The following is a 57,671-nucleotide window of genomic DNA, read 5'->3' as shown; positions in this document are numbered from 1 at the left end:
GGATCCGGGAACGACGCATTGCGGCTCAAGGACAAGCCTGTTCAGACTTGGGCTTGATCGCCGCAGAACGTGCATTGAAAGCCGCTGGCTTGTCCGGCAGTGATCTCGATCTGATTCTCCTGGCCACCTGCACGGGCGATATGCCCTTGCCATCGACCGCCTGCCTGCTCCAACATCGTCTGGGCGCGACGCGGGCCGCGGCCTGCGACATCTCTGCCGCTTGCTGCGGGTTCGTCTATGCGTTAGGGGTCGCTGACGCCTATGTTCGCACTGGAATGCGCCATGTCCTGGTCGTGGGCTCTGAAGTGATGTCCACGATTACGGATTGGACGGACCGCAATACGTGCATTTTATTTGGGGATGGCGCCGGTGCGGCGGTGGTGAGCGCTGCCGAAGGACAACGTGGCATCCTCTCCAGCCACCTGCATTCTGACGGCAGCTTATCTGATTTGATCGTGGTGCCTGGCGGTGGAACGCGGATTCCCCCTTCTGAAGCGATGATGGGCGAACGCTCACAGTACATCAAGATGAAGGGGAACGAAACGTTTAAGGTCGCGGTACGGACCCTGGAGGAAGTGGCGCGCGAAACGCTTGCGGCGCATCAGCTGTCGGTCGATGACCTTGATCTGTACATTCCTCACCAGGCCAACCTGCGTATCATTAAAGCGGTGGCCGATCGTCTCGGTCTTCCGCTGGAAAAAGTCGTCTTGAATATGGATCGGTACGGCAACACGTCCGCAGCCTCGATACCGATCGCCTTGGACGAAGCGGTGCGGGATGGACGGGTCAAAGACGGTCAACTGGTGATGTTCGGCGCATTCGGCGCGGGGCTGACCTGGGCATCGACGTTGATTCGCTGGTGAGGGGGCGGCCACTGATCGGTAATCGGGCCTGAAGCCAGGCTGTGCCGAATGGGTCCGGCTTTTTCCCGTTGACATTGAGCATGGTTTCTACGATACCTTACGCGGCTATGACAGCTTCAGCAATCGGATTTTTGTTCCCCGGACAGGGATCGCAATCAGTGGGCATGGGACGCGGGTTGTATGATGCGTTCCCGACGGTGAGGGCGGTGTATGAAGAGGCCTCCTCCATTCTCGGCTACGATGTGGCGCAGCTCTGTTTTGAGGGGCCGGTTGAACGACTGAATCTCACAGAAAACACTCAGCCGGCCTTGTTCGTGAGTAGCGCGGCGGCGCTCAAGGCTTTGGAACCAGCCGGACTAACTCCCGTGGCCGTTGCCGGGCACAGTCTCGGAGAATATTCGGCGGTTTTCGCGGCCGGCGGCGTCTCGTTTCAGGATGCGGTGTCCCTGGTGCAAAAGCGTGGGCGTTACATGGCCGAGGCCGTGCCACCAGGGACAGGATTGGTCGCCGCGTTGCTGGGTCTCTCGGCGGAAGTCGTGAGGGCAGTGTGTCAGGAAGCCGCGTCCGCCGGTGTGGTCGCCGCCGCGAATTTCAACTCTCCCGGCCAGGTTGTCATTGCCGGCGAGAAGGCCGCGGTCGAACGGGCGATTGAAATCGCCAAGTCGAAGGGATGCAAGAAAGCGATTCCGCTTCCGGTGAGTGTGCCGGTTCACACGCCCTTGATGCAGGGTGCCGCAAATCGGTTGGCAGCGGAATTCGGCGGAGTGACCTGGCGGGATTTGGCTGTGCCATTGGTCAATAATGCAGAGGCGGTGGCGCTGCGGCGCTCGGAAGACATTCGGGCGTCGCTGGTCCGGCAATTGCCGTCATCGGTGCGGTGGGAAGAGTCGGTGCAGACGATGGCTCAGCTGGGTGTGACGACCTTCGTTGAAATCGGACCGGGAACGGTATTGACGGGCTTGGTGAAGCGTATCCTTCCAGGCGCGGTCACCGCCAATGTCCATGACCCGAAGTCATTGGACGCGGCACTCACCGCCGCGGGCGTAGAGCGTCAGGCATAAGCAGCGTAGAGATTGCAGGGGAGTAGACCGATGTCATTACAGGGGAAAGTGGCGATTGTTACGGGCGGAGCCCAGGGAATCGGACGTGCGATTGCGGAAGGCCTGGCCGAGGATGGCGCGGATATTGCGGTGGCAGACCTTGATCCGGGGCGTTCGCAAGAGGCGGTGGCGGCGATTCAGAAATTGGGACGCCGGGCTCTGAGTGTCAAAGTGAATGTGTCCGATTGGAATGATGCCAAGTCCATGGCCGATCAGGTCATGCAGGAATGGGGTCGGATCGATATCCTGGTGAATAACGCCGGTATCACGCGCGACGGGTTGCTGCTTCGGATGAAGGAAGAAGATTGGAACCTGGTCCTGCAAGTCAATTTGAACGGGACGTTTCATTGCACCAAAGCCGTTCTGCTCCCCATGACGAAGCAGCGGTTTGGCCGGATCGTCAATATCGCCTCGATTGTGGGTGCGATGGGGAATGTGGGGCAGGCGAATTATTCGGCATCTAAGGCGGCGGTGATTGGGTTTACCAAAACCGCGGCGCGCGAATATGCGAGTCGAGCCGTGACGGTCAACGCGGTGGCGCCGGGTTTTATTGATACGGCCATGACGCAGGGGTTATCGCCGGAGGTGAAGGACGCTTTGCAGAAGCAGATCCCGCTGGGACGGTTGGGCCTTCCGTCCGATATTGCCGCGGCGGTTCGGTTTCTGGTGTCGGATGCAGCGTCGTATATCACGGGACAGGTCTTGCACGTGAACGGCGGCATGCTCATGGTATAAGTGAGTCGGGCCGGTGAGTCGATCGATTCCGGTCGACCCGGATGTTTCGGCAAAGAATGTGGCGGATGAGATACGATGGAAGGAGGTGGGCAAGTCCATGGCAACAGTAGATGAACGGGTGAAGAAAATTATTGCCGAGCAGTTGGGGGTTGAGGAAGACGAAGTGACGCTGGAAGCGCATTTCGTCGAAGATTTGGGTGCGGATTCGCTCGACACGGTCGAATTGGTGATGGCCCTGGAAGAAGAGTTTGAAATTGAAATCCCCGATGAGGATGCAGAAAAGATCCTCACCGTTGGGAAAGCGCTGGATTACATTAAAGAGAAAGCGTAACGGACGGCAGTATGCACGATCGATCCGTCAGACGTGTGGTGGTGACCGGTCTCGGACTGGTGACGCCGCTTGGAACCGGCGTCGACAAAACGTGGAAGGCGCTGTGTGCCGGCGAGTCCGGCGTGGGCCGAATCACGCGATTTGATCCAAGCGGATACGACGCGCAGATTGCCGCAGAGGTGAAAGATTTCGACCCGGCGCAGTTCATCGAGAAAAAAGAAATCAAGAAGATGGACACCTTCATCCACTATGCGGTGGGGGCGAGCCAATTGGCGGTGGACGATGCCGGCCTGAAAGTTTCGTCTGAAGAGGCGACGAGAGTCGGGGTCTACATCGGGTCCGGTATCGGCGGGCTGGGATCGATCGAGCACTATCATGACGTGCTGAAGGAAAAGGGGCCAGGCCGGGTCTCGCCTTTCTTCATTCCGATGACGATTATCAACCTGGCCTCCGGGCAGGTGGCGATCCGGGTGGGCGCGAAGGGGCCGAATTCCTGTGCGGTCACGGCCTGCGCGACCGGGAACCATTGCATCGGCGATGCCTACCGCCTCATTCGACGGAACGATGCGGATGTGATGATTGCCGGCGGTGCGGAAGCGGCAATTACGCCGCTGGGTGTTGCCGGGTTTGCCTCGGCGAAAGCCCTGTCGTTTCGAAACAACGAACCGGCGAAGGCGAGTCGGCCTTTCGACAAAGACCGCGACGGATTCGTGTTGGGCGAAGGGGCTGGCGTGGTCGTGCTCGAAGAACTGGAGCATGCCCGTGCGCGCGGCGCACGCATCTATGCCGAAGTTATCGGATACGCCATGAATAGTGATGCCTACCACATCACCGCGCCGCCCGAAGAGGGAGAGGGGGCAGTTCGGTGTATGGAAATGGCGATTGCGGATGCCGGCGTCCTCAAGACGGACATCGGCTACATCAATGCCCATGGCACGTCTACCATGGCGGATGCGATCGAGACCAAGGCCATCAAACATGTGTTCGGGGATCAGGCGTACCGGATTCCGGTCAGTTCGACGAAGTCCATGACGGGCCATCTGTTGGGTGCGGCCGGAGGGATAGAGGCCGTGTTCAGCATTCTTGCCTTACACCATGGTGTCTTGCCTCCGACCATCAACCTCGACCATCCCGATCCCGCCTGTGACCTCGACTACGTGCCCAATAAGGCCCGTCCGGCCAAGCCTCAGGTGGCCCTGTCCAATTCGTTCGGCTTCGGCGGGGTCAACGCCTGTCTGCTTTTTCGCAGATGTGACCAGTAATCCTCTCCAGCCATGAGTCAGGTGGTATGACGCCGGCAACGTCAATTGAGGCGGTCCAGCGCCTTCTGGGCTACCGGTTCCGCCAGCCTCGTCTGCTGGAAGAAGCCCTGACTCACAAATCCTACTCCAACGAGCGGCGCACCAAAGATCGAACGCAGAACGAACGCCTGGAATTTCTGGGCGACGCGGTGCTGTCGCTCGTCATGAGTGAGTACCTCGCCGCCGAATTTCCGGGGAGCAACGAGGGCGGGTTGTCCAAGCTGAAAGCTCATCTCGTGAGTGAGGCGTCGCTGGCTAAGGCCGCCCGGCGAATGAAACTGGGGCGCCTGTTGCGATTGGGAAAGGGTGAAGAACTCTCGAAGGGTCGGGAGAAACATTCCTTATTAGCAGATGCGCTCGAAGCTTTAATCGCGGCGGTCTATTTGGATGGTGGACTTGAGGCGAGCCGGACTTTTACCTTGCGGGTGTTGGAGGAGGAATTGCTGGCGGCACGGGCGGAACAGGCCCGGCCCGGGATGGAAGATTATAAAACGCAGCTCCAGGAACTCTGCCAGAAGCGGTTCGAAAGTCTCCCGCAGTATGCCACGGTGCGGGAATCAGGGCCGGATCACGAAAAGGTGTTTGAGGTTGAGCTGACCATCCAGGGAGTGATGCGAGGGATCGGGTGCGGCCACAGCAAAAAAGAGGCGGAGCAGATGGCTGCGCGGGAAGCTCTGACCCAATTAACGGCGTGAGTTACCATTCACTGAACTGGCAAGAAGGAGGCAAGATGACACAACAACGATGGCACAATCGGTTTGGCTGCGCGGGCGTAATGAGTCTGATCTTGGTCGTCGGTATGGTTGGAACCGGTTTAGCGGCTGATGCTCCTGACAAGGGCGGCGATGTCGTTAATGCGAGCAATGTGCGGGCAGTCATCAAGACCAAGTTAGGCGACATTGAGATGAAGTTTTTGCCGGACGTTGCCCCGAAGCATGTCGAAAATTTCATCAAGTTGGCCAAATCCGGATTTTATAATGGCACGATTTTTCATCGTGTCATCCCTGGTTTTATGATTCAGGGGGGCGACCCGAACACCAAGGACACACTGAAAAAAGGCGCCTATGGCCAAGGCGGTCCCGGGCACAATGTCAAAGCTGAATTCAGCGACCTGCCCCACAAGCGTGGCGTCGTGTCAATGGCGCGGGCACAGGATCCTGATAGCGCCGGGTCGCAGTTTTTTGTCGTCGTCGAGGAGTCGCGTTTCTTGGATCGAAAATACACTATTTTCGGTGAAGTGGTGAAAGGGATTGGGGTTGCGGACAAGATCGTGGCATTGCCAAGAGTCATGTGTCAGACCGGCGCGCCGAGTCCTGCCGATAAGGGGCCGTGCGACAATCCGATCGATCGGGTTGAGATGACGGTGACGATTATCGAGTGAACCGGGAGACGTGAGCACCGGGCCGATCCTGCGTGACGCGATCAGCCCGGTGCTCATGATCCCAATTAGAAGGGCTGAGTCTGTTGCTGGGCGCGGACCAGCGTCAGGAAGTGAGAGAGGGCTTTGGTCATACGTTCTGCGTGGGATGCGGAGCGAAAGAGCAGCGTGTCTTCAGCAAACTGGCCTTTCAATTCCGCGACCGCCCCGGTGCAGAAGCTGGTTTTCAGGATGCATGGGCCGTTGGCGTTGCAGGAAATGCGGACCCCGTAAAGGACCAGGTTGTTCTCGCGCGTGTCCTGGCCCTGGTACTCGAAGGTGTCGATGTCCTGCATATTGAAATGAGTGAAACCGGTGTTGACCTCGTCATGCCCATGGTTCAGCTCGATTGTGCCCAGCCTGGTTCCCGTCGGAATCACACTATACACTTCAGTGATTTTGGTCGGCTTCACGGCTTTCGGATTCCGGCAACTGAGGGTTCGCACAAAGCCGTGCGCATTGGCCATGTCGCTGATGAACTGCACGGTGTCATCCAGGGATTGAGTGAAGCCTGCGGTTGGCCAGAGTATGCCACAGGTACATGCCATGGCTAGACTGATCTTCTTCAGCCATCGGCGGCCTGACTTCGCGTGTCTCTTCTGCATGGTTCGTCTCCCTCATATCCTGCAATAGCCTCGTCTGTGACGTGCCTACCGTACTGAAGCAGCTGGCGCAGTGCAATCCTTACTTTTGCGCAGCAGTTGAACGCTTGTGCGGGCGCCAGGTGCACCTCCGTTACGTCCATGGAAGGATTGATATGGCAGGGATCACACGAAGTCTTGGGCGATGACGGCCGAAGTAGAAGGGAAGACAGCGGAATCGATGGGCATAATCGGAGAAAGATCGATTTGTTCAGCGATGGAGCCGAACCGGAAGGTATTCAGTACGGTGGACATGCGGAATTCCATCTTGTCCAGATTCATGTAGTGGAACATTTTGGAAAGGAACGGGCCTTCCATATGGGGTTGGTGAGGATCGAGTTCCCATGGGTGAAAGTACATGACGAGCGGCCGGCCTTTTTGTTCAATCCTCCGCATCAGCCCGCACAGGGCCGGAAATGGCAAAAGCCTGAAATAACTGCCGCCGGCGATGGGAATCCGGACTCCTCCGAGATTGACCGTCGATGGAGGCACTTCCCAAATGGGACCCGAAGAGGTTTGTTTCAGATGGTGCCAGGGGTCTGATCCGGGAAGACCACAATGATCGTGCCGGATAGGAACCACGCTGGAGTCGTAGGTATGCCCCTCTTCGGCCAAGATCGGTAATGCCCACAGTGTTTCGCGCGTGATGGTGAAGCCGGGTGCGCGATACCCATGGACCGGAGCCCCCGTGAGGTCTTCCAGTATCTGTTTGGCCTGCCTCACGTCGGCGCGGAACAAATCCGGTGTTTGGGCCGTGACCAACTCATGCCCATATCCGTGAGAAGCAATTTCATGTCCGCATTCCGCAATCTGCTTAATCAGACCAGGGTGACGTTCGGCGACCCATCCCAGGACAAAAAAGGTGGCTTTGGTATCATACCGCGCGAGTAAATCAAGCACCTTGCACGTGTTGGCCGTCACGCGGCTTTCAAAGGCGCCCCAATGTCGCCGGCGAATAGGCGAATCAAACCGCGAGACCTGGAAATGTTCTTCGATGTCGAATGTCAGACAATGCACAGATGAAATCCTTAGGTGTAGGGTTTTGCCTACTCGTTGCGGTGATGAAGGGTTTGCATGCTGACGTTGGAGAGGAACCCCTTTCGACCCGCTTTGTATACTATGTGTGCACAACGAAGTAAAGCAAACTTTAAGCCATTAGATTTCCATAGGTATTTCAATGGGATCATTCGGAAGTCCGGCAGACGATTGCAGGGGTGTACGGGAGAACTTTTACGGAAAGTATCTAAAAAGATACGTCTTGGTCTCTCTAATTAAGAGCCCGCGAGATGCGGCACTGGTGGGGCAGGGGTGCAATGCGTGTGATCAGGCGGCTGGTTTTCTTCTCTCGCTGTCTGTCAGTTGTTGCTGCAGAGGCACGGTGAACCGGAAAACCGACCCTGATCCCGGCTCGCTTTCCGCTCCGATGTTGCCTCCCATCAACTCCACCAATTGTTTGCAAATGGCCAGTCCCAGTCCTGTTCCTCCATACTTCCTGGTCGTGGAGCCGTCGGCTTGCACGAAAGGCTGGAATAACTTCCCGAACGCGCTAGGCGCAATCCCGATGCCGGTATCTGCGACGGAGAATCGGACATGACTGACTCGGTCGGTATTCAATGACGATTGGCCGTAGCTGGTAGCAGGAAACTCGAGACGTTGTCCAGAAGGCCGTTGGTCCAGGTCGACCACGATGGAAACGGTTCCGCGGTCGCTGAATTTGATGGCGTTCGCGAGCAGGTTGCTGAGGACTTGCTGCAGTCGGGTCGGATCTCCCAATAAGGCGGCCGGCACATCCTCCGCAATCCGGGAGTGAAGGATAAGACCTTTTCGTTGCGCTCGCTCTGCGAACAACGCCAGGACTCGACCAACAAACTTTGGCAGGTCAAAGTCCAGCAATTCGAGTGACAGTTTCCCGGATTCAATTTTTGAAAAATCGAGAATGTCATTGATGATGACCATCAAGGAATCGCCCGAGGAACGGATCGTTTGCGCGCAATCCAGTTGTTCGGGAGTCAGGTCGGTTTCCAGGAGCCAGTCGGTCATGCCCAGCACGCCATTCATCGGGGTGCGGATTTCATGACTCATCGTCGCGAGGAATTCGGATTTGAGCCGGGCCCCCTCCATCGCCGCATCGCGAGCCTGCGTGAGAGTCGCCTGGCTGGCTCGCAGTTCCTGGAGTACCTGGTTGGCTCGAACCATGTAGCGGATGCGGTGGGTCAACAGCATGGCGTTCAAGGGTTTGACGATAAAATCCGTCGCGCCGGCATCATACGCTTTGGTAATCGACTCAAAGTCGTCCAGCCCGGTCATGATGAGAATCGGGGTGTGTTCGCCGCCTGGTAACTGTCGCAACGCTGCGCAGGTCTGAAAGCCGTCCATTTCCGGCATCATGACATCGAGGAGCACCACGTCCGCCGGGCTTTTTTGAAAGGCGTCGCAGGCTTCCCGCCCGTTCTCAGCCTCCACGACGACCCATCCGGCTTGTTCCAGGGCTTCACGGGCAAACATGCGGAGAATGATGTCATCGTCCGTGACCAACGCATAGGGTGATCGTCCCGATGAGAGCGGGATCATGATGATTTCTCCTTGGCGATCTCGTTTCGAAAGACGGCACAAGCGGCAGCATATTCGCACTGTAGGTCGGCCAGAACCCGATCGGCTTCGATCAGGTTCTTTTGAGCGCCCATCGCTTCGAGCTCCCTGCATCGAGCCGCCACGGCAAGGGCTCCAAGTTGGGCACTGCTCGACTTGAGCCGGTGAGCAACTGCTTGCAGTGCAGAGGGATCGTTCGCGCGAATCGCGTTCCGCAGGGTATCCACACTATCTCGTGAATTATCGAGATACTTTCGGAGGACCGAGGCCAGCACATCAGGCCGGTTCGGGCGCTGCAACGCGCGAATGCCGTCGAGGGCTTTGGGGTCCATGCCCGATGCGGCTGCGGTGCTGCCTGTTGTGGAATCAGTTGCCGGTTGAGTTGACTTGCCATTTACAGGAGGCGTTTCTCCTGAGGCAGGGGCGGAGTTCGGGGCAGGTCCCCTCCTCTCCAGCCATTTCTGCACGGCGCTCTGCAATTGGATCTGGGTATAGGGTTTGGTCAAATAGTCATCCATCCCGGCCGCGAGACATTGTTCCCGGTCGCCTTGCATGGCATTGGCGGTTAAGGCGATGATGGTCACCCTTCGATGCCCTGAAGACGTTTCCTGCCGGCGAATTTCGCCGGTCGCCGTCAGGCCATCCATCTCCGGCATCTGACAGTCCATGAGCACGAGATCAAATTGGCTGCGCCCGACCAATTCCAGCGCTTGCCGGCCGTTTTCTGCCATCTCGACCTCATAGCCGAGGATTTCCAACATTCCCACTGCGACCTCGCGATTGACCGGGCTATCTTCAGCCACAAGAATCCGGGCCGCACGATGTCCCGCTTCCTTGGCCTCCGGTCCGGTGGCTGACGGGCACGCATAGGGCGGCCCGTAGCCAGGTTCGAGGGTGACATGCGGTTTTGGAAATTGCGGATACGACGTTAGGCCCGTTTCCGTTCCCGCGCCAAGCGGTTGCAGTTCGAATCGCGCCGTAAACGAAAACGTGGAGCCGCGTCCGGGCTCACTTTCAACGGTGATGGTTCCGCCCATGAGCTCCACCAATCGCCTAGCGATCGACAGCCCGAGTCCTGTCCCGCCATACCGTCTGGTGGTTGAACCATCGGCTTGCGCAAAGGCATCAAAAATACGTAATTTTGCCGCGGGCGGAATGCCGATGCCGGTGTCGGTGACCGAAATGCGGAGCTGCGCATGGGTAGCTGTACCGCTCACATAGCCGGCAGTCAGCGAAATCTCTCCGGTTTCGGTGAATTTCATGGCATTGCTCAAAAGATTCATGAGGATTTGACGGAATCTGACCGGATCGCCCTTCAAGTAGCGTGGGACCTTTTCGTCGATCTGTTGAGTCAGGAGAAGGTGTTTCCGGCGGCCGGCCTCCATGAATAGCTCGAGGGATTCGTCCAACAGTTGCGACAAGTCGAATCCGACACATTCCAAATCCAGTTTGCCCGCTTCGATTTTTGAGAAATCAAGAATGTCGTTAATGATGGCGAGCAGGGTCCTCCCCGACCGGTGTACGGTTGAAGCGAGGTGCCGCTGCTTGTCCGTCAGGGGGCTGTTGAGCAAGAGCTCGGTCGTTCCCAGCACGCCATTCATGGGGGTGCGGATTTCGTGGCTCATATTGGCGAGGAACTCGCTCTTTGCCTTGCTGGCCGCTTCGGCGGCTTCCTTTGCCGCACGGAGTTCCTCCTCGGTGCGTTTGCGGTCGGTGGTATCGATATGGATGCCGACCATCCGCGCGGCCACGCCGTACTCGTCCCGGATGAGGCTGCCGCGGGAGAGGATCCAGCGGTACGATCCATCCCGATGCTGCAGCCGATGTTCGAGCTCAAACTGGGAGTGGTCGCCGTCCAGACAGGATTGTATGGTCGTATGGACCAGCGGCTGGTCTTCCGGATGAATGCGGGAGCGCCATTCTTCGAATGTATTGGACAGTGTGGCCTCGTCATGGCCGAGGTGGCTTTTCCATTGCGGGGAGAAATAGACCGAACCGGTCGTGAGGTTCCAATCCCAGATTCCGATGTGAGATCCCTGCACCGTCATCAGGAGACGGGCTTCGCTAGTGCGCAAAGCTTCTTCCGCCTGCTTGCGTTCTGAAATATCCACGACGAAGGCCGTGAACGTATACGCATTTTCCAGGCGGAGCGGGGTGATGGCCAACTCAATTGGAAACTCTGTGCCGTCGCGGCGCAGGGCGGTGATCTCGATCCGTTTGTTCAAAATAGGCCCGTCACCGGTCTTGATGAACCGCTCAAACCCTCGTCGATGGGCTTCGCGTTGAGCCTGTGGAATGATGGTGTCCGCCATCGTCCGGCCGATGGCTTCCTGGCGCGTCCACCCGAATGTCTGCTCCGCCTGAGCATTCCATCCGATAATGCGTCCCTGCTCGTCCACGCTGATCACTGCGCTGAGCGCAGTATCAATAATCAATCTGGTCCGTCCCTCGCTCTTGCGCAGCGCTCCTTCGGCGTGGAGCCGCTCGACCGCTTCCAGGGCCAAAGATACTAACGAGGCGATCGCATAACTGAATTGTTGCTCCTCGAGCATCCACGAGCGCGGCGGCCCCACATGTTCACTGCAGAGCACCCCAACCAGTTTCCCCTTGAAGCGAATCGGAATATCGAGCATGGCGCCGATCCCCAGCGGGGTCAGGTAGGTGTGGGTGAACTCGGAGGTGCGAGGATCGGTCCGCGCGTCGGATGCATCAATGACGCGTTCCGTGAGGAGTTCCCGGAAATAGTTCGGGAATTGTGTCGCGAGGAGTTCCATGCCGGAGGAATGGCTGTTGGTGGACGCGTCGTAGAGTTCTTTGCAGGTGATGGCGCTGTGATCCTCGCGCAGAAGCCAGATGCTGGACCGGCGCACTCCAAGCGTCGAGGCTGTGACGCGGGTAATTTCCCTCAAGGCCGGTTCCAGAACACCGCTTTGAATGATGCTGTTGCTTGTCAGGCCCAAGAGAGCGGCCTGATGTTGCCGCAATAAATTTTCCGTATAGCGACGAACATCCTCCGCCTGCTTGCGCTCCGTAATGTCCCGAAAGACCAGCACGGCCCCGGCGGCATGGTTGTCGCGCTCAATGGGAGCTAACACGCAGGACACGGGAAACGAACGGCCGGTGATCGAGGTGAGAAGGCCGTCGTCGGTCCTGAACGAGTGCCCCTGAGCCGTGTCATCCAGCAGCACCTGGGTGAAGACCGGCGCGGTGAGATTTGTGCCGTACGAGAGGGAAATCATCTCCCCCAGGCGTCGTCCCGCGACCTCTGCTTCGGTCAGCCCCCACAAGCGCTGCCCTTCAGGATTGAGCAACACAATGTCCCAGTTCCGATCCACGACGCAGAGCCCGTCGCCCATGGAACAAAGTACGGTGTGAAGTTTGTCCCGTTCCTCGGCCAACTGACTCTCGGAGGTGCGGCGTAGCTGCTCGTTCAGGTCCTGCATCTCTCTTGCGGAGAGCGCGATCGAGCGTTCGAGCAGTTCTCGCCCCTGATCGGATTCAAGGTAGCTCCGGCTGACCCGTTCAAGCAATTGCTGCCAGGCCTCGAGCGAGGTGGGCGCTGCACCGTGTTCCAATCCCAATCGCTTGAGTTGTCGTGTAAGCAGCGGATGCATAGAAATTAGAATTCGGTAATCGTCGTCAACGTCATGGTTTGGTTGTGGAGATCGCAGGCTCCGCTGTCATAGGGAGAGATTTCCCCATATGAATAAAAGCCGACTTGGCGGCTGCCGTCCGGCAGAATGTCCAATGTCGCTTCAATCTCTTCTTCCGTTCGTTCTCCGAGGACCAAGCGTCGCCCGACACAACTGATGGCGATCGAGAGCGTGGGAGAGGGGCTGGCTGCACGTGCCGGATCCTTGAGGGTCAGGGTTGCCGCTTCGGAGGCGCCTTGAATCAAGCGGTCAAAGTTGGCGCGCATCAATTGAGCGAGAACGCCCTCCGGAAGATCGCCCGCGAAGGTCATGGATTGAGCGGCTTCATCGACAGCCAGGATGGTGCGAACCAGGACTTTCCCGTCGGTGTTCGAGCCTCTGATCGCGAGAGGGAAGAGCAGGCCTGTGGCCGGGAGCCCGGCGGCGCGGTCACCGAGATACTCTTTGTAGAGTTGCAGCGCCGGGCGCCCATCCAGTTCGTACAGAATGTTCCCGTCGGATTTGGTCACCCGGCGCTCAGGACCGAACTTATCCCATCCTCCCTTTGAGCCGTGGCCCAACCGGACATGGCTGCCATAGAAGCCAATGGCGGTCACATAACCGCTTTGAGGCGCACGGTCTTTTATGACCCATGTTCGCTTGAAGTCGGTGCCGTCGCCGGCCAGACCGCCGGTCACGACGACGGCGCCTCCCAATGTGTCGTTCAGTCCCTTCACAAGCTCGCTGCCGTTGACATTCAATCCGTCAGACAGCACGAGCAGACCTCGAAGCTCCGGCTGTTGAAGGCGGGCGGCAATGGCGCGTCCTGCAGCGTATGAGTCTTTAGGGGAGTGAACCGCCGCGCAGGTGGTGAGGAGAGGCGTCTTCTCGAAGCGCACCACAGCAACGACGAGGCTGTCATCCGAGATTTCACAGCCATGAATTTCTCCGGCCGTGGAGCAGCCCATCACGTGACTTCGAGGGCAGGCGTTCATCACCTGCTGGATGAGGTCCTGACGGTCAATCAAGCGTGAGCCTCCGAACAACAACAGGAGGCTGGTCTCCGAGTCGAGGGCGGCCAGTTCAGCAGGAATTCCGGAGGGGCCGGTTTTGAGACAGGTGGTCGCGACTTGCATGGGGTCGTCTCCTTGTTAACAGTGTGGGTGCTGCAGCGTCTCCGTGGATGGGGTGGCTTGGTCCGAGGCCGTGACTCGTGATGTGGTGGCACACGCGGAGATCGTAAACCAGAAGGTGGAGCCCTCCCCGGGCACACTGGAGAGCCCCAGGTGGCCGCCCATCATGCCGACTAATTGCTTCACGATAGCCAGGCCAAGCCCGGTCCCGCCGTATTTTCTCGTGGTTGACCCGTCGGCCTGCGAAAAGGAGTCGAAGATTCGATCCTGCGCGTCGCGCGGAATGCCGATCCCTGTATCGGACACGTCGATGCGCACATGTTCCGAGTGGCCGTCATCCATGGCTGCTGAAATGGCAATACGCCCGGTCGTCGTGAATTTGAGGGCATTGCTGATGAGGTTCGTCAGGATCTGACGGAGTCGGTGCGGGTCTCCGTAGAAGGTGACGGGGATGTCTGGCGCAATGGTCAGGGTGAGCGTCAGCCCTTTTTTCACCGCCTGTTCGTGAAAGAGCGTTGAGGTTTCCGTCAGGAGCTGCCGCAGGTCATAGGGGATGTGTTCCAGGACTAAGCGGCCGGCTTCGATCTTCGAGAAATCCAGGATGTCGTTGATGAGGTGCAGGAGGTTGGTTCCGGACGTGTGCGCGGTGTGGGCATATCGCCGTTGTCTCTCGTTGAGCGGGGTCGTAAGCAATAACTCCGTCATGCCGAGCACACCGTTCATCGGGGTTCTGATTTCGTGACTCATGTTGGCCAGAAATTGGGACTTGGCCTGACTGGCCGCTTCGGCGGCGTCTTTTGCCCGGCGAAGGGCTTCCTCCTGCTGCTTGCGTTCGGAAATGTTCTGAATGAAGGTGGTGAACTGCTGGGTCCTCCCGATGGCCAGGCAGCTTGTGGCGATTTCGACAGGAAACTCCGCGCCGGACCCCGACCGGCCGACACTCTCCACGCGGCGGTTGAGAATGGCTCCGGGGACGAGTCCTGGGAGCACCCCTCCGGCATCGGCCGCGGATGTAGAATGGGCAGTGGAGAGATAGGTTGTCAGGGGTTTTCCGATAGCCTCGGTGCGGGGAACATCAAACATGAATTCCGCCTGGGTGTTCCAGTCGGTGATGACTCCCGAGGCGTCCGTTGTGACCACGGCGTCAAGAGCAGTTTCGATGATCATCCGGGTGCGGGTCTCACTCTGCAGAGCTTCCTCGCGGGCAAGCTCATTCACTCGCCAAAAATAGAGCAGGGCCGCGCATTGAGCCAGAATGAAGCTGCCGTGAACCAGTGCCCAGGTCCATGGGTGCGCCTGCCCTTCGGCATGGACGTACACCATGCGGGGCATCAGGGTGCCTATGATCCCGTGATCGATGACGATGAACTGCAGTCCAACCAGAAACGGGAGCCAATCCTGGTACAGCACGATCACGGACATCATGACGAAGAAATGAAAGTGCAGTTCGATTCGTCCTTCGGAGAGATGCACCAGAAGCGCCGAGGCCGTCAGTAACCCATAGGTTGCAATGGCGCCTTGAAGCCGCCGGCTAATGGCGGGAAGTTGCGCGGCGATGGCGATGGCTCCAAGGAGGGCTCCACCACCGAGATAGAGGCCACGCCCTGCGCCCATATAGGCGCCGTACAGGGGAACACCCAGTACGTGCAACCAGAGGATGTACAGAATCCCCCGGTGACGGACGGCCCAGGCCGACGCGTCCAGCGCATCTCCCTTGGGCAAAGCAGCTGAGAGATTACTGAGAAAAGAGTACATAGATTTTCAACGAGTTACGCCTGCGGTCCTGATGGCCTTCTTACGAAGGTGTAAGTTCTGACCCGCCTGTATCGGCAGAAATGCGGGGTAACTAAAGAGAAAACGGCTGAAGAGAAAAACGAAACCTAACGGTAGACAGTCTGGTGAACGGGGGATTGGAACTCTCTCGTTGTTGTGCGCAGCGGGGGGTGCTCAGTGGTGGTGATGATGGCACTCGGGGCCATGGACATGGGGTGGCGGTTCCTGGGGCGGTGGAGTCAGTTGGCCGGGCAGCACAATTCGGCCGGCTTCATGCTGCTTGGTCAGGTGTTCTGCAATCTCGGGGTGGAATGTTTTCACATAGCCGATCATGCCGAGGAGAAAGCGGCGTGATTGGAAGCCCTGTCCGGAAAATTCCGTCAGGATCGCCAATGCGCGATCGAGAATTTCGGGGGCCGTGCCGGCGTCGGCAATCTGCTGGGGCTGCTGCTTCACGAACGTGTCATATTCTTTCTTGAGCCGTTCGGCAAAGACCGGCATCGGAGCGGCCGGTACGTGGAGAGGGCTGAGGGTACGGCGCAATGCTTGGATGGCCGCAAAGACTTCGGCATCCTGCCCGTCCCGCCGGTCATGGAAATAGCCGAACGTGACGACTTCGATCAGGTTGAACAACGCCGCCGCTTTCTCGCCTCCCGCCACGCTGAGCTGGCGGTAAAGTTCACGCCGGACCGGGGCAAACTGTTCGCCCAGCCGTTTCTGTTGATAGTCGCTTCCGGTATCGAGATACTCGCAGTCAGGCGGGCAGGAAATACGTGCCAGGCGGTGTTCTCCGCAGCATTGGCTGCAGATCAGGCCGGTGAGGGCGGGACAGGAGCGTTTCCCTTTGCGCTGCGTGCAATAGACACATTGGCTCATTTGCGGGAGGCTCCTTCTTTCTCAGACTTTTTCGGCTCAATGAACCCGTAGTCGGCCAGCGTGCGTTTCGCGCGGTCGCCCGACGTCACGGTGGGAGATTCCAGGCCGTTGACTTCGGCCGCATTCGAGTCCTGGTAGGGGACGAGAATCAGGTGATTCACGCGGTCGATGCCAAGATCCGATGGCCCAGGCAGATATTCCGCGATGACTTGAAATTTATTGTTCGGCAGCATCCGCCAGATTTTCCCCTTCGTCAGGTCCGAGACATACATGCTGCCCCACCGGTCGAAATCGACGCCGCTGAGGTTTTGGAATCGCCCGGTAAAGAATCCGTTGGAGGCCAGTTCGGTGAGGGTGCCTTCCGGAGTTATATCGAAGATTTTTCCGGAATCATAACTCACCACGACGATATGTCCGGTTTTGGGATGGACCGCAACTCCTGACGGGCCGGCTAAGTGGACCCCTGAAACATAGAGAGACAGGGTCAACGGCTGAGTCAGATCCACGCGATAGATCGCATTGCCCCCCTGATCGGCAAGATACAGATGCCCGTGCCCATCGGCAGCCACGTCCACGAGCGATTGAGCGGCCTTGCCGTTGGCGGGCCGGGGGAGCACGACTGTGGCGAGAGGTTTTCCCGTGTTTTTGTCGAAGGCGCGCAGGGTGTCGACATCCGTGACGTACAAGACTTGATCGACGATGGCCATGCCTTTGGGCGCATGGAGCGTGACATCCCCTCGGCCGCCTTCGATGAACTTGAAGGCCGTAATGCGGCCGTCGTCGCTCAGCTTGGTAATGAACCCGTTGTTATCCAGGGCGTTGGTGTCCCCGTTGATGTTCGAAATGAAATAGGACCTCGATGGAGGGTCGGCCAGGAAGCTGTGCGGCGATTCTAATCCGCTCACTTGCAGGGCCCAGGCCCAGGAGGAGGCGAGCAACAGTCCCATGGTGCCCGCAAGAGCCAGTCCACGATTGTGACGGCGTCTCGGCCGTTCGGGGAAGACGGAAAAGATGGTCATGGGAATCATCAACGAAGATGTCGCACAGATTGTCCTGGTGCATCGTAGCCAAGGGTCTCGGAGACTGTCAAGGAAGCTGAGGAATCGCGAATGAAATGCGGCGGGGAGGCTGGCAGGACAAGCGGCCTGATGACCCCGCGAGGACCCTGTTGGGGCGGGGGCTTCCGTCAAGTGTCTCGCCGCCTCCAGCGTTGACTTGTTGAAAAATTGCCTGCTATGGTGCCCTCACTTTTCGCTTCTATTCAGGCCAGGGAGGATATTGTGGCGGCACGAATTATCGATGGGAAAGCATTGGCACAGCAGGTGCGTGACCGGCTGGCGGTTGAATCGGCGGCGGTCCTGGCAAAGACCGGGGTGAAGCCGGGCCTGGCCACGATCCTCGTGGGTGACGATCCTGCATCGCACCAGTATGTGAAGAGCAAGCAGAAGGCCTGCGATGCGGCGGGCATTTATATCGACGATTATAAACTGCCTGCCACGACCACGCAGGCGGATTTGTTGGCGTTAATCGAGAAGAAGAATGCGGATCCCAAGGTTCATGGAATTCTGGTGCAGTTGCCGCTGCCCAAGCACATCGAGAGCCGGGTGGTGCTGGAAGCGGTGTCGCCGGTCAAGGATGCGGATGGGTTCCACCCATACAATTTCGGCCGGTTGGTCGAGGGGAATCCGGTAGTTGAAGCCTGTACGCCGAAGGGCGTGATCAAGATGATCGAGTCCACGGGCGTCGGTATTGAAGGCAAACGCGCAGTGGTGTTGGGGCGCAGCAATATTGTGGGGAAGCCGTTGGCGCTCATGCTGTTGCAGCGAAACGCGACCGTCACGATCTGCCATTCCAAGACCAAGGATCTTGCGGCGGTTTGTCGAGAGGCCGAGTTGCTGTTGGTGGCGATCGGAAAGGCGAAGTTCGTAACGGCAGATATGGTTCGAGAGGGTGCGGTGGTCATCGATGTCGGCACCAATCGGTGGACTGACGGGAAGCTCTGCGGCGATGTGGATTATGAACCGGTCAGCCAGAAAGCCGGATGGATCAGCCCGGTGCCGGGTGGCGTGGGGCCGATGACGATTGCGATGTTACTCGACAATACCGTTGAATCTGCTAAGAGAATGGCAGGGATGAAGTAACAGCGGCCAAGCGGCATCCTCCTGTTGCTCGCGCAACGCGCGGCCTCCGAAGGCCCTCGTTGGACGCGCGCAGTCAGGAGCACGCCGCCTGACCGCTGCAATTCATAGGGGGTGGGAGAGGATGGACAGAAATAGGAGACTCGTATGAGCCGGGAGCCGCGGCGACTCAAGGATGTGCTGGCGCAGGGGCAGTTTGCCGTGACGGTGGAGTATAACCCGCCGAAGGGTACGAACTTGACCCATGTGGTCGAGAGCGCAAAGTCGCTGGTCGGCCGCGTGCATGGGGTCAATGTCACGGACAATACCGCGGCGATCGTGCGGGCCGGGTCTCTGCCGGTGTGCCGGGTCTTGTATGAACTGGGTCATGATCCGGTCATGCAGTTGACCTGTCGCGATCGCAACCGCATCGCCATGCAGTCGGACCTCATGGGCGCACATATGCTGGGCATCCGGAACATTCTCTGTCTGACCGGGGACTATCCCACCGTAGGAGACCATAAGGATGCCAAACCGGTGTACGACCTGGATTCCGTGCAAGTCATGCAATTGGTGACCGGATTGAACAATGGCAAGGACTATGCGGGCAACAAGCTCGACGGATCCACCGACTTCACGATCGGCGGCGCCGTCACGCCGGAAGCGGATCCGCTGGGGCCGATGCTGGTGAAGTTTGAGGTAAAGGTGCGCGCGGGCGCGCAGTTTTTCCAGACTCAGGCGATTTATCAGCCGGAACAGTTCAAGACGTTCATGGAGGCGGTGCGTCCGTTCAAGGTGAAGGTGCTTGCGGGCATTCTGCTGCTGCGCAATGCCAAAATGGCCGAATTCATGAACGCCAATATCCCCGGCGTGTGTGTGCCCCAGGACATGATCGACGAAATGCGTGCCGCCGGTGATAAGCGCGCGCTTGATGCGGGCGTAGAGATTGCGGTGCGGACGATCAAGGCGGTACGTCCCTACTGCGACGGAGTCCACATCATGGCCATCAAATCCACGGAACGGTTGCCGGAAATTCTCACGAAAGCCGAGCTGGGCTGATGACGGTCCCTGACTTGCAGAAGTGCAAGCGCGACGGACGCAAGATCACGGTCGTGACGGCCTATGACGCGCTCTTCGCGCGTATCGTGGAGCAGGCAGGGATCGACGTCATTCTGGTGGGCGATTCGCTTGGAGTTGTGGTGCAGGGAAAGTCCACTACGCTCTCGGTGACGATGGAGGAGATGATCTACCACACCAGATTGGTCGCCGGAGCAGTGCAGCGCTCGTTGGTGATCGGAGATATGCCCTTTCTGTCCTATCAGGTGAGCCGGGAAGAAGCCGTTCGTAACGCCGGGCGGTTCCTCCAGGTCGGGGCCCACGCCGTGAAAGTCGAAGGGGGCGCGGCCATGGCTGATCGCGTGGCGGCGATGACGAGTATCGGGATTCCGGTGATCGGCCATCTCGGCATGACTCCGCAATCGGTTCAGCAATATGGCGGCTACAGGGTTCAGGGAAAAGGGCGGGATCGGGCGCAGTACCTGCTCGATGATGCCCAGGCCTTAGCGGCTGCCGGTGCGTCCGCGATCGTGTTGGAGGCGATTCCCGCAGGTGTGGCGAAGGCGGTGAGCGAGGCGGTGACCATTCCGACGATCGGTATCGGCGCCGGCCCGCATTGTGACGGGCAGGTGCTGGTGATCTACGATCTCTTGGGCTTGTTCGATGAGTTTGTGCCGAAGTTCGTGAAGCCCTATGGCCACCTGAAGGCGGATGCGATCCACGCGCTACGCCGCTATAAAGATGAAGTCGAACAGGGCGCCTTCCCTTCCGATTCGGAAAGCTACCACTAACTACCCGAACGCCCCTCCGCCTTTAGCGATTCCGGCACGCGAGGCGTCTCGACAGCCCCCGGCAGCTCCAGCCGTATTCTGACGATCGGTTCACGTCCATTCAGCCACTGCGTGAGGTCCAGGGCGAACGCGGAGGTGTTCATCCCCATGTAGTGACTGGGGGTCTGCCGCAATCGGGCAAGGCCGCTGGCCACAAGTTTGCGGGCGGCCGGTTCATTCCCCAGCTCGCGCTTGAGATTGGCGGCGGCGCACTGAATCAGCGCCTGAAAGAAATTCCCAGCCGGCGTACTGCGTCCGTAGGCATGCCAGAATCCCTCGAAGACTTCGTGCGCTTCCCACCAGTAGGTCCCGTTATAGAGATCGATGCCATACAGATACTCCTCGGAGGTCATCCATTGTCCAGGTTCGAATGGGCGCGGGCGAGGTTCAGGTTGTTCGAAGGAATGGCCCAGTGAATCGCGACGAGGATGGGGGGTCTGTCCCGGAAGAAACCGGTAAGGAGGAAATAGGCTGTTGGTGTACCGTGGCCAATCGGGCACGGTTGCCCGGTCACCTTCCGCCACGTGTCTCCTCGCAGCGGACCTGAAACACTTTCCGGTCTTCCAGGCGCACCGCCGTCAGCTGTCTCCCGTACACGCAACCGCTATCCAGTGCCAATAGGTTCGGTGTGAGCCGTAAGCCCATGGCTGCCCAGTGTCCGAAGACGATCGTGGCCGTCGCACTACGCCGGCCGGGCGCGTCGAACCAGGGTTGAAACCCCTCCGGGGTCCGATCCGGAGGTCCCGTAAAGGATGATTCCATGATGCCTTCCTGCGAGCAGGCTCTCAATCGGGTCAGCACCTTGATGATGGTGGCCAGACGAATCGGGCCTGTCAGGTCCGGTCGCCATTGCAAAGGGCCGCTCGGATGGAGCGCTTGCAAGGTCGTCATGAACTGATCCCCCCGTATCGCTGTCTGAGCCTCACCGGCCAGCTCCTCGGCCTGTTCCACCGTCCAGCCAGGCAGAAGCCCCGCATGGACCAGCAGAACGTCGCCCTCACGATACAGCAGCGGTTGTTGCCGTAACCACGTCATCAGCCCGGGGGCGTCCGGCGCCTCGAGAATCGGTGTCAGGGTGTCACTGGGACGAAGAGGCGTCAGGCCCGCGGCAACGGCGAGGAGGAAGAGATCGTGATTCCCCAGGACCGCAATGGCGGCGGAGCCGAGTTTGCGAATGTAGCGCAGCACGTTGAGGGAGTCGGGGCCACGGTTGACGAGATCGCCGACAAACCAGAGGCGGTCCTGCTGCGGGTTGAATTGAATGGTCTTCGTGAGCTGGATGAGCGAGCTGAAGCAGCCTTGGACGTCGCCGATTGCATAGGTGGCCATGGATACGCCAAGACTAGCGCGGACCGGGCTCGTTCGCAAGTCACGAACGGATAGGCGAGCGATGAATCAGGCGGCAGTGCGCTGCAAGAGCTCGCTGGTCATGGCAGCGCAGGCGGCTTGATGGGCGTCCGTAAGTTGTGCCAGTAGACCGGCAGCACCTTCGAGGTGCGCGAGGCGTCCCAGGTTTTCGAGTTCTTTACAGTGGGCTGCCGTGGCCAAGGCCCCGAGTTGCGCGCTGCTGGATTTGAGCCGATGCGCCGCCTTGGCAAGGGCAACGGGGTCCTGCGCTCGGACTGCCGTGCGAATCTCCTCGACCAGGATCGGGGAATCGTTCAGATAGGCCGTCAGGACTCGCGCCAGGATATCGGGTCGTCCCGGCCGTTGAAGCGCCAGGATCGCGTCCCAGGCCGCCTTGTCGATCTCGGCAACGGAGGAAGAGGGTGGCTGGTCAGATGGTGCATGGTCCGGGCATGCCGGTGGGGACGAGGCAGGTTTGGTCGAGTCAACAGCCGTCGGTGATGTCAGCCATTGCGTCAGCATGTCGCTGAGCTGTGCCATGGTAAAGGGTTTCGCCAGGTAGTCGTCCATCCCGGCAGCCAGGCACCGGGTGCGATCACCTTCCATCGCATTCGCTGTGAGGGCAATAATGGGCACGTGGCGGTGATCTGCGGCTTCTCGTTCCTGCTGCCGAATCGCGGTGGTGGCGGTAAAGCCATCCATGTCCGGCATCTGACAATCCATCAGAATCAGGTCGAATCGTTCCTTCGCGACGGCTTCGACCGCAAGACGTCCGTTCTCGACGGCCTGCACAAAGTGCCCGAGCATGTCTAACATCCCGATGGCCACCTCCCGGTTGACGGGTGTGTCTTCGACGAGAAGCAGGCGGGCAGCTTTAAACGGGATCGGGCCAGTCGCTAAAGGCGGTGCCGGCGGAGGTTGAACAGGCGCATGATGCCTGGTTTGGAGCAGGCCGAGAAGGGCTTGGCGAAGCAGGGTGTTCCGGACGGGTTTGGTGACCCATGCGTCCAAGTGAGGCGTGCCTGGCGTACTGTCGTCATAGCCTACTGACGTGAGCATCAAGAGCGGCAAGCCGGTGAGTCGCGGATTGGCGCGAATCGCCCTGGCCAACTCCAGACCGTCCATGTCGGGCATATGCAGGTCCAGGATGACCAGGTCGAACGGGTGCGGCGAGTCGTGGCCGGTTCCGAGTAACACCAACGCCTCTTGTGCCGAAGCGGCTAAGGTCGAGAGCGCGCCCCAGCTGCGAAGCTGTCCATCCAGGATCTCGCGATTGGCGGCTGTGTCATCGACGACCAGGATTCGTTTCTTGATGAGCGCTCGCTCAGGGACCTGTTCCTGCCCTGGAGTCACCGCGGGCTGCCGCTCGAAGACCGCCGTAAACCAGAACGTGGAGCCCCGTCCTACCTGGCTCTCCACGCCTATCTGGCCTTGCATTAGCGCCACAAGTTCTTTGACGATCGTGAGGCCAAGCCCCGTCCCGCCGAAACGTCTGGTGGTGGTGCCGTCGGCTTGGGAGAAGGCCTCGAAGATGCGCTGATGGGCCTCAGCCGGAATGCCCACGCCGGAATCCTTGACTTCGAATCGGAGGGTGACGGTCGTCGGCGTTTCAGTCACCGCGGAGACGCGCACGTTGATCTCCCCGTTCGCCGTAAACTTTAAGGCGTTACTAGTCAAATTGAGCAACGCCTGGCGAAGGCGAATGGGGTCGCCGCGGAGGGCGCGCGTGAAGGGACCCAGCACCTGACAGGTCAGTTCTATGTGCTTCCGCTGGGCCGGGCCTGCAAAGAGCTCCACGGCGTTTTCGACGGTTTCCTGCACGTCGAAATCCAGTTGTTCCAGTTGGAGTTTGCCCGCTTCGATTTTGGAGAAGTCGAGAATATCGTTGATGATCGCGAGCAGCGCTTCGCCGGACTGTTGAATGGTCCGCGTCACATGGCGCTGGCGCGTGTCGAGAGTGGTCGAAAGCAAGAGCTCGGTCATGCCCAGGACGCCGTTCATCGGCGTCCGGATCTCATGGCTCATATTGGCGAGGAATTGCGACTTGGTGCGGTTGGCGGCTTCTGCCACCTCTTTCGCCAGCAATAATTCCTGCGCGGTCCGTTTGAGCGGGGTGACGTCGGAAGCGACCCCGAGGTAGCCCGTGATCTCGCCGTCGGCGTCCCGCATTGCCGTGACATTCAGGAGGACCGTTCTTCTCGTACCATCCTTGCGAATGTACGTCCACTCATGTTCATTGGGGAGGTTGCGCCGGCACTTTTCAATGAAGACGTCGAATCCGGGCGCGATGGTGCTGCCGAATTCGTCGGAGAGTTGTCTGGCCCGTGCTCCGACTTCTTCGGGATCGTGAAAGATGCCCGGGTGCTGGCGGCCGATCAGTTCGTCGGCGCTGTAGCCGAGGAGCGCTTCCGCTGCCGGATTGAAAAGTTGAATGATGCCGTCGGGTCGGCAGGAAATAATCGCGTAGCCGGCACTGTCCAGGATGGCTCGTTGAAACGTCGCATAGGCGCGTAGTTCGGTTTCGGCTCGGCGTTGCTCGGTAATGTCACGGACGGTCGCTTGTAGCCCCTCGACGCCTTGGAGGGTGATGCGGGTTAATTGAACGGTTGTCAAAAAATTCGGCCCGCCGACTTGTTTGTGCATCCATTCGAATAGGTGAAAGCCTTCCCGCATGGCCGCCTCAATGGCCTTGCGTGCCTTGACCATGGACAGTTCACCGTCCGGTTGATACTCGGGAGACACATCGCCGGGGCCCAGGGATGTGAAGTGGGCCTCGTCCCGTGCTCCGAACAGTGTGACCGTGGCTGGGTTGCAGGCGATGAAATTCCAGTCGGGCGGATAGAGGATCATGATCGCATCGCGCGACGACTCGAAGAGCCGCCGGTATTTTTCTTCACTCTCACGCAGATGCGACTCATGCTGCTGCCGCGCGATGGCCTGTTCGCTGTTGGCGGGGGGGTGGGCCGGTCTGCTCTGCTCATTCGGCTCCGTCATGCTGCGGACCGTCCTGTTCGGTTGAGTTCTTCCTGCATGAGGGCACAGACGGCATGGTGTTCGGGACGCAGGCGTTGAAAGAGCGCGGGAAGCTCGCCGGTTTTGCCGGCGCGTCCGGCCGCCTCGACTTCCGCATACAGGCCGGCAAGACGGTGCGCGCCGAGTTGCGCGGAGGACGACTTCAGCGTATGGGCGACAATCGTGATGGCGTGGATGTCGCCGCTGGTCAGGTGTTGCTCGAGCTGAATCAGCTGCGCTTCGGCGTGGGGAAGGTACAGGGAGAGCGCCTTGTGCAGGAAATCTGGCTGTCCCGGTCGCTGGCGGGCGCGGATGGCCTGCCAGGCGTTGCGGTCTAGGTGGTTGTCGATTGCTGCCGGTCTGTGTTGCGCAGCAGGGGGACCGATCTCCGGGAGGATTTCGGCGCTCAGTGGCTGTGACGGAAGGGGGGCCGTGGTTGAGGCGGCCACGGCAGGGGTGGGAAGCCACCGTTGGAGTAAGGTCTTGAGCTGATTCACCGTGAAGGGCTTCGTCAGGTAGTCGTCCATGCCGGCGGCGAGGCACCGTTGGCGGTCACCTTCTAGCGCGTTCGCGGTCAGGGCAACGATGGCGGTGTGGCGTGGAGGCTCTTGTTGCCGTTCGTGTGTCCGGATGATGCCAGTGGCGGTCATGCCATCCATCTCAGGCATGTGGCAATCCATGAGAATCACATCAAATGAACCGTTCTCGGCCGCGGACACCGCTTCCTTGCCATTTTCCGCCACGGCGGTGGTGCAGCCCAGGAGTTCCAGCATGGTGCAGGCCACCTCGCGATTGACGGGATTGTCTTCGGCCACCAGGATGTGGCCGGCGAGCGTCTGCGTCTGACCCTGTGGTTGGACCATTGCCTGCGGCGCATCTTCCGGGGCTTTCCGGCAGACCCGTGTCAGGCAGTCTTTCAGCAACGATTGGTGGATCGGCTTCCTCAACCAGGCATCGAAGAGTGTCGGTGAAAGGCGAGGATCCTGGCCCGGATGACCGACGGAGCTCAAGGCCACCAACAGGAGGTCGCGAAGTGTGGGAGAGTTCCTGATGGTCTGGGCGAGATCGATGCCGTCCATGTCCGGCATATGAATATCCAGCACAGCCAGCCGAACTCTTGGATGCGAGAGCTCCTGCGCGTCGAGAAAGCGTAAGGCCTCTTGGGCGGAGTGCACCGAGTGCGTGATGGCGCCCCAGCTGGTCAGGTGGGCTTCGAGAATGTGCCGATTCGTCGGATTGTCATCGACGATCAGGATGGCCATGCCCGAAACCGTAGCCGGTTGGCTCTCTGCCGCGGTCCCGGTCGCTGCGACGGTTTCTAGTGCGACGGTGAACCAGAAGGTTGAGCCCTTTCCGGGAACGCTATCGACCCCCACCTCGCCCCCCATCAAGCGTGCCAATTGCTTGACGATCGCAAGGCCGAGTCCCGTGCCGCCAAACTGTCTGGTGGTGGACCCGTCCGCCTGGGAGAATGCTTGAAAGAGTCGCGCGCGTACGTTTTCGGAAATGCCGACGCCGGTGTCGCGAACGGCACACTTCAGCATCACGTTGGAAGAGTGTTGCGCCAAGAGAGAGAGGGTGACCGAGACCTCACCCGCGTGCGTAAACTTGATGGCGTTGCCGACCAGATTCAGCACAATTTGGCGGAGTCGCACAGGGTCGCCGACCAGGTTGTCCGGAATCTCTTCCGGCACGAAGCAGGTCAATTCCAGATGCTTGCGGTTCGCGGATTCTGCTAAGAGGTCGACGGCGTCCTCGATGGTGTGTCTCAGCCCGAATTCAATGCGTTCGAGGTGCAACTTCCCGGCTTCAATTTTTGAGAAATCGAGGATTTCGTTGATGATGTCCAGGAGACCGGTGCCTGATCGGTGAAGGGTTTCGGCCAGGGAACGCTGGTTGGGCGTCAGCGCCGTCGTGAGAAGCAGTTCGGCCATCCCCAACACGCCATTCATCGGGGTCCGGATCTCATGGCTCATGTTGGCGAGGAATTGAGATTTGGCCTGATTCGCTGTCTCGGCGGCCTCCTTTGCCTGACTCAATTCGGTCGTTCGTTCCTGTACCGCCTGTTCCAGGGACTGGGTGAACGACTGGAGGCGTTGCGCTTGGGCGGTGAGTAGGGTCGTGGTGGTTTCCACGAGGGACACCATCTGTTCGAGTTCACCCTCATGGGAGAGGGTGGCGGGGGCGTCAGAGGGTTGGGGCGCGTCAGGCGCGGGCGGTTCCTGCTCCGCAGGGTGGTGCAGAGTCTGCAGCGTGTCCTGCAGTTTTCCGGCGGTGTCTCGAAACAATGCCGACATGCGTCGGACCCCCAGCTGGCTCACGACAATCGTCATGGTCATCAGCAAGGCGGAGAACAGGAGCAACTGACGAAATTCTCGCGCCACTTCCTGCTTCATCGCCACGAGCGAGAACTCCAGTCGGACCCAGGCCGCAACAGTCTGTTCGTTTAACAATGGCGTGGCGATCACCAGCGTCGGCGTTCCGTCCGGCTGCAGGTCGTGAGCGACAGTTTCGACTTCCCTGGCTTGAGCCAGGGACAGCGTGGGATCCGTGAGCTGCTGACCGATTTCCCCGGGGTCGGTCGCCGCGACGATCATATTGTCAGGATCGATCAGGACGATACTGACGATGTCGGCGTCCTGGGCATAGCGAATTAGGGCCTCTTGAATGCGGAACAGATTGTCCAGAACCGCGGCCGCTCCCATCATGGCGAAAGTACGACTGATCGCGAGCGCACGGGCCTGTGCGACATCCTCGACGATGCGACGGATTTCAATCAGTCGCACCGTCGCAAAGATGGTCATGCCAAGGGTGATCATCACCGCCATCCCGACGCTGAGCCGGAGCCGGAGACTTCCGTGCCACATGGCTCGTGGCCCGCTGAGCCACGGCCGATTATTTTTTTCTGGCGTCAGCATGATTCGGATATTCGAGCGTGATGCTGGTTTCTCCTTGCGCCGGAATGGTCACCGATTGTTGGAATGTGCCCAATGTGTGATGCCAAATAGTCACCTGATGTTCGCCTGCGGGAAGATTGGGGATCCGGAACGCGCCGGTCTCGTCCGTCACACTGAAGAAAGGGTGTGCGAAGGCGAGCAGGTGCGCCTGCATGAATTTGTGCGCGTCGCATTTGACCGTATAGATCCCCGGCTGTTTAAGGGGCTTTCCGACCGGTCGGCTTGAAGGGAGCATCGCAACATTCACGAAGGTGCGCGGCCCCATCGAGATGTGCGTGTTATGCATGACCGGGTCGTCGTTGCGGATTTCCACCTGTTGGCCCACCATGCCGGCGGCTATGCGCGGGGCGAAGGTGCACCGGGTATTTGTCAAGACGAGTGGTGGAAGGGAAGAATCGGATACGGGCAGTGGGACCCCGTCGATGCTCACGACCGCGCCTTCCAGGCCGCGCGGTTTTGGGTGAATCCCGACACTCTTGATGGTGACCATCGTTCCACAGAAGGCCGAATCACGGGCCACCTCGACCACCCGGTCGGGGATCGCCGGGCCGACATAGAGGACCTGACCGGCCAGTGCGCCGGTGGGTGGTTCCGCGTGCACGAGCGGGGTTGCCTGAACAGCCAACACCAACGTTGCAAGGATCAGGGTGGCCTTCATAGAGTAGGTTCTTCTTTCCGGGCAGTCTGCGCTGCGTGCGAATGTCCGAAAGCTGGTTGTGATCTGTTCATGGCCGTGAATTATCTTCCATGCTGTCCGGATAAGGATTGGACGTACCACACCAAATCCCACAGCGCCTCCTCTTGTCCGGTAAATTCATTGGCGTATGAGGGCATCGGTGTGCCGTCCAGTCCGGTCATGAGGATGCGGAAGAGATCCTGGCCGGAGGCCCCGTTCTTCCATGACGACGGTGCGGTGAGATTCGTGGCCTGGATGGGAAGGTCGTTCGTATCGCGTAAGTGGCCGGCGATGGCTTCCGGCCCGTCCCCCTCGCCATTATCCCCGTGACATGCCCGGCAGTCGTATTTCATGTAGAGCGTTCGGCCATTGTGGATGCCGGCCTCGGTCGGCGAGGGGGGAGAGGAGGGGAAGGTGAGTGGGATGGGCTTCTCTTCTTCGAATGCTGTATTCCATGATTTGAGGTAGGCAATGACCTGCCACCGGTCCCGTTCGCTGAGTGAGCGATAGGCCGGCATGACACCGGGAATGCCTTGCGTGATGGTTTTGAACAGATCCTGATCTGTTGGAAGTTCGCCTGAAGCCGTGCTGCGCAGCTTGTACCCGTCCTTCACGAAGTTGCGTGGGCGTGGGCTGGAATAGCGGCCGATGAACCAGCCGGCCGGTCCGTCTCCTTCCCCGCCGATGCCGTGGCACCAGGCGCAAGCTTGCTCATAGATCCGGCGTCCTTCTAGGAGAGAGTCCCGGTTGGTGGCGGGGTTCACGGCTTGTACGGTAGATGCGCAGAGCCCCGTGACAACCAGCAGGATGAAGTATGTGAAGGTATTTGTGCGCATCGTAGTCTTTGCCCCAGTCCGTCTAGTACGCGATATCGATTCCCACGAAGAAGGCGTGTCGTAAATTACGGGCCGCCGCATTGCCGTCTTCTGCCCGCCGCAGGTTGAGGTCGTTTCGCGCGAACAGGGCCACATTGGACCGGAGGTATTGTTTGACCTGCATTCCAGCGAAGCTTTGAGATGTGCGCTGACTGAGGTCACCGCCGGCATCCATATTGTCGTATCGCAGGGAGAACAGAGTGCGGTTGGTCACATAGGTATCCAATGCCACCGATAGCCCGCTGGCGCTCTTGTCAAAGTTGGCTAAGCCAGCGGTCGGCACGTGGGCGATGCGGTCGAGGGTGTACATTCCGTAAAGGTCGAACATTTTGTAACGCAGATGCGCCGCTATGCCGTAGCGATTCCAGTTCACGTCTGCCAGGCCGAATCCTGTGAGGACAGTGGCATTGCTATTGCCGAGATAGGCGAATCCGGACAGGCTCGCCGAAAAATGTGCGGAGCGGGCGTAATCGAACCGCACGGCTCCGTAGAAGTCTTTGCCCTTATTGGAGTCGCCGAATGTTTCATTGGCGCCGTTCAGTATGCCGACCTGATACATAAACCACTCACCGAACGGGCGTCCCCGCACCTCAATTCCTGTTTCCGCGACCGCGTTGTAGAGCGAAGGGGCGTAGGGTGAGATGGCGGTACCCGATCGATTGTGCAGGCCGTAAAACTTGGCTGATGCTGCAAGCGGAAACAGTCCCGCGCGTTGTACCGTATTGGTTGAGGTGTTGATGCTGTCTCCGACAAACTCCAGTTGTTGTCGGAGCGTGGAGAACGAAAACGTTGCAGATGGGTCGATTCTTCCCACACGAATATTGGCGACATTGTTCCCGCCAAGATTGTTGAACGTCATGAAGGCCCGCTCAATCCCTGTTGACGATTCTTCCAGGTTGGACTCAAGCTCGGCAAAGAATCCGATGTTTCTCGTCAGGGAACCTGCCGTAAAGAGGCTGAATATCTCAGGGAACCCCAGCTCGCTGTTGTTTTGAACGGCTCCCGGCTCTGCGGCGGCCGGATTTTGTCGCTTAAAATTGTGCGTGCGCAGCACATTGCCGCGCAGCCGGACGCCGGTGTAGTTGGCGAAATCGTCCAAACTCAGGTCTCCCAGGTGTTTCTTGCCTGTTATGCCGCCATCTTCGGTTCCGGGGAGCTGATACCCATTTTCCAGGAAACGTTCTCCGAATGTATTGAGGCGTGGAGGGGCTGTATGGCATGCGGTGCAGTTCAATGTGTACTTCCGAGCAAATGCTGGAATCGCGTCTGCGGTGGGAACGGACACGGCATACGTTCCTGTCATGAAGGCCAGAACCGCCATCGTCAGCTGGGCGATGACAGTTCTCAGTGATCGTGTGAGCAACCCCTCATCCTTTTCTTGCTCGCGAACGGTCGCCGCCAGGCGCACCCGTACTACACCCCGACTGTCCGATGTCGGTGAATTCGGAGCGAGACTTTAGGCCGTGTGTGATCAGGACGGCTGCAATGGAGAGGGCGCAGGGGCCAGGTGCAATGGGAGTGCTGCGTGAACCCGGCTACGAAGAGCCAGGTAACGCTCTGGAGAGGTCGGCTGAGAAATGGACGGGATGATGTTGGAGCGCAGGCTATTCGGGGTATGTTGCCTCAATCACGCTGCGCAGTCCTCCGCGAGCGGCAAACTCACCCGTTACCTTGGCCCAAGTCGGACGGCAGGCGCGAACAACGTCTTCGAGAATGCGGTTGACCGCATTCTCATAGAATATGCCGACATTTCTGTAGGCATGAACATACATTTTGAGGGCTTTGAGCTCCAGGCAATGCTTATTCGGTTTATAGTGGAGAGTAATCGTTCCAAAATCTGGCAGATTGGTCTTCGGGCAGATGGCCGTATACTCGGGAATTACGATTGTAATTTCGTATCCTGTGTATTGGTTTGGGAAGGTTTCAATATCGGGTAGCGGGGAGGAGATCCCGCTCCGGGCATGCCGCTCGTTATAGCCGAGCCTGGTCGTTGATTCTCCAGCCTTCAGTTTTTTCTTGCTCTGTTCCCTCACGCGTCACCCCTTACCTGCATCATCACACTTGTTTCATCCATTCCAACTGGCCCAGCTCATTGAGCTTGTTGTACAGCGTGACCCAGGGGCAGGTCATATCCGGATAGACTTCGCAAAACCCGCCTTTGCGGACTCCTCCGCAGGGGCCATGGCTCATGAATTTCGGGCATTCGGCTTTGAGCGAACCATCGGGGATTGGTGGGCGCTTATGCACTCCTCCGACGCGCTGATCGCCCTGTTCTTCTCCTGGCGCAAGGACTCGTATTGCCATAGGTGCTATGAAAGCTAATCGTATTAAGCGATAATTTTTACGCGCTTCTCAGGTGAACTGCAACAGAATTGAACCTTATTTCGAGTTGTCCTCAGTCCAAAATCTTTGCGTTCAAGCGGATTTAGGGCCAAGGGCCTAGCAGGGCAGCACCCACTAGGCCTTCTTTCGTTCGGTGTGGGCCTTCTGCAAAGTTGCAATGCTTTTGTGGACTCTATAGACTTGCCGCTACCTTGGAATGACAGGCTCTTCCTAATTTGTAGCGCCGACTTGATTGACAGATTTTTTTGCGCTTTGTTACACTCGGCGGCATCAGGCAGTTAGGTCGTAAGTCGGCATTCCTTTCCGTTTCAGGAACACAGTCCAGTACTTAGTTCGAACAACGTCGATATAATTTGCATCTGGCTTTCTCCGGCCGTATTGAAGGACGGAAGGGAGTCACCAGCGCATAAAAGGGAGGGAATTCTTATGAGTCTTGATTACGTCAAGTTCTCGAGCGGCTTTGAAAAGTTCATGCCGAAAGAATATCGGGACATGGTCGAGCACGGTCCCTTTGGGAAAAAAGTCTCCGTTTCGCAGATGGGATCCTTCAAGGAAGTGCTGGAAGAGCACCCAATGTGCGCCGGGTGCGCTATGACCCTTTTCATCCGCCTTGCCATGATCGCATTTCCGAATCCCGAAGACACCATCACTGTTGGAACGGCTGGCTGTGGACGTTTGGCGATATCGCAGGCTGCCATTCCGTTCGTATACGGCAACTATGGTGACCAAAACGGTGTAGCCAGCGGGTTGTCCCGCGGATTGCGCCTTCGTTTTGGTGATAAGCCAAAAGATGTGGTGGTAATGGCCGGTGATGGCGGTACGGCAGATATCGGATTCCAGCAGGTCCTTCATTCCTGGTTCCGGAAGGAACGATTTACGACCATTATGTTGGACAACGAAGTATATGGCAATACGGGTGGGCAAGAAAGCGGAATGACGAATCGTGGTGCCGTGCTGAAGATGGCTCCATTGGGAAAAAAGTTTGAGAAAATGGATATGTTGCAGATGGCGAAGGTCGCCGGCTGCGCGTACGTTGCGACCGTAGTCCCGAACAATCCGCGCCGGGTTGAGAGCGTCATCAAGAAGGCTGTGCTGATCGCCAGAGAGGTTGGATCAACGTATATCCAGGCCTACACCTCTTGTAACATTGAGTACGCCATTCCAACCGACAAGGTCATGGAAGACGCCAAAAACGTTGAAAACGATCGCTACCAGTTCTCCGAATACATTACCGATGAAGCAAAGCAATTTCTCACGGAGCGCTATGGCTACAAGGAGTTCCTCCCGAAGCCCGTTGCTCCTGCTCCTGGGCTCCCGAAGGCCTGAGCAACCTTTAAGGAGGATTCAGTATGGCGACACGGTTCAATATTCGGATGGCGGGTGTGGGTGGCCAGGGCGTTGTCACCGGTTCACACATTCTCAGCACGGCAGTTATTCATGCAGGTGGAGAAAGCACGATCGTTCCGTTTTACGGGTCGGAAAAGCGCATGGCGCCGGTTGAGAGCTACGTGAGAGTTTCAGACGAGCCTATTTACGAAATTGGCGAAATCACCTTCCCTCACATCATTATCATTTTTCACCCCCAGGTTATTACGCACGGCAAGTCGTATACGATGCCATTCTATTTCGGCTTAAAGGAGAATGGTATCGCATTGATCAATAACGACGGTCCGATGAAATTGCATCGGGACCAGGCTCGCGAACTTGAAGAGCGTCATGCAAAACTCTACTACTTCCCTGCTACAAAGCTCTCCCTGGAAGTTGCGGGAATGGATCTCGCTACCAATATGGCGCTCATGGGATGCATTGGAGCTATTACTGGACTCACTTCGGTAGAGGCGCTAGAGCAGTCCGTCAAGGATCGATTCCTCGGAAAGGGCTTTGTCGTATCTGGCGGAACGGCGGCTTTGGACAGTGTCGTCGAGCGAAAGTTTAAGAAAAAACAAGAGTTGATTGAGAAAAATGTGGCGGTCATTCGAGCTGGCTGGAACTATGCTGTTGACCATGGATGGTCCGCACCATCCGTGAAACGTTCGGAAGCGGCAGAGAGCGTCACAGCGTAATCCGGTTCACGACAAGGAGTTCTCATGTATCTCGTAGCCGATATCAGCGTTGAGATCTGTGCCGCAAAAAGCTGCAAGCTGTGCACCCAATATTGCCCCGAAGCCAATACCATTCTTTATAGTGATGAAATGGGCAAGGATAAGGGGTTTAAGTATGGGTCAGCGTATGTGGCGGTAGATCGGTGCAAGGGCTGCGCGCAATGCGTGTGGGTCTGCGACAACATGGCTAAGAATAATGCCATTAAAATGATCATGATCGACCAGTTGCCGGTGGCGGCATTGACGGACAATATTACCTATGGGGAAAAGAGTACGACGGCTACATTGGTTAGCCCCGTAGTTGGGTAATTGGACGAAAGGGGAACGGGCGTGGGAACGACGCAAGATGCTAGAGAGCGGATTATCGTGCCGGGACCGGCAGGGTTCCATCCACCGTCAGCAGCTCAGTTAGGAGTGTCGCTGCCTGATCCTGGGCAGGGCCTGTATTACGGCCTCCTCGAACCTAATGAAGACGCAGTGATCGAAGAAATGGCTCGGAAAATGTTGACGAGTCCGAATGCAACGATCTTCCCAGGACCTCTCGTCTTGTGGGCATGGAACAACCATGCAACTGAAAAAGCAAAGGCAGTTCTGGAGATTGCGGCGCAGATCCCGGAAGTCATGATTATTCCCATGCCCGACTATCGTCCCAAGTATCCGAAGATCGATCCTGAAGAGGTGATCAATCCGAATCACCCCAATCTTACGATTTGGGGTAACAAGATTGAGGCGTGTATCTTTATTGGCGTGCATTGTCACTATGCTAATCTCACTCTGAAAATGATTCGCGCAGGGACGAATTGCTGCACAATGGCTATTTGCGCTGAGCAAGGACATGAAGACGCCATGCTGACGATTCGGGACTCCGACACTATAAAGTTGAAGAAGACCGCGCAAATTTTCAAGAAAGTTCGTGAGGAAATGGGCATTAAGCTCCCTGACAATGGGGAAAATGTCCGCTTCACCGGGACTCAGTCGAAGGTCCACGATGGCAAAACGCACACAAATCCTATGACTTTTATGCCTTCAGCTGCTGGGGCAGGCAGTGCAGCAGCTTTTGGTCACTCGCCTGATCAAATGAAGCGAGAAGGCTAGAGTTTTAGGCAAAGGCGATACAGTCAAGAGGTGTAACGATGAGCGAAGCACAAAAGACTAGTCCACAGGGCGATCCGGCCACGAGCGTATCGCCAGCCAAGGTAGAAGCTAAGAAGGATCCGCATGCGGCCGCCAAGCAACAGAAGGTCGTCACGCCGGAGTACATGTTCTTGGAAGCTCCAAGAACCAAGGAATTTATTACCGGCAGTGAGGCGGCAAAAGAGGCCATCCGTCGATCCAACGTCGATTTAGCCATTGCTTATCCAATCACCCCTCAAAGCGAAACCATGCAGCTTGTTGGTGTGCTCTACGGTGAAGGGTATGTGAAAGAGTATTACCGTGGCGAAGAAGAGGTCGGCGTCATGGCGGCTATTGCCGGTGGTTCGCGAGCCGGCGTTCGCTGTTACACCGCGACTGCGGGTCCCGGCACATTGAGAGGCCTTGAAGGGATCGCATCATGGCCTGGTCATCGGTTGCCTGTCGTGGCTATGTTTACCTGTCGAGTGGTGAACGCGCCCTTGGCTATTCAGCCTGATAATATCGAAGTGTCGTATCTGCTCAATTGCGGCATGATTGTGTTCCATGCTGAGAATCAGCAGGATATGTATGACTTTACATTGGCGGGGTTTGTCATCAGCGAAAAGAATGATGTCACTCTTCCCGTTGGTGTATGTTGTGACGGGTTCTTTGTTACCCATGCTCGAGGTTACGTGCGCATGCAGGATCGCGACATGAAGCTTCCGCCCCGTGAGCCGTGGCGTGGAGCTGTTCCAGTTCTGGATGCAGAGAATCCACCGGCCCGCCTCTCTCGAGACGCCCCAGTTCAAAAATCAAACTTTATGGCATACAACATCCATGCTGTCTGGCAGCAGGAAGTGTGGGCTGCGGTCGAACGTTCCCGAAAGTACATTAATCAGTACATGGGTGGGCTGCTTACTGCTGAAAATGTCGAGGATGCTGAGGCAGTCATTATTGCTTCAGGTAGTGCAGCGGCTCAATCTCGCGAGGCCGTTCGCATTTGTGCGGAAAAGGGCATTAAGATTGGCCTGATTAAGATTCGATCCCTTCGACCTTTCCCGACCCAAGAGTTGCGTAAACTCTGCGGAAAAGCCAAGTTGATTGTTGTGCCGGAGTTTAACTATGTCGGATGGTTGGCAAAAGAAGTGGCAACCGCGATCTATGGTTTTTCAAATGCGAAGATCATCGGCGGACCACGGGTTTATGGTGGGCAGTCAATGCCGGTAGAGTTGATTGTTGATGAAGTTGAGTCTGGTTTAACCGGAAAGAAGTCAACGAACGTAGCAATTTCCCAGGTCATGGGCGCATCGGCTGCTGATCATGAAGCGATGGGTCATTTCATGCGCAGCATCTGAGGTTTAGCCGCGCAATCTTAGTCAAGTAGCAGGGCCCGTTCGGCTTCGCCGAACGGGCCCTCTGCATTTCATCATTCTGAACGCGCTCAACCCTGAAGATCATCTTCCACGAGATCGGGGCTTTCTGGCATACCGTGAGCCACGTATTTGGCATAGGACAAATAGATAGATGCGCTATCACGCATGGCTTTGGTTCCATTGGCCATGCGATGCAGCCTGTCTGATTCGGGGGGTTCGGTTTTACGGAGATGATCGACATGGTCATGAAGGACCATGGTAAAACGCTCCATGGCCATTTCTACCTCGCGATAGGCTTGCAAAATAGGGTCTGTCATGTGAAGTACTCCTCTGGTGCTCAGAATACCGTAGCAGTCTTTGGAGGGTCAACCGAAGGTCGTGACTATGTACCAATTATCACCCGCCGTGCTAAGGAGCATCTCGATTCTGGCCAAACTCGATATTCTTAAAGGCGATCAGGGTATTCCGGAGTCACTACTTCATGGAGTGAGAAATCTCTCCGAAATGTTTACCCGGGGAGATGGGGGGGGCGGGAAAGCCTATCTTGAAGACCAGCGGCTCCGTGCCAGCTACCTGAATTATTATGTGCCGGTGAACGTGGGCAAGGTCCAGCTTCTTTTGGAAGAGTTGCGTCCTGTCCTTCCCTCCTTCTCAGATGAAGAATTTCGAGTGTTGGATCTAGGGGGAGGGCCTGGAACCGGCGCCCTCGCGCTATTGGATTGGTGCAGTTCTCGGTCTCTGCCGCCGGTAGCGTCCCTCCGTATGACGGTGGTTGACCGTTCGACCGAGGCGATGAAATTGTGTGCAGAACTCTGGCAGGCCTATGTCAGGCAGAATCACATTCCTGCCGTTCAACCCTTGAAGACTGTTGTCTGTAATCTTGAACGCTCCCTTCCGTCAGTCCTTACAATGGCTGAGCAGGAAAATGCCTACCACCTTATTATTGTCCAGAATCTGCTCTCAGAGTTGTTTGCCGGAAGTTCGGATCTCATTGATCAGCGGGCGGCACTGGTCAACCACTTGGTGAGCTGTCTGGCGAACGACGGAAGCTTGATGCTGATTGAGCCGGCGTCGAAGTCTGCATCCCGGGCGTTGCATCAGATACGGAACAATCTACTGTACGGATCGCAATGTTCGGTGTACAGCCCCTGCCTGCATGACCAACCTTGTCCGGCGTTGATCAAACCCGACGATTGGTGCCATGAAGAGCGGAGGTGGGAAACTCCCGCGTGGATCGGTCAGATTGATCGAGAAGTGGGATTTATCAAAGATGCACTTAAATTTTCATATGTCATCCTGCGCAAGGATGGGAAGACTTTGGTCCCTCGAAATCCAGGCTACCACCGCGTGGTGAGCGAGTTGCGCGAAATGAAGGGCGAAAAAAGGGTTTGGTTGTGCGATGAGACGGGGAGGTCTGAGGTTGGCCGACAAGATAAAGAGCGCTCATTGTCGAACGCAGCATTAGACCAATGGCATCGTGGAGCAGTTGTTCAGGTCGATGAAATTGTGAGAAAGGAAAGAAAGGGCCGCCCGGCAATGGTCGGCCGCATTCTCTCTTCCGGCGTTGTGAAAGTCATTCGGCCTGCGTGAAGCCCTAGTCTGCTTCAGGCTCTGAGGAGCCGTGTTGATGAGATACGCGGTCCTCATCAAAGAGCGCAGCCATTTCCGCCGCAATCATGTCTTGGTCGTTCGGGACCGAGACGAGCGGAATTTCCTTACGGGGCTTAGGTGGTGTCTCAGGAGCAGGGGGCGGTACTTGCTGGGAATGTGGGCTCTGTGAATCGCTCATAGTACATTCAGTATACACGAAACTCCGATGGTAAGGGCTATTCAAATGCTTCTAACGAAGAACGTTCAGGGAACTGGGTGCGGCATTCAGTGCACGTGACAAAATAAATCGCGTCTCTGACAGACATGGTAATCCGGAAGTCGAGAGAGACCCCTTGGTGTTGACAGTTTGGGCAAGAAATCTCTTTGAGCCGGTATGGAATATCCGGTTGAGTCCGCACATAAAAGTCCATGTCCGTATACACCGGAAAGCTATAGCGGCATTTCAGGCACACGCCGCGGCATTCTCCGTCAGGTTGTAATGTGCGACGATCAATGCCGAATGTGTTCGTTTTGCAGATGGCGCACTGCACACTGGATAGCCGCTGTTCTATCTGGTCTATCGGAATAAGAGTCATCATGTTTCCTCGGTACCTGAGGAGAGTATACTCATCACTATGGGAGTTCTTCAATTGTCGGACGGCAAATCGTACGAATTCCTTGACCCCCTCACACAGCACCCTATACTAACCCCACAATGCATATGATCAACAAGCGTCTCCTCGTGGGTAATGCCGAAGATGCGAAGAATCCTCCGTCGCAAGTCGGGGCGATACTCATGGTCGCAGAGGAGCAAAATGTGACGGTTCCTCATCGGGTTATCTATGCCAAGATTCCCTTGAAGGAGTTTGGTGAGCCAGCGGTGACAGCCGTGTACGAAGCAGTGCACTGGATCGAGGCGCACTTGCCTAACAATCGCTTGATGGTGTGTTGTCGAGCGGGCATGGGACGCTCGGTCTCCATAGTAATCGCCTATCTTTGCTGTGTAGAGGGCATGACATATGCCGACGCGCTTAAGCTGGCCCTCACCAGACGCCCAGGTGGCATGCCCTTGCCTCGCCTTGGTGAGGTTATCGAGGATGTTTGCCGCAAGCGTCAGGGGATAAAGGAATCTTCCCGCTCTTAGGTTATCTGCGAAAACGCAGATAGTCCCTTTCCCGTTCTCAGTCCTCACCCGTTCTGTGTGTTCTTACATCTGTTTCTTTGCCAATTGTTTGAATGTGCGCCCGCGGGAGTTGCATTTTCTCCCATCTCCATGGCGTAATTTAGCTATTTGGGGATCTCCCTCCCCTTTGTGTAGGACCCCTTTTCCCATGCCTGAATTGCCTGAAGCAGAAGTCGCTACGCGTCAATTGCGCGAACGAGTTGTTGGAGCCATGGTGAGCGATTGCTGGGTGGGGCGAGGAGACATTGTCCGGGAAGGTTTGTCCACCTTGGAGTGGTTCCGCCGGGCAACGATTACAGGAGTTGAGCGAAGAGGGAAGAGTGTCATCATCACATTTCTCCGCGCAGCGCAGACACGATTTCTTGCAGCCGAATTGGGCATGACAGGGCTGCTATTGTTCCGGAATACGCCGACTAAATACCCGCAACATACGCATTTTGTCCTGCAACTTGAAGGAGGGGAAGAACCTGAGATTCGATATTGGAATCCTCGTCGATTCGGACGACTTTCGTTGTTGGACCAGGCCGGGCTGGATCAATATACCTCTCGTCGATTTGGGCCAGATCCTCTTCTGATAAGTCTCAAGCAATTTGTGCAATTGCTTTCATCTACACGTAGCAGGTTGAAACCTCTGCTGATGCATCAACAGGCTATCGCAGGGATTGGGAATATTTACGCCAATGAAATCCTGTTTCGTGCCCGGCTTCATCCGGACCAGGCCGCCAATCAGGTGGGAGAAAAGGCGGTGATGCGGCTGCATGAAATTATGGTCGACGTCTTACGCGAGGCCATCGCTATGGGGGGATCTAGCGTACGGGATTATTTTGCACCGGATGGGACGGAGGGACAGTACAAGCGCCGGCATTTAGTCTATGCCAAGTCCGGCGAGTCCTGCCCGAACGATTGCGGGACGGTGATTAAGCGATCCGTCGGTGAACGAAGTTCATTTTACTGTCCTCAATGTCAACGGATTCGTCGCCCTCGGGTTGGCTAGGCGCGGAGTGTCGGTGGTTGTTCATCTTGACATTCGTCATGACAAGATAAGCTTATCAGTAATTTATGGTGGTGAATCTTCAGTGCGCATTGTGGTAGGACTTCTGAGCTCGTAGCGTAGGCCCTTTGGAGGATTGAGCTAATCGACGGAATTCGGTACTCTGTCGCTCCGTTTCTCTGCCCTCTCACACACCAAGGAGTCGTCAATCATGGCGAAAGTGCTGGAAGGTCCCGGGATGGGGCTGATGAAGAAGTGGGGAATCAATGTCCCCAATTACGTGGTCGTCACTTCAGTTGATGAGCTGACCAGATTGGGGCAAGCCAATGAATGGTTGAAGAAATCTAAGCTTGTTGCCAAAGCGCACGAAGCGCTCGGCTCGCGTTTCAAACTGGGCTTGGTCAAGGTTGATTTAGATTTCAAGGCTGCGGAAGCCGCAACCAAGGAGATGATTGGCCGACAAGTCGGTAGCATCACCGTGACTCAGGTCATTGTTTCCGAAATGATCCCGCACAAGGAAGAATATTATTGTGCCGTGAAATCGACGCGCGAAGGCAGTGAGATTCTTGTGGCCAATTGTGGCGGAATTGAAGTTGAATCAAATTGGGATCGTGTCAAACGTTTGTGTCTCGAGATTGGGCAATCCCCCTCCCCGGAATCCCTCGAAAAGCTGAGTAAGGAAGCAGGATTCTCGGGCGCGCTCGCCAAAAAGATGGCTGAGTTCGCCGGGAAAATGTTTGCGTGCTTTGATAGTGAAGACGCGCAGTATCTCGAAGTCAATCCGGTGGTTCTTCGAGCCGGGGATGATGAACTGGTTGCCCTTGATGCGGTCACGCTTCTCGATGGTGATGCCAAGTTCAGACACCCCGATTGGAACTTTGCCTTTGCCGCGGAATTCGGCCGAGCGTACTCCAGGCAGGAGCTCGAGGTCATGGCAGTCGATAGCAAGATCAAGGGCTCAGTCAAATTCATTGAAATTCCTGGCGGCGATACAGCCATGTTGCCTGCCGGCGGAGGCGCCAGTGTGTATTACTCGGATGCCGTGGTCGCTCGTGGCGGCAAGTTGGCGAATTATGCGGAGTACTCTGGGGATCCACCAGATTGGGCGGTCGAAGTTCTAACGGAGAAAGTTTGCTCCCTTCCTGGTATCAGGAACATCATCGTCGGTGGCGCCATTGCAAATTTCACCGATGTAAAAAAGACATTCGGCGGCATCATCAACGGTTTTCGGAAGGCAAAGTCAGAAGGCAAACTAAAGAACGTGAAGATTTGGGTGCGTCGTGGCGGGCCGCGTGAAAAAGAGGGCCTTGATGCGATGCGCGCGCTGAAAGACGAGGGCTTCGATATAAATGTCTTCGACCGCAACACACCGCTTACCGACATTGTCGACAAGGCACTTCAGGCAAAGTAGCCTGCCGCCTATGACCAACTGAATATAAGGGGAGATCCCGAGATGAGTATTCTGGCAAACAAAGACACCCGCGTGGTGATCCAGGGTGGTCAAGCCGGTGTCAACGCCGCCCGCCGCATGGCCGAGTTCTGTTATCTCATCAAGCGTCCGCTGAATGTCGAGGCGTTCGTCTATCCGCCGGATGCCGGCAAGACCAATGAGATTCCTTATGGCAGCGGCCTCATCGCCATTCCGGTCTATAAGTCTATTGCCGAAGCGACGAAGCATCACCCGACTCTTAACACCAGTCTGGTGTACATCGGTGCCGACCGTGCGATGAAGGGTGGAATGGAAGCGCTCGATGACTCGCATATCAAGGTGGTCTCGATGATCACTGAGGGCGTGCCGGAGAAGGACGCAAAGATTCTGGGCGCCCATGCCCGCAAGTTGGGCAAGGTGTTTAATGGTCCCTCCTCAATCGGTATCATTTCAGCGGGGGCCTGCCGTCTTGGTGTGATTGGCGGTGCGTTTGACAACCTCGTCCTTTCTAAGCTGTATCGTGAGGGTTCGTTCGGCGTCATTACCAAATCTGGTGGTCTCTCGAACGAAATCATCTGGATCTGTTCCCAATTTGCCGACGGCATTACGACGGCGATCGGGATTGGTGGCGATGCCTACCCTGGCACGGATTACGTCAGCTATCTTGAGATGTTCGAAAACGATCCGCAGACGAAAGCGGTCGTGATTGTGGGCGAAATGGGCGGCGACCTTGAAGAGCGCGCGGCTGAATGGTATGGAGCCAAGAAGCGGCGAGTCAAGCTGATCGCCGTGGTGTCCGGTTTTTGCCAGGAGAGTTTGCCCAAAGGGATGAAATTCGGTCATGCCGGCGCCAAGGAAGGCATGAAAGGCGAAGGTTCCGCTCGGTCGAAGTCCGATGCGCTCAAGAAATCTGGCGCACTTGTGCCCCCCACCTTTGGCGCCTTGGGTCCGGCGATCAAAGAAACCTATGAAGAATTGCTGAAGTCCGGTCAGGTAAAAGCGCCGGTCGAACCGTCGGTTTTGCCACGTCTGCCGAAGACGGTTGAGGAGGCGATGAAGGCCGATGAAGTCATGGTTGCACCGCTGATCCGTACGACCATTAGCGATGACCGGGGCGACGAGCCCTGTTACGACGGATATCCCGCCTCCGAACTCATCAATAAAGGGTACGAGATTCCTCACGTAATCGGCCTTCTATGGGACAAGCGGTTGATCTCAAAGCAGGAAGCCGAAATCATTAAGCGCATCATGATGCTCTCTGCAGATCATGGCCCATGTGTGAGTGGGGCCTACGCGACGATCTTGGCTGCCTGTGCAGGCATCGGGTTGTCACAGTCGGTTGCGGCGGGCATGATCATGATTGGGCCGCGTTTTGGTGGGGCAGTCACTGATGCCGGACGGTTCTTTAAGTATGCCGTCGACAACAAAATGTCGGTCGACGAATTTTTGGCATACATGAAGAAGAATCATGGCCCGGTGCCGGGTATCGGCCATCGTGTGAAGAGCCTGCGCAATCCCGATAAACGGGTCAAGGAGCTGGTGGGTTATGTCAAGAGCCTTAAGATTAAGACCCCTTGCTTGGACTTTGCGCTTGAAGTTGAGAAAGTCACATCGGTGAAGAAGGACAATTTGATCCTGAACGTCGATGGAACTATGGCGGCTGTGTTAGTCGATATCGGGTTCCCGATCGATAGCTTGAACGGATTCTTCATTCTTTCGCGTACGATTGGTTTGATCGGCCACTGGGTTGATCAGAAGCGTCAAGATAGCCGCTTGATCCGGTTGTTCGACTATCTGGTGAATTATGCGGCGCCCAAGCGTCGCGAAGTGCCGCCGCTGAAGTAGCATAAAACGTGACCTGCCTTTTGTGAGAGGGTTCCGGATGGAGTCCGCGTGCTCACAATGGACGGGTCATGCAAATTATAGATTGTATAACAGACGGAGAACCCACTATGTCCATGGATCTCGCCAAAGCACTCTATGCCAAGATGCCGGATGTCTTTGCCAAGGCTAGAAAGAAGTTCGGCCGGGGTTTGACGCTTGCCGAAAAGATTCTGGTCTCGCACGCGGACAACTTTGATAGCCAGAACTGGGAACGGGGCAAAGCCATGCTGGCACTCCGTCCGGATCGTGTGGCCATGCAGGATGCCACGGCTCAGATGGCCGTGCTGCAATTCATGCAAGCCAACAAGAAAAAGGCCGCGGTTCCGAGCACCATCCACTGTGACCACTTGATCCGCGCTGAAATGGGATCCCAAAAGGACCTCCTCCGCGCGCTCGATGAGAACAAGGAAGTCTATAACTTTCTCGCCTCTGCCGCAAAAAAGTACGGCATTGGGTTTTGGAAACCGGGTGCCGGCATCATTCACCAAGTTGTGTTGGAGAACTACGCATTTCCCGGTTGCTTGATCATCGGAACCGACTCACACACTCCGAATGGCGGTGGCTTAGGAGGACTGGCGATCGGTGTTGGTGGAGCTGATGCCGGAGAAGTGATGGCTGGCCTCCCCTGGGAAGTGCTTCACCCCAAATTGATCGGCGTGCGATTGACCGGCAAACTCAATGGCTGGGCTTCCCCAAAAGACGTGATTCTCTACCTGTGTGGACTGCTTACGGTGAAGGGCGGCACCAACAAGATTGTTGAGTACTTCGGCCCGGGCGCCGAAACCATCAGCGCCACCGGTAAGGGCACCATTTGCAATATGGGCGCAGAATTAGGTGCCACGACCTCCGTCTTCCCGTTCGATGAGAAGATGGTGGCCTATATGAAGATTACCGACCGCGCCGATCTGGCGAGCTTTACGCAATCGCACAAAGATCTGCTGGTGGCCGATCCCGAAGTCGCTCATTCGCCAGAAAAATACTACGATCAGATTGTCGAGATCGACCTGTCAAAGCTGGAGCCGCATGTCGTCGGTCCCCACACGCCTGATCTGGCCCGGCCGATTTCAAAATTAAAAGCCGAGGCGCAAGAAAAGGGATATCCGGTCGAACTGAAGGCGGCGTTGATCGGCAGTTGTACGAACTCCTCGTATGAGGACATCAGCCGTTCCGCCCATGTGGCTCAGCAGGCATTGAAGGCTGGCTTGAAAGCGAAGGCTTCATTTCTGATCTCTCCAGGCTCTGAACGCATTTATCACACGATGAAGCGGGATGGGTTCATGGATACGTTCGAGAAGCTCGGCGGTACCGTGTTGTCAAATTCCTGCGGTCCCTGCATTGGACAGTGGAAGCGGGCAGACGGAGTCAAAGGACGTGCAGACTCCATCGTCAGCTCCTTCAATCGCAATTTCCCAGGACGTAATGACGGGATCAGCGAAACGCTGTCGTTCCTCGCCAGTCCGGAAGTCGTGACGGCGTACGCCATCACTGGCGATCTAGGTTTTGACCCAGTCAACCAGTCGGTCAAGGGGGCAGACGGCAAGGAGTTCAAGCTTCAACCGCCGGTTGGTGAGGAGTTGCCGGCGAAAGGCTTTGCCAAAGGCGAAGAAGGTTTCGTCGCGCCGGCAGAAGATGGTTCAAATCTGACCGTCGACATTCCGCCGACCAGCGAGCGATTGCAGCTGTTGCAACCGTTCCCCAAATGGGATGGCAAGGACTTCGAGAAATTGCCGCTCCTGATCAAGACCAAAGGTAAGACTACGACCGATCATATTTCTCCGGCTGGGCCGTGGCTCAAGTTCCGCGGTCACTTGGACAAAATCAGCGACAATATGTTCCTCGGCGCCAACAACAGCTTCTCGTCGGAGCCAGGTAAGGGAACCAACGTCCTGACCGGTGAATCCAACCTGACGATGGCTCAGATCGCGCGGGCATACAAGGCCAAGGGTATTGGGTCCATTGTCGTGGGAGACGAGAACTACGGCGAAGGCAGCAGCCGCGAACATGCTGCGATGTCTCCGCGCTTTTTGAACGTGCGGGTAGTGATCACGAAAAGCTTTGCTCGCATCCATGAAACGAATCTGAAGAAGCAAGGCATTCTCCCGCTCACGTTCGCCGATCCCAAGGACTACGAAAAGATCGAACAGAACGATCGCATCAGTGTTATAGATCTGGCCAATCTGGCGCCTGGTAGGCCGGTGACAGTGGTCGTTCATAAGACTGGCGGCGATGTCAAGATTCAGACGAATCACAGCATGACCGCGCAGCAAATCACCTGGTTCAAGGCCGGATCAGCGTTGAATGCTTTGAACTAAACCAATACAGCAAAGGGGAGAAGCGCAATGGCAAAAGCAGACAAAATCATCTATACGAAGACCGACGAAGCGCCAATGCTGGCGACCTATTCCTTCCTGCCGATCATCAATGCCTTTACCAAAGCGGCGGGCGTGACCGTGGAATTGCGGGATATTTCTCTCGCGGGCCGCGTGATCGCGGTGTTTCCGGAATACCTTACTTCCGAACAGAAGCAGCATGATGCCCTCGCCGAATTGGGGGAGATGGCGAAGACGCCGGAAGCTAATATTATCAAGCTGCCGAACATCAGCGCGTCCATCCCGCAGCTTGTGGCGACCATCAAGGAGCTGCAGAGTCAGGGCTATAAGCTCCCGGACTATCCAGAGAATCCCAAGGACGATAAAGAGAAAGACATCAAGTCTCGTTACGACAAAGTCAAGGGCAGTGCGGTCAATCCGGTGCTACGCGAAGGTAACTCCGATCGCCGTGCCCCATTGTCCGTCAAGGCCTATGCCCGGAAGCACCCCCATAAGATGTCGCCGTGGAGCACGGATTCCAAGACCCATGTCTCCCATATGAAAGGCGGAGACTTCCGTTCGAATGAGAAATCAATGACGATCCCGGCGGCCACGACTGCGAAGATCGAGTTCGTCGGAGCGGACGGCAAGACCACCGTGCTGAAGGAGAAGATCGCATTGCAGGCCGGTGAAGTGCTTGACGCGACGTTCATGAGCGTCAAGGCGCTTCGTGCATTCCTCGAGCAGCAGATCGAAGAAGCCAAGAAGCAGGGCATCCTCTGGTCGCTCCACATGAAGGCGACGATGATGAAGGTGTCCGATCCAAAGATCTTCGGGCATGGCGTCACCGTTTACTACAAAGACGTTTTCGAGAAGCACGCGGAGACTTTTAAGAAGCTGGGTGTCGATCCGGACAACGGTCTTGGCGACGTCTATGCAAAGATCAAGTCCCTCCCGGACAATCAGCGCAAGGCGATCGAAGCTGATATTCAGGCGGTCTATCAGAAGCGTCCGCCGATGGCGATGGTGAACAGCGACAAGGGTATCACCAATCTCCATGTGCCGAGCGACATTATCATCGACGCTTCCATGCCGCCGGTCATCCGCGATGGCGGGAAGATGTGGGGCCCGGATGGCAAGGCCGCCGACGTCAAGTGCGTGATCCCTGACGCTAGCTACGCGCCGGTTTACCACGAGGTCGTCGAGTTCTGTAAGCAGAAGGGCGCCTTCGATCCAAGGACGATGGGGACGATCCCGAACGTCGGGCTGATGGCGCAGGCGGCGGAGGAGTATGGCTCCCACGACAAGACCTTCAAGGCTCCGGGCAACGGCACCATCCGCATCGTCGATGCGAACGGAACGGTGTTGCATCAGCACCAAGTGGAAACAGGTGACATCTGGCGAGCCTGCCAGGTGAAAGATACTCCGATTCAAGATTGGGTTAAGCTGGCCGTCTCGCGTGCCCGCGCGACCGGCGCTCCGGCCGTGTTCTGGTTGGACAAGACCCGCGCCCATGACGCGGAATTGATCAAGAAGGTCAACGCCTACCTGCCGAAGCACGATACGAACGGTCTGGAAATCAAGATCATGTCGCCTGCCGAGGCCTGCCGCTTCTCGATTGAGAGAGCGAAGGAAGGCAAGGATACGATTTCCGTCACCGGCAATGTGCTTCGTGACTATCTTACGGATCTGTTCCCAATCCTCGAAATCGGCACCAGCGCGAAAATGCTTTCGATCGTCCCGCTGTTGAATGGCGGCGGATTGTTCGAGACCGGCGCGGGAGGGTCGGCGCCGAAGCATGTGCAGCAGTTCCAGGAAGAAGGCTATCTGCGTTGGGATTCGCTCGGTGAATTTCTCGCACTGGCTGCGTCGCTCGAACACTTGGCGAAGGTGGGTAACAACGCGGTCGCCAAAATTCTGGCGGATACATTGGATCAAGCGAATGCTAAGTTCCTGGAGAGCAACAAGTCTCCAGCTCGGAAGGTCGGGGAAATCGATAATCGAGGCAGCCACTTCTACCTCGCGCTGTATTGGGCGCAGGCATTGGCCTCCCAGACCACGGATAAAAAGATTGCGGAGAAATTCACCAAGATTGCCAAGGATCTGAGTGATAACGAAAAGAAGATCGACGGCGAGTTGCTGGCAGCCCAAGGTAAGCCCCAAGATGTCGGCGGGTATTTTCATCCAAATGATGCGAAGGCTGCTAAGGCCCTGCGACCCAGCGCGACGCTGAATGCGATTATCGACGCGATTGCATAAGCGGTTATGATTTGATCCGGTGTCAGACGCAAGGAAGACCCCCAAAAGTCTTCCTTGCGTCGCACCATTTCACGACTCACGAGAGAGCCATGGCACAAGAAGACACCAATGTGATTGATCAGCCGGAAGTGTTGCGTCACAAAATGGTGACCATCGAAATTTCCGGTAAGAAGTACGAAGTGCCGGAAGGTATTACCGTGATCAAGGCGTTGTGGCATACCGGCCAGGAGGTGGTGCGAGGCGCCGGGTGTCTCGGGGGCTTCTGCGGCGCCTGTGCGACCTATTACCGCACGAAGGACGACCCGAAGGTTCGAACCTGTCTGGCGTGTCAGATGGCGGTTGAAGACGGCATGTCTTTCACTATCATGCCTCCGTTTCCGGCGCGCAAAGCGCTCTATGACATCCAGTCGCTCAAAGATCCCAAACAAGATCTCTTCAATTTGTACCCCGAGGCTCCGCTTTGTAGGAATTGCAATGCTTGTACGGAGGCTTGTCCCCAGAAAATCGATGTCCGCGAAGGGGTCTGGAAAGCAGTATTTGGTGACTTTAAGAGCGTATCAGAGATGTTCATGGACTGTGTCATGTGCGGGATGTGCACACCCGTGTGCATTGCCGACATCGCCCCAAACCTGGTGGCATTGTATGTAAGCCGGGCACAGGGCGCTCATTTTACCGAGAAGCCGCAAGGCCTCGATACCCGCATCAAAGAAATTCAGGACGGCCGATTCAACGACGAGTGGAGCAAAGTGCTCGCGATGAATGAGCAGGAGTTGGCCGCTCACTGTGCGACCGTCAAGTAATGCATTGTGCCGTCAGCCGGTTCTGAGCGCGTGGCTCGGGTACTGTGCTCCGCGCTGAAAGTGAAGCCATGGATATTCATGCACTCCAGCAGATTGTTCACCAAACTCGAGATGCTCGTCGCAAGCAAACCATTCCAAAATTTTCTCCTGCCGATCGCGACCAGTTAATTCATAAGTATCATCCGGATTATCGAGCGAGCGCCTATCGGCCGATTCGATTTGGGCCAAATGCCGACGACAAGACAGTTGTCGAGTTGGCCGCGCTGCTCGAGGGCGATAGTTCGATCCCGGAGCACATCGATCTGACGCCTCAATACACGACAGATGTACTAGTTATTGGCGGCGGGGGCGCCGGGTGTGCCGCGGCACTTCATGCGCACGTCAGCGGTGCCAAAGTGATCCTGGCCACCAAACTTCGTCTTGGCGATTCCAATAGTGTGATGGCGCAGGGCGGCATGCAAATCTCGGTTGCCCCTGAAGACTCTCCGGTCACCCATTTCCTTGACACCCTCAAGGGTGGGCACATGCAGAATGACCATGAGTTGCTCAAGGTCATGGTGGAAGAGGGGCCGTCGATTGCCAAATGGTTGATTGAACTTGGCGTGCTCTTTGATCGGCAAGCCGACGGCAATTTACATGTCAAAAAAGGCGGGGGAAGCTCGAAACCGCGCCTCCTTACGTGCTCGGACTATACCGGCCTTGAAATCATGCGTGTACTCAAGGATGAAGTGCTGAACCAAAAAATTCAGCTGCTTGAGTTCTGCGCGGCAGTCGAATTGCTGAGTGATGAGAACGGTCAATGTACAGGGGCGATTTTTAAGGATCTCGACAACCACCGACATGTCGTTGTCGCTGCCAAGTCGGTCATCCTTGCAACCGGCGGGATCGGCCGGTTACATATCCAGGGATTTCCAACCAGCAATCACTACGGTGCCACCGGCGACGGGTTGTGCCTCTCGTATCGGATGGGCGCCAAACTTGATCATATCGATACGTTTCAGTATCACCCTTCAGGCGCGGTGTATCCTGAGCAACTGATTGGGGCTTTGGTCACGGAAGGTATCCGGTCAGAGGGCGGCCATCTAGTGAACGCCAAAGGTGAGCGGTTTGTGAACGAGCTGGATACCCGCGACGTTGTTTCGTCCTCGATCATTCGAGAGTGTGAGGAAGGCCGCGGTATTCGAACGATGTCCGGCCGGATCGGAGTTTGGTTGGATACGCCGTTGCTCGATGCGGAGCATGGCCCTGGGACGGTGGAAAAGCATTTTCCTGCCATGATGATGCAGTTCGAACGGTTTGGAATCGATATCAGTAAAGACCCCGTGCTGATCTACCCCACATTGCATTACCAGAACGGCGGCGTGAAGATCGATGCGAACTCGGAAACCAATGTCAAGAATCTGTTTGTTGCAGGAGAAGCATCCGGAGGGTTGCATGGCCGGAATCGATTGATGGGTAATTCTCTACTTGATTTGATGGTCTTCGGCAAGCGTTCAGGCTTGACCGCCGCATCGCGTGTCGGGTCCATGCCACAGGGAAAACTTACGCTCAGCCATTTGCGGCGATTTCGAGCCGAGGCCAAGACGCACGGGAATTCCAGCGGAGTGATTTCTCCTATGATCCTTCCTGCCTATACGCGCAGGGAACCAGAACGTACGGCCAAGAACTGATGGTGCGGTCTGACAAGGGCGATCGCTGGGCTGCTGTGCACGCTATGTCATTTGTCATGAGCCACTAGCTCTATATGAGGATTCAATGAACGTTCATGAGTTTCAGGCCAAGCAGTTGTTTGCACAGTTTGGGGTGCCCGTGCCGCGTGGAAAGGAAATTACCTCGCCTGAGGGAGCGACTGCGTGGGCGAATGAACTAAATACCCCGGTCTTTGTCGTCAAGGCCCAGATTCATGCGGGCGGACGGGGTAAAGCGGGTGGTGTCAAGATTACGAAAGAGAAGAGCGCCATTGCAGGCCTCGCGAAGGAATTGATCGGGAAGACCCTGGTGACCCATCAAACGGGACCTAAAGGCAGAACGGTCCACCGGTTGCTTCTTGAAGAAGGCGCGAATATCGCCAAGGAGCTCTATCTGAGTATCTTGGTCGATCGCGACACCGGTTGGCCTACCTTTATTGCCAGTACTGAAGGCGGTATGGAGATCGAAGAGGTCGCTGAGAAGACTCCGGAGAAGATTATTAAGGAAGCGATTGATCCGGCGGTGGGATTTCAGGGGCATAATGGTCGCAATGTGGCCTTCGCCCTGGGACTTCAGGCCATGGAACCGGCCGTCATCAATCCGTTCGTGCAGATGCTCAGCAATCTGTACCGCTTGTTCATGGAGAAACACGCTGCGCTTGTTGAGATCAACCCGTTAATCATCACCAAGGAGAAGACACTGGTGGCGTTAGACGGGAAAGTTTCGTTTGATGACAACGGCATTTTTAAACATGAAGATGTGCAGAACATGCGGGATCTCAATGAGGAGGACCCGTTAGAAATCGAAGCGACCGCGAATAACCTTAATTATGTGAAACTCGATGGCAATATCGGCTGCATGGTGAACGGTGCGGGCCTTGCCATGGCGACGATGGATGTCATCAAGCTGGCCGGCAGTGAACCCGCCAACTTTCTGGACGTCGGCGGCGGGGCAACGAAAGATACCGTCGCAGCTGGTTTTCGGATTCTCTTGAAGGATCCAAACGTCAAAGGCATATTCATCAACATTTTTGGCGGCATTGTACGGTGTGAACGTATTGCTCACGGCGTCATTGAGGCGGCCAAGGAAGTGAAAATTACCGTGCCCCTAGTCGTTCGCCTGCAAGGTACGAATGCAGATGAAGGACGGAAGCTGTTGGCAGATTCCGGCCTCAAATTAGAGGTTGCCAATGATCTGTGGGAAGCAGCGCAGAAAATCGTCAAGCTGACCGGCAAGGCGGCGTAAAGGAGAAGACCGTGAGCATTCTCGTCAATAAAAACACGCGAGTGGTGGTGCAGGGAATCACGGGGAAGGAAGGATCTTTCCACGCGACGCAGTGCAAAGCCTACGGGACGAAGATGGTCGCCGGTGTCACGCCCGGTAAGGCTGGCCAGGAAGTTGAAGGCATCCCTGTCTTTAATACTGTGGCCGATGCCGTGAAAAAGACCGACTGCGATACTTCCCTGATTTTTGTGCCGCCTCCCTTCTGTGCGGATGCTATCCTGGAAGCTGCCGATGCAGGCGTGAAATTGATCATCTGCATCACCGAAGGCATTCCGGTCAATGATATGGTGAAAGTGAAGCGCGCACTACATGGGCGTGATGTCCGCCTGATTGGTCCAAACTGTCCTGGGGTCATTACGGTCGACGAAGCGAAAATCGGCATCATGCCGGGATTCATCCACAAGCGCGGCGTCGTCGGAGTGGTGTCTCGCAGCGGCACCTTGACCTATGAGGCGGTGCATCAGCTTTCCACGTTGGGACTTGGCGAGACGACCTGCGTCGGTATCGGTGGAGATCCGGTCAACGGCACCGGCTTCGTGGATGTTCTGCCGCTGTTTGAGAAAGACCCCGAGACACAGGCTGTGGTCATGATTGGCGAAATCGGTGGTGACGCAGAAGAGAAGGCGGCCGAATATATTAAGAAGCACGTCAAAAAGCCGGTCATCAGTTTTATCGCTGGGATCACCGCGCCTCCCGGTCGCCGTATGGGACATGCCGGAGCCATCATTTCAGGTGGCAAAGGTACCGCCACGGAGAAAATGAAGGCTCTCGAATCCGCTGGTGTTCGAGTCGTGAAAAATCCCGCCGAGATCGGCCATGCTGTGATGAAGGCTCTTGGCCGCTAGCTGAATTGCCGGTACACCGGCATTAAAGGGCGTCGGACCGGTCCGGCGCCCTCTTTGTTTTGAGGATGAGGACGCGTCTCGGGGATGCGCCCTCGTCGCACTCACCTCTCCGACAGTTGTGTCAGAATCTTTCCTTTTTCCCTCGTGCCAGACGTGGTACTGTATGGCGCCAAGCGCGAGGCGAATGACCCTCGAAGGCTGGCCCGCCTGATCGGATCAGGGCTCTTCCGGAACCGTAAGAGTCCAGAAAGGTCCGAACTGTCCATGAAAGGACGCCACTATGCTCGTGTTTCTCATACATGTGCGTGATCCCCAGTTTTACGCTCTTCCGGCTAAGACTCGAGCGAAGAATGGCCGTATTCGGGTCATGGGGTTTCCGCCGATCGGCATCATGTCCCTCTCGGCCGTTCTTAAGCGGGCCGGTCACGAATGCGTCATGTTCGATCAGGCCCATCCGGAGACGCCGAACGAATTTATCATTGAAGAAATAAAACGACGGAAACCGGCGCTTGTCGGAATGAGTTTTCTCAGCACGACGAGCTATCCCTATGCAAAAATCCTCGCCCGTCAGATTCGCGTTGCGGATGCCGCGGTCAAGTTGGCCTTCGGCGGCGTGTTTGCCAGCCTCAACGCCGGCCTTGTGAAGTTGCAATGTCCGGAGGTGGATTTTGTGTGCCGCGGCGATGGCGAACAGCTGTTATTGGAGTTGCTTGATCGTATAAACGATCCGCAGGATGTGTGTGGAGTGACGTGGGCGAAAGATGGGAAGGTGATCAATAATCCTAATCGGAGTATGGAGCGCCAGTTGGACCAGTGGCCCTTTCCAGACCGGGAAAGCTTGGAGTTGGACTTCGTCGAGTCCATGCCGTTGGATGTGCCGGCGGTGCTGTCGATGGAGCGCTTTACCACCATGCAGACTTCTCGGGGATGTCCGTGGCCCTGTGTATTTTGTGATATTCCGATCTTCAATGAGGGAAAATGGCGCGCGCGTAGCGCGCAGCACGTCGTCGATGAACTGAAGTATCTCGAAGCAAACGGCTATGGATCGGTCTATTTCGTGGACGACCACTTTCTCCTGCAGCCCAAGCGTATTGACGCCATTTGCAACGGCATCATCGACGCCAAACTCTCTATTCAATGGGGGATTGAAGGACGCGTTGACTCTGTGGCCCAGCATCTGTTCCCGGCCATGGCGAAAGCCCATTGCCGCACGGTGATGTTCGGTATCGAAAGTGGGAGTCAGAAAATTCTCGATCGCTTGCAGAAAGAACAGACGTTGGCAGAGGTTGAGACGGCGGTGAGCAATGCCAAGAAAGCCGGTATCGAAATTGTCCACGGCTTTTTTACGGTGGGTAATCCTGATGAGACGGTGGAAGACATGCAAAAAACCTTCGACTTCGCGTCGAAGCTTCCGTTAGACACGTTCGGATTCAACCGACTCTGTGTTTATCGCGGAACGCCACTATGGCAGGAGTACATCAAGCGTGGCTTGGTCAGCGATGCCAAAGATTGGTACAAGTATTTCAAATGTTCCGAGATCGATCCGACCTGTTTGCCCGGTGCGACCATCAATTCGGTGCGGCAAGAGGGGCTCAAGAAGCTCTTCATGTACAAGCTCACCCGATACCCGATTCAAACCTTTAAATTACTCCGCAGATTCATGCGCTATATGCCATTTCGTGATGTGGCCTACCTCATCATCAAGCCATTCCTAGGGCAGAAGAAGGGGGCAACCAAGGCAGAAGTCCTGTCACGCGCGGTGGAACATGCCGAGATGAAAGATGCTGCCGCGCAGCTGACTCAGTTGAGCGATGAATTGCTGCACAGCGTGGTTGAGGAATCGAAAGCGGAGCGTCAGCGGATTCAGCAAGAGGCCGAGGGGGCGCGAGAGTTACCGATGATTTCTGCCCGGTAGGGTATCGACACCCGTGCGTTTCAGCAAGCGATCCGCCCAAACCCGATGTGGGCCTTCATCCTCATGCTTGCAGTATGCGCAGCAGTCCTTCCCATTTTTTCTTGCCTGCACAAAGTGCTCGCCCCACCTCGTTAAGCCTTTGATCGGATAGCGACTGCGGCGGAGACGGGCATACACGGAGTGGGCCATGTCTCGATATTCCGCCTGACGATTATCCGCTTCAACAGTTGCCCAAGCGACGTGAAATCGGCGCAGAGAATCTTCCACGGCAGAGTGATTCCAGCTGTCGTGTCGAAATGCCATGACTCAGCGGTAAGCGGCGGAGAGGCCGTGGAAGAATTTGCCTAACCGGTCATTGTTCCGTTTGAAATTGGGAGGAAGTTGGAGAAGGATTGGTTTAGGCTCCTGTTTCTCGGCCAAGGGGGCGAACTGATCCAACATGGTTTGAGGAACTGACGTTGCCTCGGGATTCAGCTGCTTCACGTGTGTCATTGTACGATGCGCCTTCACTGGAAACCCAATGAGCCAAGGTTTGACCGATCCATGTTGTCACTGCGGACAATGTAAGGAGTCGAAACCAGACTCCGTCTAATTCGACGGTGCGGTATTGCCTGGGTTGGTCTGCAATTCAAAGTGATCATCACCGGGATAAAAGCGATCATGAGGCGGTTCTGCCGGAGGGCATCGAATGGTACCGAGGGAGACTGGAGAAGCACGCATCGAGCCTGGCGGCACTCTTGAGCTTGTCGTGCGCGGTCGTTGGGAGGGAGGCGGCGGTACCTGCGGGTCAACAATCACTGAGAAAAGCAAGCGGCCGGCGCGGAAACCGCAGCCGGCCGCTTCCTAACAACGACAGAACGGCGGAATTATGTTCCCATTTCCCATGAAGCCAGATATTTCACTTGCTCCTTGGTGAGTTTGTCGATGGATACACCCATGCCGGCGAGTTTCAGACGGGAGATTTCTTTGTCGATATCCGCCGGCACCGGGTACACCTTCTTTTCCAATTTCTTATAGTTTTTCACGATGAATTCCGCGCCGAGCGCTTGGTTGGCGAAGCTCATGTCCATGACGCTGGAGGGGTGACCTTCCGCGGTCGCCAAATTCACGAGGCGTCCTTCGCCCAATAGGCTGACGCGACGTCCATTCTTCAGCGTGTATTGGTCCACCCCCGAACGCACGGCCAGTTTCTTCTTGCTGAGTTTTTCGAGGGCCGGGATATCCAATTCCACGTTGAAGTGTCCGGAGTTACACACGATTGCTCCGTCCTTCATGGCCGCGAAATGTTCCCCGCGAATGACCTTGAGATTGCCCGTCACGGTCACAAAGAAGTCCCCAAGCGGCGCCGCTTCATCCATGGGCATGACCCGAAATCCGTCCATAACAGCTTCGAGCCCCTTGAGAGGGTCGATTTCCGTCACAATCACGTTGGCGCCCATGCCCCGCGCGCGTGTGGCAATGCCGCGCCCGCACCAGCCGTAACCAGCCACAACCAGCGTCGAACCACACACCAACCGGTTGGTGGCACGAACGATGCCGTCCATGGTGCTCTGGCCTGTCCCATACCGGTTATCGAACATATGCTTGGTGTCCGCATCGTTCACGGAAATGACGGGAAACTTCAACACTTTCTTCTCAGCCATGCTGCGAAGCCGGATGACGCCTGTCGTGGTTTCTTCGGTTCCACCAATCACATGACGGAGCAGGTCTTTTCGTTTTGAGTGCAAATGGGAGACGACATCGGCGCCGTCGTCCATTGAGAGGTGCGGCTTGTGGGCGATGGCTGATTCAATGTGCCGATAGTACGTCTTGTTGTCCTCGCCCTTGACGGCGAAGGTCGGAATGCCCTCGTGTCGCACCAGGGCGGCTGCCACGTCATCCTGCGTGCTCAGGGGATTAGAGGCACAGAGGCGAACGTCGGCCCCTCCCGCCTTAAGCGTCTTCATGAGATTGGCGGTTTCAGTCGTCACATGGAGGCAAGCGGTTGCGCGAATACCCTTGAACGGCTGCTCCTTCTCAAATCGCTTACGAATCAATCGCAACACCGGCATCGTGGCCTCGGCCCATTCGATTTTCAGTTTGCCCTGATCTGCCAGGCCCATATCTTTCACGTCGTAATCCACTGGTTCCTCCTCCTGTGTCGTAAGTAATGTCTGCTGTTCGATCGCAGAAAAAAGGGGACGGGCTTGTAACCCGCCCCCTCGGCTGGTGCCACACGTGACGGGACCTTAGAGGCCCGCATCCTTCCGCAAGGCTTTGGCTTTATCGGTTTTTTCCCACGTAAACTCCGGTTCGTTGCGGCCAAAGTGTCCGTAGGCAGCGGTCTTCTTGAAAATGGGACGACGCAGTTTCAAATGGTCGATGATCCCGCGCGGAGTCAACGGGAAATGTTTCCGGACCAACTTGTCCAAGCTCTCGGGAGCCACCTTCTCCGTGTCTTTCGTGTCGACCAGTACGGAGACAGGATCTGCCACGCCGATTGCGTAGGCCAGCTGCACTTCGCATTTCGACGCCAAGCCGGCGGCGACGATGTTCTTGGCAATGTAACGTGCCATGTATGAGGCGGAGCGATCGACCTTCGAGGGATCTTTTCCCGAGAACGCGCCTCCGCCGTGGCTACCGTGTCCGCCGTACGTGTCGACAATGATTTTGCGGCCGGTCAAGCCCGTGTCGCCCATTGGGCCGCCGACGACGAATCGGCCGGTGGGGTTGATATGGTGTTTCACGCTGGTTGCATCGTACAGTCCTTTTGGCATGGACGGCTTGATGACGTGCTCCATCAGATCCCGCTCGATCTGTTTATTGGTCACATCAGGACTGTGTTGCGTGGAGACGACAATGGTATCAATCCGGAATGGCTTACCATCCTTATATTCGACGGTCACTTGGGACTTGCCGTCGGGGCGAACCCACTTCAAGATCTTTTTCTTCCGCACTTCAGCCAGGCGTTTGGTCAGGCGATGGGCCAGAACGATCGGCATGGGCATGAGTTCGACCGTTTCGTTGGTTGCATAGCCGAACATCAGCCCCTGGTCGCCCGCGCCACCGGAATCCACACCCATGGCAATATCACCCGATTGCTGATGGATGGAGGTCAGAACTGAGCAGGTGTTGGAGTCGAATCCCCAGGAGGCATCTGTATAGCCGACATCTTTGATCACGTCGCGAATGATATCGGGAATCTCCACATAGGCTTTCGTCGAGATTTCGCCGGCGACAAAGGCAATACCGGTTGTGAGGATAGTTTCGCACGCGACTCTCGATGTCTTGTCTTGCGCGATGATGGCGTCTAGAATTCCAT

Annotated in this window: 48 protein-coding genes and 1 pseudogene (2 of these 49 cut by a window edge); 27 read left to right on the top strand and 22 right to left on the bottom strand. The window is 56.7% G+C overall.

All coding sequences use genetic code 11. The annotated features are described in order from the left end of the window. From fabH to GDA65_06425, 7 genes are all read left to right on the top strand, one after another. Window positions 1-863 carry the 3' portion of a beta-ketoacyl-ACP synthase III gene (gene fabH / locus GDA65_06455; GenBank protein ID MBA5862331.1) on the top strand. 115 nt of this gene lie to the left of the window's left edge, so the window shows 863 of its 978 coding nt (coding positions 116-978); the start codon falls outside the window, past its left edge; its stop codon occupies window positions 861-863. Window positions 864-970: 107 nt separating this feature from the next. Then, the gene (gene fabD, locus GDA65_06450) at window positions 971-1,924 is read left to right on the top strand and encodes an ACP S-malonyltransferase (protein MBA5862330.1); all 954 of its coding nucleotides are present in this window, start codon (window positions 971-973) and stop codon (window positions 1,922-1,924) included. 30 nt (window positions 1,925-1,954) lie between these two features. After that, entirely contained in the window at window positions 1,955-2,698 is a 744-nt protein-coding gene (gene fabG, locus GDA65_06445) for a 3-oxoacyl-[acyl-carrier-protein] reductase (protein MBA5862329.1), read from the top strand. Between the two features lie 97 nt (window positions 2,699-2,795). Further along, window positions 2,796-3,029, top strand: a complete 234-nt coding sequence (acpP, locus tag GDA65_06440; GenBank protein ID MBA5862328.1) for an acyl carrier protein — start codon at window positions 2,796-2,798, stop codon at window positions 3,027-3,029. 11 nt (window positions 3,030-3,040) lie between these two features. After that, entirely contained in the window at window positions 3,041-4,291 is a 1,251-nt protein-coding gene (gene fabF, locus GDA65_06435) for a beta-ketoacyl-ACP synthase II (protein ID MBA5862327.1), read from the top strand. Window positions 4,292-4,317: 26 nt separating this feature from the next. Then, window positions 4,318-5,025, top strand: a complete 708-nt coding sequence (gene rnc, locus GDA65_06430; GenBank protein ID MBA5862326.1) for a ribonuclease III — start codon at window positions 4,318-4,320, stop codon at window positions 5,023-5,025. A 104-nt stretch (window positions 5,026-5,129) separates the two neighbouring features. Continuing rightward, window positions 5,130-5,711, top strand: coding sequence for a peptidylprolyl isomerase (locus GDA65_06425; GenBank protein MBA5862325.1), 582 nt, complete (start codon window positions 5,130-5,132; stop codon window positions 5,709-5,711). A gap of 65 nt (window positions 5,712-5,776) precedes the next feature. On the opposite strand, the gene GDA65_06420 is transcribed toward GDA65_06425, so the two are convergent. The 8 genes from GDA65_06420 to GDA65_06385 form a co-directional block, all read right to left on the bottom strand. Continuing rightward, window positions 5,777-6,352 carry a hypothetical protein gene (locus tag GDA65_06420; protein MBA5862324.1) on the bottom strand — a complete coding sequence of 192 codons (576 nt, stop codon included), beginning with the start codon at window positions 6,350-6,352 and terminating at the stop codon, window positions 5,777-5,779. Between the two features lie 162 nt (window positions 6,353-6,514). Continuing rightward, the gene (locus tag GDA65_06415) at window positions 6,515-7,405 is read right to left on the bottom strand and encodes a DUF3473 domain-containing protein (GenBank protein ID MBA5862323.1); all 891 of its coding nucleotides are present in this window, start codon (window positions 7,403-7,405) and stop codon (window positions 6,515-6,517) included. Window positions 7,406-7,711: 306 nt separating this feature from the next. Further along, window positions 7,712-9,091 (bottom strand): response regulator, encoded by a 1,380-nt coding sequence (locus tag GDA65_06410; GenBank protein MBA5862322.1) that lies wholly within the window; start codon window positions 9,089-9,091, stop codon window positions 7,712-7,714. Next, entirely contained in the window at window positions 8,956-12,591 is a 3,636-nt protein-coding gene (locus GDA65_06405; protein MBA5862321.1) for a PAS domain S-box protein, read from the bottom strand. Before GDA65_06405 ends, GDA65_06410 begins: the two co-directional genes overlap by 136 nt. A gap of 5 nt (window positions 12,592-12,596) precedes the next feature. Then, window positions 12,597-13,745 (bottom strand): hypothetical protein, encoded by a 1,149-nt coding sequence (locus GDA65_06400; GenBank protein ID MBA5862320.1) that lies wholly within the window; start codon window positions 13,743-13,745, stop codon window positions 12,597-12,599. Between the two features lie 15 nt (window positions 13,746-13,760). After that, window positions 13,761-15,497 (bottom strand): PAS domain S-box protein, encoded by a 1,737-nt coding sequence (locus tag GDA65_06395; GenBank protein ID MBA5862319.1) that lies wholly within the window; start codon window positions 15,495-15,497, stop codon window positions 13,761-13,763. Window positions 15,498-15,689: 192 nt separating this feature from the next. Beyond that, window positions 15,690-16,391 carry a hypothetical protein gene (locus GDA65_06390; GenBank protein MBA5862318.1) on the bottom strand — a complete coding sequence of 234 codons (702 nt, stop codon included), beginning with the start codon at window positions 16,389-16,391 and terminating at the stop codon, window positions 15,690-15,692. Further along, window positions 16,388-17,410, bottom strand: coding sequence for a hypothetical protein (locus GDA65_06385; protein MBA5862317.1), 1,023 nt, complete (start codon window positions 17,408-17,410; stop codon window positions 16,388-16,390). The genes GDA65_06390 and GDA65_06385 overlap by 4 nt, the downstream gene beginning before the upstream one ends. Window positions 17,411-17,671: 261 nt before the next feature. On the opposite strand from GDA65_06385, the gene folD reads away from it, so the two are divergent. From folD to panB, 3 genes are all read left to right on the top strand, one after another. Beyond that, window positions 17,672-18,532: a bifunctional methylenetetrahydrofolate dehydrogenase/methenyltetrahydrofolate cyclohydrolase FolD gene (folD, locus tag GDA65_06380; protein ID MBA5862316.1), complete on the top strand. Its 861-nt coding sequence runs from the start codon at window positions 17,672-17,674 to the stop codon at window positions 18,530-18,532. A gap of 144 nt (window positions 18,533-18,676) precedes the next feature. Then, complete coding sequence (locus GDA65_06375) at window positions 18,677-19,567, top strand: 5,10-methylenetetrahydrofolate reductase (protein ID MBA5862315.1); 891 nt, start codon at window positions 18,677-18,679, stop codon at window positions 19,565-19,567. After that, window positions 19,567-20,355 (top strand): 3-methyl-2-oxobutanoate hydroxymethyltransferase, encoded by a 789-nt coding sequence (gene panB, locus GDA65_06370; GenBank protein MBA5862314.1) that lies wholly within the window; start codon window positions 19,567-19,569, stop codon window positions 20,353-20,355. The genes GDA65_06375 and panB overlap by 1 nt, the downstream gene beginning before the upstream one ends. On the opposite strand, the gene GDA65_06365 is transcribed toward panB, so the two are convergent. From GDA65_06365 to GDA65_06330, 8 genes are all read right to left on the bottom strand, one after another. Then, window positions 20,352-20,747 carry a DUF309 domain-containing protein gene (locus tag GDA65_06365; protein ID MBA5862313.1) on the bottom strand — a complete coding sequence of 132 codons (396 nt, stop codon included), beginning with the start codon at window positions 20,745-20,747 and terminating at the stop codon, window positions 20,352-20,354. The two genes, panB and GDA65_06365, sit on opposite strands and share 4 nt — an antisense overlap. Before the next feature lie 157 nt (window positions 20,748-20,904). Then, window positions 20,905-21,723 carry a symmetrical bis(5'-nucleosyl)-tetraphosphatase gene (locus GDA65_06360; GenBank protein ID MBA5862312.1) on the bottom strand — a complete coding sequence of 273 codons (819 nt, stop codon included), beginning with the start codon at window positions 21,721-21,723 and terminating at the stop codon, window positions 20,905-20,907. A gap of 66 nt (window positions 21,724-21,789) precedes the next feature. Next, a complete protein-coding gene (locus GDA65_06355; protein MBA5862311.1) occupies window positions 21,790-24,735 on the bottom strand; it encodes a response regulator in 2,946 nt (981 codons plus the stop codon). Further along, complete coding sequence (locus tag GDA65_06350) at window positions 24,732-27,671, bottom strand: response regulator (protein MBA5862310.1); 2,940 nt, start codon at window positions 27,669-27,671, stop codon at window positions 24,732-24,734. Before GDA65_06350 ends, GDA65_06355 begins: the two co-directional genes overlap by 4 nt. Continuing rightward, window positions 27,649-28,368 (bottom strand): hypothetical protein, encoded by a 720-nt coding sequence (locus GDA65_06345; GenBank protein MBA5862309.1) that lies wholly within the window; start codon window positions 28,366-28,368, stop codon window positions 27,649-27,651. Before GDA65_06345 ends, GDA65_06350 begins: the two co-directional genes overlap by 23 nt. 80 nt (window positions 28,369-28,448) lie before the next feature. Then, window positions 28,449-29,432 (bottom strand): c-type cytochrome, encoded by a 984-nt coding sequence (locus tag GDA65_06340; protein MBA5862308.1) that lies wholly within the window; start codon window positions 29,430-29,432, stop codon window positions 28,449-28,451. Window positions 29,433-30,865: 1,433 nt separating this feature from the next. Continuing rightward, window positions 30,866-31,294, bottom strand: coding sequence for an NADPH-dependent 7-cyano-7-deazaguanine reductase QueF (gene queF, locus GDA65_06335; GenBank protein ID MBA5862307.1), 429 nt, complete (start codon window positions 31,292-31,294; stop codon window positions 30,866-30,868). Between the two features lie 22 nt (window positions 31,295-31,316). Next, window positions 31,317-31,565 carry a hypothetical protein gene (locus tag GDA65_06330; protein ID MBA5862306.1) on the bottom strand — a complete coding sequence of 83 codons (249 nt, stop codon included), beginning with the start codon at window positions 31,563-31,565 and terminating at the stop codon, window positions 31,317-31,319. A gap of 465 nt (window positions 31,566-32,030) precedes the next feature. On the opposite strand from GDA65_06330, the gene GDA65_06325 reads away from it, so the two are divergent. The 5 genes and pseudogenes from GDA65_06325 (at window position 32,031) to GDA65_06305 (ending at window position 36,174) form a co-directional block, all read left to right on the top strand. Beyond that, entirely contained in the window at window positions 32,031-32,930 is a 900-nt protein-coding gene (locus GDA65_06325; GenBank protein MBA5862305.1) for a ferredoxin oxidoreductase, read from the top strand. Between the two features lie 23 nt (window positions 32,931-32,953). Further along, window positions 32,954-33,667, top strand: a complete 714-nt coding sequence (locus GDA65_06320; GenBank protein ID MBA5862304.1) for a ferredoxin oxidoreductase — start codon at window positions 32,954-32,956, stop codon at window positions 33,665-33,667. Window positions 33,668-33,691: 24 nt separating this feature from the next. Continuing rightward, window positions 33,692-33,922 (top strand): annotated as a pseudogene (locus tag GDA65_06315) (hypothetical protein). Between the two features lie 114 nt (window positions 33,923-34,036). After that, window positions 34,037-34,801: a 2-oxoglutarate:ferredoxin oxidoreductase gene (locus tag GDA65_06310; GenBank protein MBA5862303.1), complete on the top strand. Its 765-nt coding sequence runs from the start codon at window positions 34,037-34,039 to the stop codon at window positions 34,799-34,801. A 38-nt stretch (window positions 34,802-34,839) separates the two neighbouring features. Continuing rightward, complete coding sequence (locus GDA65_06305; protein MBA5862302.1) at window positions 34,840-36,174, top strand: ferredoxin oxidoreductase; 1,335 nt, start codon at window positions 34,840-34,842, stop codon at window positions 36,172-36,174. Between the two features lie 86 nt (window positions 36,175-36,260). Here the strand turns inward: GDA65_06305 and GDA65_06300 are convergent, their stop codons facing one another. Then, window positions 36,261-36,509, bottom strand: a complete 249-nt coding sequence (locus GDA65_06300) for a hypothetical protein (GenBank protein MBA5862301.1) — start codon at window positions 36,507-36,509, stop codon at window positions 36,261-36,263. A gap of 67 nt (window positions 36,510-36,576) precedes the next feature. On the opposite strand from GDA65_06300, the gene GDA65_06295 reads away from it, so the two are divergent. After that, window positions 36,577-37,782, top strand: a complete 1,206-nt coding sequence (locus GDA65_06295) for a hypothetical protein (GenBank protein MBA5862300.1) — start codon at window positions 36,577-36,579, stop codon at window positions 37,780-37,782. A gap of 236 nt (window positions 37,783-38,018) precedes the next feature. On the opposite strand, the gene GDA65_06290 is transcribed toward GDA65_06295, so the two are convergent. After that, entirely contained in the window at window positions 38,019-38,378 is a 360-nt protein-coding gene (locus tag GDA65_06290) for a hypothetical protein (GenBank protein MBA5862299.1), read from the bottom strand. Between the two features lie 119 nt (window positions 38,379-38,497). Between GDA65_06290 and GDA65_06285 the strand changes: the two genes are divergently transcribed. The 11 genes from GDA65_06285 (at window position 38,498) to GDA65_06235 (ending at window position 54,370) form a co-directional block, all read left to right on the top strand. Then, window positions 38,498-38,926, top strand: coding sequence for a hypothetical protein (locus GDA65_06285; GenBank protein MBA5862298.1), 429 nt, complete (start codon window positions 38,498-38,500; stop codon window positions 38,924-38,926). A gap of 187 nt (window positions 38,927-39,113) precedes the next feature. Beyond that, on the top strand, window positions 39,114-39,959 hold the full coding sequence (gene mutM / locus GDA65_06280; protein MBA5862297.1) for a DNA-formamidopyrimidine glycosylase: 846 nt from the start codon (window positions 39,114-39,116) through the stop codon (window positions 39,957-39,959). A 208-nt stretch (window positions 39,960-40,167) separates the two neighbouring features. Then, window positions 40,168-41,367: an ATP citrate lyase gene (locus GDA65_06275; protein MBA5862296.1), complete on the top strand. Its 1,200-nt coding sequence runs from the start codon at window positions 40,168-40,170 to the stop codon at window positions 41,365-41,367. A 42-nt stretch (window positions 41,368-41,409) separates the two neighbouring features. Beyond that, entirely contained in the window at window positions 41,410-43,230 is a 1,821-nt protein-coding gene (locus GDA65_06270; GenBank protein MBA5862295.1) for an ATP citrate lyase, read from the top strand. Between the two features lie 107 nt (window positions 43,231-43,337). Further along, window positions 43,338-45,581, top strand: coding sequence for an aconitate hydratase (locus tag GDA65_06265; protein MBA5862294.1), 2,244 nt, complete (start codon window positions 43,338-43,340; stop codon window positions 45,579-45,581). A 27-nt stretch (window positions 45,582-45,608) separates the two neighbouring features. Next, window positions 45,609-47,837: an NADP-dependent isocitrate dehydrogenase gene (locus GDA65_06260; protein MBA5862293.1), complete on the top strand. Its 2,229-nt coding sequence runs from the start codon at window positions 45,609-45,611 to the stop codon at window positions 47,835-47,837. A gap of 89 nt (window positions 47,838-47,926) precedes the next feature. Next, a complete protein-coding gene (locus GDA65_06255) occupies window positions 47,927-48,637 on the top strand; it encodes a 4Fe-4S ferredoxin (GenBank protein MBA5862292.1) in 711 nt (236 codons plus the stop codon). Between the two features lie 68 nt (window positions 48,638-48,705). Continuing rightward, window positions 48,706-50,307, top strand: a complete 1,602-nt coding sequence (locus tag GDA65_06250) for an FAD-binding protein (protein MBA5862291.1) — start codon at window positions 48,706-48,708, stop codon at window positions 50,305-50,307. 85 nt (window positions 50,308-50,392) lie between these two features. Beyond that, window positions 50,393-51,571, top strand: coding sequence for an ADP-forming succinate--CoA ligase subunit beta (gene sucC / locus GDA65_06245; protein ID MBA5862290.1), 1,179 nt, complete (start codon window positions 50,393-50,395; stop codon window positions 51,569-51,571). An 11-nt stretch (window positions 51,572-51,582) separates the two neighbouring features. Next, a complete protein-coding gene (gene sucD, locus GDA65_06240) occupies window positions 51,583-52,455 on the top strand; it encodes a succinate--CoA ligase subunit alpha (protein MBA5862289.1) in 873 nt (290 codons plus the stop codon). 280 nt (window positions 52,456-52,735) lie between these two features. Beyond that, complete coding sequence (locus GDA65_06235) at window positions 52,736-54,370, top strand: radical SAM protein (protein ID MBA5862288.1); 1,635 nt, start codon at window positions 52,736-52,738, stop codon at window positions 54,368-54,370. On the opposite strand, the gene GDA65_06230 is transcribed toward GDA65_06235, so the two are convergent. The 4 genes from GDA65_06230 to GDA65_06215 form a co-directional block, all read right to left on the bottom strand. Continuing rightward, a complete protein-coding gene (locus GDA65_06230; GenBank protein MBA5862287.1) occupies window positions 54,347-54,673 on the bottom strand; it encodes a DUF72 domain-containing protein in 327 nt (108 codons plus the stop codon). The genes GDA65_06235 and GDA65_06230 overlap by 24 nt on opposite strands. Window positions 54,674-54,676: 3 nt before the next feature. Continuing rightward, window positions 54,677-54,862 (bottom strand): DUF72 domain-containing protein, encoded by a 186-nt coding sequence (locus tag GDA65_06225; GenBank protein MBA5862286.1) that lies wholly within the window; start codon window positions 54,860-54,862, stop codon window positions 54,677-54,679. 374 nt (window positions 54,863-55,236) lie between these two features. After that, complete coding sequence (locus tag GDA65_06220; protein MBA5862285.1) at window positions 55,237-56,493, bottom strand: adenosylhomocysteinase; 1,257 nt, start codon at window positions 56,491-56,493, stop codon at window positions 55,237-55,239. Between the two features lie 105 nt (window positions 56,494-56,598). Continuing rightward, on the bottom strand, window positions 56,599-57,671 hold the 3' portion of the coding sequence (locus tag GDA65_06215) for a methionine adenosyltransferase (protein ID MBA5862284.1). Its footprint extends 76 nt past the window's final position; 1,073 of the gene's 1,149 nt are visible here — the last part of the coding sequence; its start codon lies beyond the right edge, outside the window — the gene reads right to left on this strand; it ends in the stop codon at window positions 56,599-56,601.

It is taken from the genome of Nitrospira sp. CR1.1 (genome assembly GCA_014055465.1).
In the GTDB taxonomy this organism is placed as follows: Bacteria; Nitrospirota; Nitrospiria; order Nitrospirales; family Nitrospiraceae; genus Nitrospira_A.
This window is presented reverse-complemented; position numbering and strand designations above follow the sequence as displayed.

Excerpts from the sequence above, each read along its gene's own strand:
- fabD (MBA5862330.1), top strand. The coding sequence starts at position 971 with ATGACAGCTTCAGCAATCGGATTTTTGTTCCCCGGACAGGGATCGCAA.
- fabG (MBA5862329.1), top strand. The coding sequence starts at position 1,955 with ATGTCATTACAGGGGAAAGTGGCGATTGTTACGGGCGGAGCCCAGGGA.
- acpP (MBA5862328.1), top strand. The coding sequence starts at position 2,796 with ATGGCAACAGTAGATGAACGGGTGAAGAAAATTATTGCCGAGCAGTTG.
- fabF (MBA5862327.1), top strand. The coding sequence starts at position 3,041 with ATGCACGATCGATCCGTCAGACGTGTGGTGGTGACCGGTCTCGGACTG.
- rnc (MBA5862326.1), top strand. The coding sequence starts at position 4,318 with ATGACGCCGGCAACGTCAATTGAGGCGGTCCAGCGCCTTCTGGGCTAC.
- GDA65_06425 (MBA5862325.1), top strand. The coding sequence starts at position 5,130 with ATGGTTGGAACCGGTTTAGCGGCTGATGCTCCTGACAAGGGCGGCGAT.
- GDA65_06420 (MBA5862324.1), bottom strand. The coding sequence starts at position 6,352 with ATGCAGAAGAGACACGCGAAGTCAGGCCGCCGATGGCTGAAGAAGATC.
- GDA65_06410 (MBA5862322.1), bottom strand. The coding sequence starts at position 9,091 with ATGCAGGGAGCTCGAAGCGATGGGCGCTCAAAAGAACCTGATCGAAGC.
- GDA65_06405 (MBA5862321.1), bottom strand. The coding sequence starts at position 12,591 with ATGCATCCGCTGCTTACACGACAACTCAAGCGATTGGGATTGGAACAC.
- GDA65_06400 (MBA5862320.1), bottom strand. The coding sequence starts at position 13,745 with ATGCAAGTCGCGACCACCTGTCTCAAAACCGGCCCCTCCGGAATTCCT.
- GDA65_06395 (MBA5862319.1), bottom strand. The coding sequence starts at position 15,497 with ATGTACTCTTTTCTCAGTAATCTCTCAGCTGCTTTGCCCAAGGGAGAT.
- GDA65_06390 (MBA5862318.1), bottom strand. The coding sequence starts at position 16,391 with ATGAGCCAATGTGTCTATTGCACGCAGCGCAAAGGGAAACGCTCCTGT.
- GDA65_06385 (MBA5862317.1), bottom strand. The coding sequence starts at position 17,410 with ATGACCATCTTTTCCGTCTTCCCCGAACGGCCGAGACGCCGTCACAAT.
- GDA65_06375 (MBA5862315.1), top strand. The coding sequence starts at position 18,677 with ATGAGCCGGGAGCCGCGGCGACTCAAGGATGTGCTGGCGCAGGGGCAG.
- panB (MBA5862314.1), top strand. The coding sequence starts at position 19,567 with ATGACGGTCCCTGACTTGCAGAAGTGCAAGCGCGACGGACGCAAGATC.
- GDA65_06365 (MBA5862313.1), bottom strand. The coding sequence starts at position 20,747 with ATGACCTCCGAGGAGTATCTGTATGGCATCGATCTCTATAACGGGACC.
- GDA65_06360 (MBA5862312.1), bottom strand. The coding sequence starts at position 21,723 with ATGGCCACCTATGCAATCGGCGACGTCCAAGGCTGCTTCAGCTCGCTC.
- GDA65_06355 (MBA5862311.1), bottom strand. The coding sequence starts at position 24,735 with ATGACGGAGCCGAATGAGCAGAGCAGACCGGCCCACCCCCCCGCCAAC.
- GDA65_06350 (MBA5862310.1), bottom strand. The coding sequence starts at position 27,671 with ATGCTGACGCCAGAAAAAAATAATCGGCCGTGGCTCAGCGGGCCACGA.
- GDA65_06345 (MBA5862309.1), bottom strand. The coding sequence starts at position 28,368 with ATGAAGGCCACCCTGATCCTTGCAACGTTGGTGTTGGCTGTTCAGGCA.
- GDA65_06340 (MBA5862308.1), bottom strand. The coding sequence starts at position 29,432 with ATGCCGGCGGTGACCTCAGTCAGCGCACATCTCAAAGCTTCGCTGGAA.
- GDA65_06330 (MBA5862306.1), bottom strand. The coding sequence starts at position 31,565 with ATGGCAATACGAGTCCTTGCGCCAGGAGAAGAACAGGGCGATCAGCGC.
- GDA65_06325 (MBA5862305.1), top strand. The coding sequence starts at position 32,031 with ATGAGTCTTGATTACGTCAAGTTCTCGAGCGGCTTTGAAAAGTTCATG.
- GDA65_06320 (MBA5862304.1), top strand. The coding sequence starts at position 32,954 with ATGGCGACACGGTTCAATATTCGGATGGCGGGTGTGGGTGGCCAGGGC.
- GDA65_06305 (MBA5862302.1), top strand. The coding sequence starts at position 34,840 with ATGAGCGAAGCACAAAAGACTAGTCCACAGGGCGATCCGGCCACGAGC.
- GDA65_06300 (MBA5862301.1), bottom strand. The coding sequence starts at position 36,509 with ATGACAGACCCTATTTTGCAAGCCTATCGCGAGGTAGAAATGGCCATG.
- GDA65_06295 (MBA5862300.1), top strand. The coding sequence starts at position 36,577 with ATGTACCAATTATCACCCGCCGTGCTAAGGAGCATCTCGATTCTGGCC.
- GDA65_06290 (MBA5862299.1), bottom strand. The coding sequence starts at position 38,378 with ATGACTCTTATTCCGATAGACCAGATAGAACAGCGGCTATCCAGTGTG.
- GDA65_06285 (MBA5862298.1), top strand. The coding sequence starts at position 38,498 with ATGCATATGATCAACAAGCGTCTCCTCGTGGGTAATGCCGAAGATGCG.
- mutM (MBA5862297.1), top strand. The coding sequence starts at position 39,114 with ATGCCTGAATTGCCTGAAGCAGAAGTCGCTACGCGTCAATTGCGCGAA.
- GDA65_06275 (MBA5862296.1), top strand. The coding sequence starts at position 40,168 with ATGGCGAAAGTGCTGGAAGGTCCCGGGATGGGGCTGATGAAGAAGTGG.
- GDA65_06270 (MBA5862295.1), top strand. The coding sequence starts at position 41,410 with ATGAGTATTCTGGCAAACAAAGACACCCGCGTGGTGATCCAGGGTGGT.
- GDA65_06265 (MBA5862294.1), top strand. The coding sequence starts at position 43,338 with ATGTCCATGGATCTCGCCAAAGCACTCTATGCCAAGATGCCGGATGTC.
- GDA65_06260 (MBA5862293.1), top strand. The coding sequence starts at position 45,609 with ATGGCAAAAGCAGACAAAATCATCTATACGAAGACCGACGAAGCGCCA.
- GDA65_06255 (MBA5862292.1), top strand. The coding sequence starts at position 47,927 with ATGGCACAAGAAGACACCAATGTGATTGATCAGCCGGAAGTGTTGCGT.
- GDA65_06250 (MBA5862291.1), top strand. The coding sequence starts at position 48,706 with ATGGATATTCATGCACTCCAGCAGATTGTTCACCAAACTCGAGATGCT.
- sucC (MBA5862290.1), top strand. The coding sequence starts at position 50,393 with ATGAACGTTCATGAGTTTCAGGCCAAGCAGTTGTTTGCACAGTTTGGG.
- GDA65_06235 (MBA5862288.1), top strand. The coding sequence starts at position 52,736 with ATGCTCGTGTTTCTCATACATGTGCGTGATCCCCAGTTTTACGCTCTT.
- GDA65_06230 (MBA5862287.1), bottom strand. The coding sequence starts at position 54,673 with ATGGCATTTCGACACGACAGCTGGAATCACTCTGCCGTGGAAGATTCT.
- GDA65_06225 (MBA5862286.1), bottom strand. The coding sequence starts at position 54,862 with ATGACACACGTGAAGCAGCTGAATCCCGAGGCAACGTCAGTTCCTCAA.